This window comes from Iodobacter sp., from assembly GCF_025352645.1.
Classification (GTDB): domain Bacteria; phylum Pseudomonadota; class Gammaproteobacteria; order Burkholderiales; family Chitinibacteraceae; genus Iodobacter.
Genome location: NZ_JANXSO010000094.1, coordinates 1 through 45337 on the forward strand (window position 1 = coordinate 1; position 45337 = coordinate 45337).

A 45337-nucleotide genomic window follows, 5' to 3' on the forward strand; every position below is an offset into this window, starting at 1 on the left:
GATAAAAATCGGGTCACTTGATCGTGACTTACTTCTTGATCCAGCGCGTCGGCCAGTCCTGTCGCAGTTGCTTTGCCGCAAGTTGCAATGAGGAAGTCGGTATAAAGTTCAAGTTCTTTAAGTTTCATGTTGTAAGGTTAACGGATTCGGGCTTTGGGTGCGTAACATCAGCTTTTTAATTCAACAATGATCTGCCCGCTAACCAGTAAATCGAGTCGAAATGCGTGCTCAACAATGGTGTTCTTGTGGTGAATTTTGCAATCCACTTGTCGTTCTGTAGTTAGCCCACGTAAAAATAGCTCGTGTACCAAGCATGTTTCGTAGGCAGATTCAAGCAAACTAGGCTCAATATGACGATGTACTTAAATGGCCGCTCCCAAAATATCATCGGTTAACTCGCTCAATTGCATCAGAAACCTCTATGAAGTATGCCTTACAGCTTCTTGAGTACTTACATGTTGCGACGAGTCTTGGGGGGCGGTGCTAGGCAACAAAAAACGAAGAGCTGGCTTAAATAAACCCTCACGATTTTCTCCGTGAAACTCCGTGTTCTCTGTGCCCTCCGTGGTTCAAGATTTGGGTTTCAGAAGCTTAAACCCCATGCTTCAAGCTGGCGGCGATGAAGCCATCTAGGTCGCCGTCCATGACGCCCTTGATATTGCCGACTTCGAAGCTGGTGCGCAGATCTTTGATTCGGCTCTGGTCAAACACATAAGAGCGGATCTGATGGCCCCAGCCGATATCGGATTTAGTTGCTTCCAATGATTGCTGCGCTTCCATGCGTTTACGCAGTTCCAACTCATACAATTTGGCGCGGAGCATTTTCCATGCTTCGTCACGGTTTTTGTGCTGGGAACGGTCATTCTGGCATTGCACGACGGTATTGGTCGGGATGTGCGTCAAGCGAACCGCAGAATCCGTTTTATTAATGTGCTGACCACCCGCGCCGGAAGCACGGTAGGTATCGGTACGTACATCTGCCGGATTGATTTCAATCTCGAAACTATCGTCCACTTCTGGGTAAACAAACACGGAGGCAAACGAGGTATGGCGGCGATTATTTGAATCGTAAGGCGAGCAACGAACCAAGCGATGAACACCTGTTTCTGTGCGTAAAAAGCCGTAAGCGTAATCACCAGTCAGTTTAATTGTTGCTTGGCTGATGCCGACGATATCGCCGTCCGATTGCTCCATCACTTCAACGGTAAAGCCTTTGCGCTCACCATAGCGAACATACATGCGTAGCAACATGCCCGCCCAGTCTTGCGCCTCCGTGCCGCCAGCGCCCGATTGAATATCGATAAAGCACGGCATTGGATCCATCGGATGATTAAACATCCGGCGAAATTCCAGCTCTTCTACGTGGGCAGAAATGGCATCCACATCATCAGACACGGCTTGCAGAGTATCGAAGTCGCCTTCTTCCTTGCCCATATCGAACAAGTCTTTGGCGTCAGAGAGGCCAGCGGAGACTTCATCCAGCACCACAACCACGCCTTCAAGCGCCTTCTTTTCTCGGCCTAATTCTTGGGCTTTTTTCTGATCATTCCAGATGTCTGGGTCTTCCGTCAGGCGCACAACTTCTTCAAGTCGATCACTTTTGCCGGGATAATCTAAGTATTTGCGGAGTTCTTCGCTGCGAGAGACCAAATCTTCAATTCGGTTCTCGATCTGATTAAGCTGTTCTGCTTCCATGCCTGTGGCTTTGTCCCATAAAGGCGGCTTGCAGTCTGCCTGACTTAAGCGATCGTTGCGAAGGGAAGTCCGGCTTGAGACACATATCGCGAATTTTTGAGGCGAATAGCGGGCTATTCAACGAAAAAATGCGTGAAATGTGGCCAAATCCGGCTTTTCCGCAGTAGATCAGTCTTAAGCCTGGCAGGCTGCAGACACTAAAGCGCGAAATTATACCGTGAGAGTGGCATTCAAGGGGAGTCTCAGATGGAAAATTGCTAAAAGTACGATTTACTCGGGTAGAGCGCCCTAGCACGCAGTAAGGATTACACAGGCGATAAAGCGCAGATTTTGCATGTTTATGCCTGCCTTATGCCTGCACAGAAATTTGCGGCAGGCTCACTTGAATAGGGCTGGTATTGCCATCGGCGCTGTACACGCTGGGAGTATCGGCGGCTTGTTTGCCTTCCTGCTCTAAAGCGATGGTGGCATTTTTGAGTGCATCGTCCATGCTTTTTAAGGCGTCTTTGTAGAGCGCTTTATCTGTTTTGATTTCTTTCTTGCTGTTTTGTATTTCCAAGGCCAGCAGCAGCTTCGCTTTTTGCATGATCTTTTTGGCTTCATCCAAAAAATCACGATCTTCTGCACTCATGCCGCTTTTTTGCGCGAGTGGGTTTGATGCTTGTTTTTCCTCTTGCCTTTCTTCTTGCTCCTTTACTTGTTGCTCGACTTTTTGTACTGCTTGCTGCGCCTCCTGACCAGCGTTCTCCACTGCCGGGGCCTCAGTAGGGGCCGTCGCCGTTGTGGTGGCTGTGCCCGCAATGGTTGGAGGTTGAACCGCGCCGCCGCTGACGCCTGCATATTCGGCTACCGCAGCGGCAATTTGCTTGGCTAGCCGTGCTGCGGCCGCCACATTGCTTTTGCCTATACCTGCAAACTTCAACATGCCTTCCAATTGCCGCTTCAGCATATCTAAGCGGCCCTTTGCCGCGCTTTTACGGCTGGAAACCGGATCGAACTTGGGTATTTTGAATTCAAACGAGGCGTTTTTTGTAATGTCTTCTTCCGCCGCGCCGTTATTGCTCACACGCTGCCGTGTAAAGTTTTGAATGGTGGCTTGCATTGATTCGGAGGCAATTTTCATGAGGAAAACCTTAAATTTGAAGCAAGCAGTCAGTCTGATTAAAGATATATCGAATAAACCCCACGAATCTTTAATGTTATTTATTATGTGAAAGCTTGTTTAGCGATGCTCGAAGAAGTTATCTAGTAAATTATTTCGTCAGTTTCGTTGAACTCGCCTTTTGCTGTATTTTAAATTGGGCTGGTTTTGTGAGGGGATTATCGAGAAATCACGCATCACGGCAAACGCGCCCGTTTTTATTTGAACGTGGGCTTGGTCAATCTGCTGGAAAAAGAAAAACGCGAAGGCAAAGCTGGCCGAATCGCACAGGCTTTAATGCGGGTAGATGTGGTGATTCTGGATGAGCTGGGCTAGCTACTAGGCAGGCGGTGGCGCATTGCTCTTTCATTTGTTGTCGAAGCTCTACGAGCACACCAGCGTCATCATCATCACGAACCTGAACTTTTCAGAATGGTCGAGCGTATTTGGCAACGCTAAGATGACTATGGCGCTGTTGGGCTGAGCGGTTTTAAGCTGAACATGAAGGCGTAAAAATAGCGGGCGCTGTTTGCTAGACTTATCCACCGTTGCCCAATCAAAAAGCAACGCCCAGCCCTGGGTCAAATTTCAATCTGCGTGAACAATCGAATCCTTAAACAGGAATATCCGATAGCGTAATTTTAACCACTAGACCACCTTCCACTCGATTGGTTAAGGTTAAGCTACCATTTAGGGAGGTAACGAGTTGCTGTGCAATAGCTAATCCCAGTCCGGTACCGCCTGTCATTCTATTACGTGAATTCTCTACTCGATAAAATGGCTGCATCACAGCATAAAGTTCATCTGGAGGGATACCTGGCCCTTGGTCCTGTACTTGAATAAGTATGTACTCGGCTTCTTGTTTCACAACTACTTCTGCACTACCTGCAAACTTCAAGGCGTTATCAATCACATTACTGAGAGTCCTGCGTAGCGCGAGTGGTTTAGTTAGCAATGACCCACTTAACTTGCCGAGGAGCATCACAGGCTGACCCGTATCTTGATAATCGCATACTAAGCTGTCAACAAGTGCATGAGGCTGGACGCGGCAAGTTTTTTCACTGCTACTTTCATTGGTACTAGCATAGGACACACCTTCACGGATCAATAAATTCATTTCCTCCAGATCTTGCAGTAATTTTATTTTGATCCCGTTATCTTCTATTAGCTCTGAACGTAATTTAATGCGGGTAATAGGTGTTTGCAGGTCATGTGAAATAGCCGCGAGGATATGCATTCGCTCCTGTAAATAAGCCGCGATTCGTTCCTGCATTGCATTAAATGCACATGCTGCCTTACGTACTTCTACTGGCCCCTCCTCGGGCATTTTAATTGCGATGGAGGTATGTGGGTTCATTGATTCAGCGGCCTGAGTCAGGATAGTTAACGGCCGTACTGCGCTACGTATAGCAAACCAGACTGTGCACAATAGCAAAATTAACTGACTGACCAATACGACAGGAAACCAAGGAATAAACGGCATGCTTCTCAGGGCCAAATCGATTGTGAGTGGGCTTCCGTCATTAAGGTGCAAATGCACCTGCAAATGGCTTTGGTTGTCAGAAGGGGTACTAAAACGCAAGGCATACAGCTCCCCAAGCGCATTCCTCAAGGACTGTGCAGTATCCTGCAAGCGCTTGTCCGTTAGGTATTCATCCCCCCCGCCTTCTTGTTGTATGTAATGATAGCTCACTCGATTAAGCCGTAATATCCACGCAGGACGCTCATTTGCAGGTAGGCGGTCTAGGATTGCCACCCCTGTAGCCACGTTGTACGTCATGTTACCTTGCATCATTATTTTAGCACTCTGCGCACGCTCGAATAATAGCAAGCTCAGAGTCAATCCGTTTGTCGACAACAGTCCAAACAACAAAATTAGCAGCAAGCGCGAAGCTAACGTTTTTGGCCACCATTGACAAACATACTTCATATTTTAGACTCACGTAACTCTACAGACATAGTGAACACATATCCCTCACTTCTTACGGTCTTAATATAAAACGGCTCCCGTGCATCGTCGTTTAACCGTTGCCTCAATCGACTTACCAATAGATCGATAGAACGTTCAAACAGGTCTGCATCACGCCCTTGTGTCTGATTGAGCAACTGATCACGGGTTAACACATGCTGCGGGTGATCGAGAAACACCCTTAGTAGACGGTACTCTGCACCACTCAATGCAACCATGACCCCGTCACTATCCATCAGGCTACGCGCGGTAGTGTCCAATACCCATACACCAAACGCTAAAAGACGTGCCGGTTCAGTTGTCCGTAAGCTGGGTGGCATCATACGTGTACGGCGTAATACCGTTTTGATGCGCGCGAGTAGTTCACGAGCAACAAACGGCTTCACCAGATAATCATCTGCTCCCATTTCTAAACCAACAATCCGATCAGTATCTTCACTTCTGGCAGTTACCAAAAGTATAGGCGTGGCCTTATGTCTACTGCTTCGCAATTCGCGGCACAGCGTCAGGCCATCATCGCCAGGCATCATGATGTCGAGTACTATCACATCTACGGGAGTTTTCTCCAGAAAGGCCCACATCTGGCGTCCGTCAGCGACTTCGGTAGTTCGGAGTCCATTCTTTTTCAGGTAATCAGCAATCAACCAACGAATTTCACTATCGTCATCTACAATCAAGACATGATCTGTATGTTCCACCGCAGCATCCTTATTTCAGGCTTTAAACAGATAAGTCAGTAGATTCTGTCTCATTAAGGGGAAAAGGTTAAGCAGAAGCCGTGTGATTGTGTTTTAGGCGGCCAAAGATAAAACTGTACTGCAGGGGACAATACGTACCCTGCAGAATGCAGAAATTGCCCCTTGCGTATCCTATGCAAGATGGCCATTGAGACCAGAGTCACACTTAAATCCCACTGAACCAGTTATAGCCCTGATCTTCCCAATAACCACCGGGATACTCGTTAGTAACAAAAATCGCGCCAATATGTTTGGCATTTTTGAAACCGAGCTTGGTCGGCATACGCAAACGCAGCGGATAACCATATTCGGGCGGCAAGGGTTTTCCGCCAAAATCTAGCGCCAGAATAGTCTGTGGATGCAGAGCAGTCGCCATATCAATACTGGAATAGTAGCGGTCATCACATTTGAAACCTACATATTTAGCGGTGAGATCGGCCCCAACTTGCTGCAGAAAGGTTTTTAGTGGTACACCACTCCATTGACCGATCGCGCTCCAGCCCTCAATACAGATAAGCCGAGTTATCTGGCTCTCCTGCGGCAAATGCTGTAACTGTTCCAATGTCCACGGAGCCTTCTTTTGCACTAATCCTGAAACCTCCAATCGGTAATTAGGTATATCGACTTCAGGAACATTGAATTCAGGATAATAGGCGTTAAAGCGGAACGGCATATCTATTTGATCTGGACGATATGTCTGTGCCAATTTCTCACCGTTAAACAGCCAGCGCTGCACGCGATCATTCCAGCGCGACATTTCCCACAGAACCTTATCGACCTGATCGCCATCCTGCAAATTACAGCCAGTTAGCATCGATACCGCACCGAGTGTTAACCCGGAACGTAGCAATAAGCGACGCTGAATATTGACCAGTTGTTTACGCTGTTCTGGCTCAATAATGATTCTTGGTGGTTTTGATTGATCACTCATCTGTGTTCTCCTGGATGTGTGCTTTTTTACCGCCGGTAATCATGGCGATAAAGGTTTTAGGCACCAATAGCACCATCAAAACATGGATTACCACAAACAACATCACACCGCTCATAGCAAAGAAATGCACGTAACGGGCACTACCGAACCCACCTAAAAGCCAGACCAGACCGCTTAGCTGCACCGGTTTCCAGATAGACAATCCGGACAGTACCAATAACGCCCCTAGCAGCAGTACGCTGACATACATCAGTCTTTGAACGGCATTATATTCACCGAGTTTGTGCGGCAAGGTAAACGTAAAAGCCCGTACAGTATCACGCCAGACAGACTTAGATGAAAACGGGAAAAAGCTTCGCTTAAAGTGCCCGCTGAACAAGCCCCACAGCAGGTAAAACAGAGCGTTGACCGCCATTAGCCACATAGTAGCTAAATGCCAAGCAATATTGCCACCTAACCAGCCACCCAGCGTTGTGCTTTGCGGAAAGGTGAAGGGAAAAAGGGGATAGGCATTATAAATACCCCATCCACTCATTATCATGCAGATCATTGCCAGCAGGTTTATCCAGTGGCTCAGGCGGATCTGCCACGGATGAATATTTTGCTTACACCGTGGAATTATTTTCGATAAAGGACGATTCACAAAGCGTCTCCGGCATATTCAATCTATTAGTTCGAACTGCCACGAAAAATATATAAACAGTAAGAAAATAGAAAATACCACACTATTTTTTCTAAAAACCTTCACAAACAGGTTCACCACTGGTTTACATTGGCGGAGTAATACCGTCTTTGCCAGCAGAAATAGCACGGATAACCGACTGACCTTTATCATCTTTCATGAAGAAGAGAATTACTTTTACGCCAGGCATCAACACACTACGATCGCTGGGAGTAATCAGAACAACTGGCACATCATCTGGGATGATGACCGTTTTTTCTGCATTATTAAATTTGATCGTTAGGGTGCGACCATTATTGTTCACTAGCTTGCCAACGGTGCCGTTGGTCATGGTGTTGATTTTACCGTCCGCCGATTCAAACGGGTTGAAACCTTCACCATTACCGCGAAGACTTGGCGAGAAAACGTGTACTTCCAACGCTTTCAGCGTACCGTCGGCCTGAGGTGCTGCAGCCGTACCGATGAAGCTGTTGGCTTTAATATCAGAAATTTTAGCTTTAGTGATGCTATTAATCTTGCTCTGATTAGTCAGTTTGACATCCAGTTTTCCCCCCTGACGCGTAATTATCTGTACGGAGTTACCATTCACCGACTCTATAGTTCCACGTGTAGGTCTGCTTACGTTGTCTGCTGCGAATGCAGAGCAGCACAAAAAAAGATAACTCAACACGGCACCAGCAAAGCGAGATGACATCGCCATTTTAATTCTCCATATTTTGTAGATTGAGAAAAACGTATCACTATCAGACACGGTTATGTCGTAATAAGGGAAATAGGCTTAATACATCATAATTCGTGTTTTCAAAGGTTTCACCTTATAACTGCAAGATTAAAGGCAGGGAAAGTATTATCTTTCTACTGCTCGACGAGTTAATTAAAACACTGCAATGTATCGCTGATATGTCGAGTAACGGCCCGAATGTAACTTAATATTTTTTTCTGCGGGTTAATTACATTGATATACAATTCAACAGTTAAGTTAAGAGTCTGAATAGGTTTTTTGGGGGGATTACCAAAGGAAACAACATTAAAAGGGGCACGTGCGGGGGCGGGGCATTTACGAGGATTGCTTAAAGGTCGAGGCACTCATACAGAAGTTCTGAAGCATTGTAAGGCTGAGCGATTAGAAGAAAATTATTTCCATGCTGTACTTGATGCCCCAAAATAGTTTGGGCAATGCCTGAACAGGTATGCTATCGATATTCTTGGTATCTTATCGAAAGTCCATCGTAAACTTGATAATGCTAATATCCGGTGGTTAACTGACGAGACACGGTCGGAAAGTAAACAGCAAGTATTTCTATCATGCTCCAGCCAATAAAAATGCGGCCCCTCTCAAGGCCGCATTTTTATATCTAAGTACCAAATTTCATTTAATCAAATACACAAATCCCATTAAATAAAACCCAATACTCAATCTACAAGCCAAGCCTAAACTAAGCCTCCTTCTCTTTTACACCGCCAAACGATGACGAATTTCGCGTAAGGCTGCGGACATCATGGCTAAATCTGGCGCTAATGTTTTCATTTCTTCAAACATACGGCGGCAGTGGGCGATGGCTGTTTCTTGGCTGCTTAACCATGATTCAACCCTTACTGCAGGCGTAGCACCTGGGCTTAGCTCCAAAGCTGCGCTGGTCAGAGCAATGTGGGCACGCTGCAGATCATCACGGCAGGCTAAGCGGGCCAGTGTTTGCCAGTGGTTGGCGCGTGGCAATTGCTCGATCAAGCCGTGCAACCAATCTAGCTCTAGCGCATCACCAAGGGCAAAGTGCACCGTTGCCACCGCGTCTACTTCTGCGGATTTTTTCTTAGTGAGCAGCGCGATATTCAGCAGCTGCGTTGCACCATCAAGGCAGGCACTTTGTCTGGCAAGGGCCGCAGGTACGCCTGCCTCTAGCCAGCTTTGGGTGATCTCTGCCTGTTTGGCTGAACCGGCATACCATTCTGGCAATTGCGGCAGCAGAGCTGGGATTTTGCCTTTTAGATCGCGGATCAGCTCTGCATAATCTGGCAGGGTGTCTTGGTTTTGCACCAGCCAACGTGTTGCGTGCTCTAACTGACGACGCTCACGCAGCAACATGGAATATTGCATAGTGGCCGGAATCGCGTTATCTAACGATTCAATAGCAACAAAACGGGCTTCGCTATCGAGCAGCTCGGTCGCATCGTACCAAGCACGCACAATCGTGGCTGGGGACAGCTCGGTTTCCTCAGAAAGACGGAACACAAAGCTGATGCCCATGCGGTTGATGGTGCGGTTGGTCAGCTCATTGGCCACAATTTCACGGCGCAGTGGATGCTCACCTAGGCGATCACCAAAACGATCAACCAGCGGTTTAGGGAAGTAAGCCACCAGTAGGCCATCCCAATCAGTGCTATCCGGTAAATCGCTTGCCAGCAAATCTTGGAATAGCGCCATTTTGGCGTAAGCCAGCAATACAGCCAGCTCTGGGCGCTCTAAGCCCTTGCCCTCTTGCTGACGTGCAGCGATTTGTGTGTCGGTTGGCAAGAATTCAATGCGGCGAGATAGGCGACCGCTTTTTTCCAGTGCTTGCATAAAGCGCTGATGCACCGGCAACAGCGAAGCAGTCTGCTGATATTCAAGGCTGATGGCTTCGGTTTGCAGATAGTTATCACGCAGTACCAAATGGCCCACTTCGTCGGTCATAGAAGCCAGCAGATCATTACGCTGCTTCATGGTGAGATCGCCACCGGCCATAATCCGCCCCAGCAAAATCTTGATATTGACTTCGTGGTCAGAGCAATCCACACCGGCAGAATTATCAATTGCATCCGTATGCACACGGCCACCGTGCGCTGCGTACTCAATGCGGCCCAACTGGGTAAAGCCCAAGTTGCCGCCTTCGGCGATCACTTTGCAGCGGAATTCCTTACCGTCGATACGCACGGCATCGGTGCCACGGTCATTCGCTTCGGCCGGAGTCTGAGTCGATGCCTTGCCGTATGTACCAATCCCACCGTTGTAGAACAGATCAACCGGCGCTTTCAGCATGGCGCGAATCAGCTCGCTTGGCTCCAGCTCATCAGCCTCTACATCAAGGATGGCTTTAACTTCTGCCGATAGCGGAATAGTCTTGGCATTGCGTGGCCAGATGCCGCCGCCCGCAGAGATCAACTCGGCGTTGTAATCGGCCCATGAGGAGCGGGGCAGATCAAACAAACGTGCGCGCTCTTTAAACGACACGGCAGGATCTGGGTTTGGATCAAGGAAAATATGGCGGTGATCAAACGCGCCTAGCAACTTAGTGTGCTCGCTACGTAGCAAGCCGTTACCAAACACGTCCCCAGACATATCCCCGACGCCAATCACGGTAAATTCATCGGTACGGGTATTGATGCCCAGCTCACGGAATTGACGCTCTACCGAAACCCATGCGCCCTTGGCGGTAATACCCATTTTTTTGTGGTCGTAGCCTACCGAGCCGCCCGAAGCAAAAGCATCGTCTAGCCAGAAACCATAATCGCGGGAAATGCCGTTGGCGATATCAGAGAAAGTGGCCGTGCCTTTATCGGCGGCCACCACCAGATAAGGATCATCCTCATCTAAACGATGGACTTGCAACGGGTGCACCACTTGCCCAGCCACCAAGTTATCGGTTAAATCCAGCAAACCACGGATAAAGTTTTTGTAGCATTCAATGCCACGCGCCATCAGCGTTTCGCGATCGCTCGGTGGGTTTTTCACCACAAAGCCACCTTTAGAGCCTACCGGCACAATCACAGTGTTTTTCACCATCTGTGCTTTGACCAGGCCTAAGACTTCAGTACGGAAGTCTTCACGGCGATCAGACCAGCGCAAACCTCCGCGAGCCACCTTGCCGCCGCGCAAATGCACGCCTTCCATTTCTGGCGAGTAAACAAAGATTTCAAATAGCGGCACAGGCTGCGGCATATTTGGAATACGAGCTGATTCAATCTTGAATGAGGTGTACGACTTAAGCTTGCCTTCGCTATCTTGCTGGAAGAAGTTAGTCCGTACCGTGGCCAAAATTGCGGCCAGCAAGCTGGATAAGATTTTTTCTTCGTCCACGCTGGATTGATTAGCGCAAGCTTGGCGAATTTCTTCAGCCAGAATCTCGGCCACACCGGCAGAATTAGTGACTGGATCATGCGTCATCACAAACAGAGCGGCTAGCTGTCCGCTGAGCTTGCCGTGGCGCAGTAGGCAATCTGCAATAATTTCAATGCCGTACTTCAGATTAACCTGACGCATATAGCATGAGTAAGCGCGTAGAATCAGTACTTCACGCCATGCTAGGCCTGCACCTAAGATCAAGCGGTTAAAGCTATCGTTTTCGCAAGCGCCTTCAAAAATAGCGGTAAACGCGGCGATCAAGCGTTCACGATCGATGCTGTTTTCTAGCGAAGTGCCTACAGGTAGGCGCAAGCCAATATCGATAATCCAAGCGTGTTCGGTTTGATCGAAAGTCAGCGCGTATGGGCGCTCATCCAACACGCGCACGCCAAGATTTTCGAGTAACGGCAGGCAATCGGATAGCTCAATAGGCTTGCCACGGTAGAGTTTCAAGCGCCACAGGGTAGGATCAACCACGCTACCTGGTGAAAGGGTAATGGCGATCTTGTCATTCTTTAAGCTGGCTTCTAGCGCTTCGATATCGTAAACCGCCACGCGGCCAGTGAAATCTGCGCAGTAAGCGGGGGAGAAGGCTCGCTGATAACGCTGATACAGCGCCGCACCGGTTTCTTCGCCACGCACATGGCTTAGCTGATTGCGTAAATCATCTTGCCAGCGTTGCGCGGCGCGGGCGATTTCGTCTTCAATCTCTTTGACGTCATAAACAATACGCTCGCCAACGGGCAGGTGAATCAGGAAGTGGATCCGTGCCAGTGGGCTGTCAGCCAGCAATACATTGAATTCAGCCTCATAACCACCAAGGCGCTCCATCAAGATTTTTTCTACTTTTACGCGCACTTCAGTGGTGTAGTTATCGCGCGGCACAAACAGCATCACCGATACATAGCGGCGGTATAGATCTTCGCGGAAGAAAGTACGTACGCGGCTGCGCTCGTGCAGGCTAACTACGCCCTGAGCAATACGTGCCAAGTCATCAATGCCGATTTCCAGTAGCTCATCGCGCGGATAGGTATCGATAACATTCAGTAGCGCTTTACCACGATAGCCGCCTACATCCGCATCGCTAGCCAGTAAGACGGCATTAATTTTTTTACGTACCAGTGGGATGTTGCGTGGTGGCGTGGTGTAAGCGCTGGCAGTATATAAACCAAGGATACGTAACTCACCGATGACTTTGCCTGTGGCATCTACTTCGCGCAGGCTCACCATGTCTAAATACACAGGGCGGTGAATCAGAGAGCGGGTATCGGCCTTGGTCATTAAAATAAGCTGATCGGCAGCATAAGCGCGTTGGCGCAGATCCACCGGCAGGGAGGCCCAAGTGTGCGATAGGCCAGAGTCGCCTGCATCACGCAGCAGGCCGTGGCCAGAGCCGCCAACAAAATGCAAGTCACCATTTTCTGCAAAGCGGTAATCACGCACGCCAAGGAAAATAAAGTGACCCGCCAGCATCCATTCTAAAAAGGCGCTGGTTTCACGCACCAGCACAATATCCAGCGGAGGCGGACGATGGCGCAAGCCTTCTAGTGCGGCCGTGACGCGATCAGCCATGGCAGGCCAATCAGTTACGCACGCATCCAGCATATCAAGGGCGTTGTTTAGATCATTCTCTAACTGGGTAATGGCATCACTAGCGGTGATGCGGTCTATTTCAATATGCATCCATGATTCGGCTGCGCCAGCTTCATCCATCTCTTGCCAATCGCCGTTTTCCTGACGTGCGACTTGCAATACTGGGTGCACCACCTGATGCACGCCATAGCCACGGCGCGCCACCGACATGCCGATGGTGTCAACTAAGAAAGGGCGATCAGGCTGGACGATTTCGATCACGGTATGGCTACTTTGCCAGCCGTGATCAGGTACGCTTGGATTATAAATACGCAATTTGCGTGTATTGGCCACGCGGTTGCGCGCCATGCGCCAATGCGCAAGTACCGCGCCAAACCAATCTTCCGGCGTTTTTTCTATTAAATCGTCTTCAGAAATGTGGGCGAAGTAAGCAGAGAGAAAATCTTGGGTGATCGGCTGGTCACTCGCCGCAGCAAGTTCACCTAGTGCTTTGAGTGTGGACAAAACGGTCATAACAGAAGCTCCGGTTCAGTGTGCCCTGACTCTATACCCACCTTTCAGGCATTGCCAGCTTTGGCGCATCATGATTTTCACTAATAGCAGGATTACAATAGTAAGAATATTGCAGCCAAGTTGTTGTTGTTAATGAATAAGCCTGACAGCATGTTATTTTTAACAATAGGGTAAATTGTAAACTTCAAGAATATTTAATTTATGAAACGTTCGGAAAAGCCATTCATTTCACGTAAGTAAAAACACCTATAGCCATATATTTACTGGCTTCTGCTTAAAAAAACGCGCTTTTATTTGCTTACTTTAAATAATGCCTTATGGTGTTTTTAAAACGATTGTTTCAATGAAATTAAATAAATAGGATTGTTTTTGTGATTAAAATATGCGCAACAAAAAGCGTATTTATTTCTTCATGTTTACACCCCAGTTACAAGGAAAAGACTTGTCTAGAGCAGAGCGTTTACTCACCTTAATGCAAAAATTGCGTTTGTATCATTACCCAGTCAGCGGCGCTATTTTGGCGGGTGAGCTAGGCATTAGCCTGCGTACGCTCTACCGCGACATTGCCAGCTTACAATCGCAAGGTGCGCAAATTGAGGGCGAAGCTGGCTTAGGATTTGTCTTAAGGCCAGGATTTACTTTGCCACCGCTGATGTTTAGCGTTGAAGAGATTGAAGCCTTGGCCCTAGGGGCTAAATGGGTGGCCAGCCGCACCGATGCCCGCTTAGGCACAGCGGCTAGCCACGCTTTAAGTAAGATTGCGGCAGTATTGCCCACAGAGCTGCGCTTAGAATTAGATACGGCGGCCTTACTGATCGGCCCTAGCCAACAGCCCAATGACTCTGACGAAATACTCGGCTTAATCAGAGAAGCCATCCGCCATGAATGTAAGCTAGAGCTGCATTATTTAGATGCGCAAGGCAAACAATCCACTCGCATCATCTGGCCCTGCGCCTTGGCTTTTTTTGATTACGCAAGAGTAGTGATTGCATGGTGCGAGGCACGCCAAGCTTTTCGCCACTTTAGGGTGGATAGAATTAAATCACTGCTATCACAAGAGCAGCGTTACCCCAAGCGCCGTCAAGCCTTACTAAAAGCTTGGCGAGTGGCAGAGGGGATTACCGAGCAAAGGCATTGATCTTGTTGCTTAGCAACTGAAGTAACGCAGTAGCCTCTGGCTAGATTTAGCTTGTGCTTAGTAATATCTGTCAGTGAGATTAAAAAGCGTATAGCCCACAAAGTTTGGATGGTGTGTTAACTACTGACAAAAACTGACACAAGCCCCCGCTAAACTTCAGGCATCACTAAAGCGACGGAGTTCCACCATGTTTAATCCTGATTTTGTACTGCTGTATGTAGATAGCCCAACGGCCAGCGCCATGTTTTACCAGAGCATACTAGGCCATGAGCCGATTGAGCTTTCTGCTACCTTTGCACTCTTTAAGTTGGAATCTGGCCTTAAGCTTGGCCTGTGGTCAAAACACACCGTGGAGCCAGCAGCGGGCACAACCGGGGGCGGGGTGGAGCTGGCGTTTTTGCTGCAAGGGCGGGAAGCCGTGCAAGCTCAGTACGAAATTTGGCGTAAGCAGGGCCTAGCCATCGCCCAAGAACCTACCGCTATGGATTTTGGCTACACCTTTGTGGCGCTCGATCCAGACGCGCATCGCTTGCGTGTGTACTCCCTAGAATGAAATACTGGATTGCCGTGATTTGTAGTGTGCACGTTGCACGTGGCGTGGCGGGTAGCTATATGCAAGTTTGTCATGGCAAATGCGGCCCTTTAAAACGCATCCAGCCCGGTGATTGGGTGGCGTATTACTCACCCAGCACGCAAATGGGCGGCAAAGATAAACTGCAATCTTTTACCGCCATCGGCATAGCAAGGGCAGGGGATCCTTATCCTTTTGATATGGGTGGCGGTTTTATTCCCTATCGCCGCGATGTGGATTGGCTGTCCGCACAGCCCGCCGCTATCCTGCCATTACTTGAACAATTAGATTTTTCTCGGGGTATTCGCAACTGGGGCGCACCATTTAGATTCGGCTTATTGGCTGTTAGCCCGCATGATATGCAAACCATTGCAAAAGCGATGGCGGCCGATCGTTCAAATAGCCCCGCCTTACACCCCATCCAAGCCACACAAAGCTCACTTTTTTAAAGGCTCTATATGCAAGCAAAACATGTTGAAGGTTTTTTAGTTTCGGGTTTAAGCACAAGAACCAAAAATAGCGATGAATTCAACCCCTCTACGGCGCAAATTCCGAAGCTATGGGGGCGTTTTTTCTCTGAAGGATTAGTGGATAAAATCCCAGAGCGCATCGCCAATTCACCTATTTATGGAGTGTATTCGGGATATGAATCCGATGCTAACGGCCAATATGATCTAACCGCTGGCGTTGCCGCATCTAGCCCAAGTGGCGATTTTAGCCACGTAGCCATTCAAGCGGGGCCGTACTTGGTTTTTGAAACGCGTGGCGCCATGCCTGCAGCGGTGATCCAAGCTTGGGGCAATGTTTGGGCCTATTTTGAGCAAAACCCACAAATTAAACGCAGCTTTATCAGTGATTACGAAGCCTATCTTGGGCCCAATGAAGTGCATATTTACATCGGCGTAGCGGCAGAATAAATATCGATTCCTGTAAAGTTGGCATGGGCTGCACCATATTGCAGCCCTCTACAAACCAGCTTTATCAAACAGGAAAACATATGCGTAAAACATTGATTAAGTTAATTACTTCTTTGTGTTCAGTGGTTTTTATCGTGGCTTGCGCGCAAATACCAAGCACTGATTCCACCGCCCAAACGCAGCAAGCCCAAGACTTATTAAGCTTAATCGCTCAACGTTTGGCCGTTGCGCCTTTAGTGGCTCAAAGTAAATGGAATTCGGGTGCTGCAATTAATGACCCAGCCCGTGAGCAATCCATCTTGGTGGATGTGCAAAAACGAGCCATCGCCATTGAGCTTGATCCTCAATTCGCCGCCGCATTTTTCCAAACTCAATTTGATGCGGGCAAATTAATACAAAGCCAGCTTCATCAACAATGGCGTTTACAAAAACAAACGCCCTTTATCCCCGCCCCCGATTTAGCCAAAGATGTACGTCCCGTCTTAGATGGCCTAACCCTGCAATTACTCATAAAGATAAAAACAGTACAAGCAGATTTATGCAAGCCAGAAACCAAGCGGGCATTAAACACTGCAACAGGGCCACTCGCGCAATTAAATCCAGAAGTAAGCGCAATAGCGCTCAGCACATTGCAATGCCCCTGAGTCATGGCCGCCCCATCTTATTTAAGTGGGGCAGATAAAGATTTTCATGGGTCAAGCTGGCTCAGCAAAATCAGTTAGCAGAACTTGGCCAGAGCCCCTGTGTCGAGGTGGTCAGTTAGCTTTTCCTTAGCCTCAAATAGGCTTAGAAACGGTGATCGGGCGTGCCGCAGTTGCTGATGCTACCCCATGAAACCCATGCTGGCCCACGGCAAAATGAGCAATAAATTTCGTTGTAGTGGTAGCCCGCGTTAATCAGCTGAAAAATCAAGCGGCTAAGTGTCATATCGCGGCAGCCCCATCTATTTCTTACAGTAATTACATCAACGTCTACCGTTGGATCTTCAACCAAGGTTTCTAAATTGTCATATGAAAGGCCGCGCTGGCCGTCGTAGCAGCAATCAATGATTTTATCCAGCGTTGCAATGCCGGTTACGCCGTTGCAGTGATAGCCTTCAAACTTAGTCAGGTTGTAATCGTGGCACTGCGCTCCTGCATTGATTATTTCTACTACCCCCACTGGACGGTTTGCGCCACGGCCGCAGTTATAAAACGTAGTAGTAAGGGTGCTGCCATGCGGCGCAAAAAAAGAAATTCCGGTGCCAGCAGGCACGGTAAATGTTCTACTCAAAGTGCTTCCAAATAATAGCTGCTCACCGTGCGCCGTAATCATGGCGGCATTGTGATGCCTGTTGCCATTGTTATTGGAGAAAACATAAAGCTGATCATTTAAAGCTCTTTTTCCTGCGGGCATGGTGCGCTCCGGTGAGGCTAAGGCCATTGTTATGGATTGTTGATCACAATGTGGCTGAGCCCAATTTTTAGAGGTGTATTACAGCGGCTCCAAAATGTAGGCGGGGCGTAATTGGCGTGTGCAACAGGAAAATCAGAAACCAACTGGCGCGACATCATAAAGGTATTGCCAAACTGCACACGCATTGTCCATGCGCCTGCACCGACATGGCCAATGAGGGCGCCTGCATCTGGTTCATGCCCATGAATTTGCCATTGTATTCCATTTGCATCTGCCCATCGAAATTTGAAGCCATATTGTGATCTTGGCTCAAACTCAAAAATATTTTGTTGCCCTGCAGGAATCGCCGCAAGAATATTGGCACAGGTGCCACCACCATCGATAACGCCAGGAGTTAAGGGGTTTACATGTGCTTGTACCAGTAGCTCAAAATCATATTGAGTTTGTGCGGTGGTTTTAACCGCTCCAGTGGGAATCCATTGGTCAGTGCCAAACAGATCTGCTAAGCCTTCAGGCATCTTATATTCCTGTTTATGTAGCCTTGCCGATTTTTTTACCGCAAGGATTAGTAAGTAAATTAAATTGATTCACTTAAGGTTTATTAATTATATTAGTTATTATTTTAAATAATGGCGTAATTATTCGCGACGGTACTAGAGGCGTATTTGAATTGCGGGCAAGTCCACTGACTGGCCGGGGATGGGGGGGCAGATAAGCTGAGGCTTATTTCAAGTAAGTGGCTTTATAGATAACGGATTGCTTATTTTTAGTCTTAAAAAAACATGATAAATGCCGTAAAAATAAGCAAACTACCCAGCAAGGCGAACTTATCTCAGATCATTGCATTTGCTTTTAGCTACTTGTTCAAGATTTGGCTTTTTCATTGCCCCGTCTCTGTTAGAATCCTGCCCCATGATACGACTTAAATCCCTCACTCTAAGACGCGGCACCAAGGTGCTGCTTAATTCTGCCGATTTAACTCTGCAACCGGGTAGCAAAACTGGTGTGGTAGGGGCTAATGGCGCAGGTAAATCTAGCTTCTTTGCGCTGATGCGCGGCGAATTACACCCAGATGCTGGCGATATTGAAATGCCGCCACGCATCACGATCAGCCATGTGGCGCAGGAAACGCCTGCGCTGGAATGCTCGGCGCTCGATTATGTACTGGATGGCGATAGAGAATTACGCCGTTTAGAGCATGAGTTAGAGCATGTTTCGCACGACGACGGTATTCGCCATGGCGAATTGCTCGGCGAATTTGATGCAATTGACGGCTATACCGCCGCATCGCGCGGATCAAAATTGCTGGCAGGTTTAGGCTTTTCTACGGAAGAGCTTAGCCATCCGGTATCGAGCTTTTCAGGCGGCTGGCGTATGCGGCTAAATCTGGCGCAGGCACTGATGTGCCGCTCAGATTTGCTACTACTGGATGAGCCAACCAATCACTTGGATTTAGAAACCGTGGTTTGGCTGGAGCAATGGCTAAAGACTTACCAAGGTATGCTGCTGGTTATTTCGCACGATCGCGATTTTCTTGACAACACCATCAAACAAATCTTGCACGTAGAGGGTGGGGCGCTGACGCTTTACACCGGTACTTACGAAGATTTCGAAAACCAGCGTGCCGAGCGTTTGTCTCTGCAACAACTGGCGTTTGATAAGCAGCAACGCACCATCAATCACCTTGAATCCTTTATTACCCGTTTTAAAGCCAAAGCCAGTAAGGCACGTCAGGCACAGAGCCGCGTGAAAGCGCTAGAAAAAATGGAGCGCATTTCTGCCGCGCACGTTGATTCACCGTTTACTTTTAGCTTCCGCGAGCCAGAAAACAGCCCTAATCCCTTGGTGAAATTAGAAAACGGCCAAGCGGGTTACGATATTAATCGTCCTATCCTTAAAAACCTGACGCTCAGCTTAGAAAACGAAGCGCGTTTAGGCTTGCTGGGTGTCAATGGCGCGGGTAAATCGACCTTTATTAAGGCTTTGGCTGGCGAAAATCCATTGTTACTGGGTGAACGCGAAGAAGGCAAGGGGCTAAAAATTGGTTACTTTGCCCAGCATCAGCTTGAGCATTTACGCCTAGATGAATCACCGCTCTGGCATATGCAAAAGATTGATCCAAATACGCGCGAGCAAGAGCACCGCAATTTCTTGGGTGGTTTTGACTTTAACGGTGCCATGGCCACCGGCAAGATCGAGCCATTTTCTGGTGGTGAAAAAGCCCGTTTAGCTTTAGCCTTGCTGATTTGGCAAAAGCCTAACTTGCTGCTGCTGGATGAGCCAACCAATCACTTAGATATCGAAATGCGCCAGGCGCTGACGATGGCACTGCAAGATTTCGAAGGCGCGATTATTGTGGTCTCCCACGATAGGCACTTGCTGCGTGCTACGGTGGATGATTTCTGGCTAATTGAAGACGGCACAGTACGCCCATTTGATGGTGATTTGGATGAGTACACCAAATACAGCCAGCAAAAGCGCAGCGAAGAAAACAGCGCCCTGCGTAATTCCAGTAGCGCGATTGATCGTAAGGCTCAGAAAAAACTTGAAGCCGATGCGCGTCAGCGTAATGCAGTGTTGCGTAAACCTGTAGAAAAGAAGCTAGCTAAAGTAGAAAAAGACATGGCGGGCTTTACGGCAGAGCTAGCTAAAATCACGGCCTTGCTTGCAGAAGAAAACATCTATCTAGCTGAAAAGAAAAATGAGCTAGAAGCGGCGCGTAATAAAGAAGCCGAGCTTAAAAAGAAACTAGAGCCATTAGAAGCACTATGGCTGGAGATTTCTGATGAGCTGGAAGCGCTGCGCTAAGAAGATGCCTTAATCAAGCCTGCTTTCTGCTACCAACCCCAAAAGCGAGATACCCCATCGATGCTTTTGGGGTTTTTTATTATGACAAAGCATAAAGTGACTCATTTATATTGCGCCTTAATGAGTCGAGCCCAAGCGCTTTTATTAAAAATATTAATTCCAGAGCTGAGGTATAGTGAAAAATTAAATCCTGAATATTCACATGCGATATTCAGGATTGGCGGATATCGGGCTTGGCTATTTTGTGATTTACTGGCTTCATCTCTATAGTGAGTAAGCCCCTTTGCTTTAACCATCGCAATACCTAGGATATATATTTAATTTGCGAACAAAACTCCAATTGAAGCCAGCACTAAAAATCCCCTTTTTTTTGCGCTTTAATAGCAAAGCGCCGCAAAGGTCAGCGGCTTTGCCTGCGCATGAAATTCGCTGCACTCAGTGTGATTTGCTGCAAATAATGGATGCACTCCAGCCAGGGCAGGAGGCGAGCTGCAGCCGCTGTGGCCATCATTTAGTCCGGATTCATCGTCACCCCTTTGATGCATCACTCGCGTATGCCTTGGGGGCATTGATACTTCTCGTTTTAAGCTGCTTATTTCCTTTGCTGCGCCTAAAAATTGCGGGCAATTTCAGTGAAATGACTTTTTTAAGCAGCGCAAAAGCCTTGATTGATGCAGATTTTGGCCTCGTTGCTAATGTACTTTTAAGCTGTGTGCTATTTACCCCCGCTGTTTTTTTATGCGCCATTGTGTATCTAGCGCTAGCACTAAAATATGCCAAATATTGGCCGGGTATGCGCAGCGTGCTTAGGCTTGCTGTTTTGCTTGAGCCTTGGATGATGGCCGATGTCTTTGTGATTGGTATCTTGGTCAGCTTAATTAAGCTAGCCTCTTTGGCGCAAATAGCACTGGGCTTATCTTTTTGGGCCATGCTACTGTTCTCAATTGCCTTAACTAAAACCGTTGTGGTGTTTGATGCGCATTGGTTTGGCTTTCAACTTGATCAGCTAGAAGGCTTGCCCGCCCAAAAATTACGAGGGGAGGGCGCGGTTTCTTGCTATGTGTGCGGCTTTTTTAATCCACAACAAGCATTAAAGTGCGAGCGTTGCTACGCGCGCTTGCATCGGCGCAAGCCACATAGTTTATCCATGTCTTGGGCGTTATTAGTGACGGCCATCTTGCTATATATTCCTGCCAATATCTATCCCATGATGATCACCGAGTCCCTAGGGGATAAAACGCCATCAACCATTTTGCAAGGCGTGTTATTGCTGTGGAATATGGGTTCCTACCCTGTGGCTATTATTATCTTTATTGCCAGTGTGCTTATCCCGCTGGTGAAATTCATTTCAATTACTTTGCTGTGTCTTTCAACCCAAAAAAAGCCAAACCATAAAGCTTTGCATTACACACGCCTTTATCGTATGACCGAGCTAATAGGGCGCTGGTCTATGGTGGATGTGTTTGTGGTGGTTATTCTGGTGGCGCTGATTCATTTGGGGCAATTGATGTCGGTTTACCCTGGCGTTGCCGCGGTTTCTTTTGCTGGAATGGTGGTGTTTACCATGCTGGCTGCTTTAAGTTTTGATGTGCGCCTGATTTGGGATGCACAGGATGCTCAGGATCTTTCCAATGGAAAATGAAAACGAATTACCGCATGCCAACACAGGCTGGCTTCGGCGTGTCTCTTTAGTTTGGCTCGTGCCTTTGGCTGCCTTGCTAGTAGGCGCATGGATGATTTTTGATACTTGGCGACACCAAGGGGAGGAGGTGATCTTGTATTTGCCTAACGCAGAAGGCATTGAGGTCGGTAAAACCACGGTAAAAGTGTTGTCTGTTAATGTGGGAAGGGTCAGCGATGTAGAGCTGGATGTGGCTGCGCATCGGGTGCGCATTACGGCCAAACTAGATGTGAATGCGCGCAGCTTGCTGAATAAAGACAGCCAGTTTTGGGTGGTCAAGCCACGGGTTGATCGCAGTGGAATTAGCGGCTTATCTACACTCCTTTCCGGATCTTTTATTCAGCTCAATCCTGGTAAATCCACCACCATGAGCAGTAAGTTTAATATGCTAAGTGAGCCCCCCGTCACCTCATCTGACGTACCAGGCTTGCGCTTAGCTCTTTCAGGGCGCGGCGTAAAAGTATTAAGGGTGGGCGACCCAGTGCTGTATCAAAATTTTGAAGTGGGCCGTGTAGAAAAAGCGGATTTTGATCCCGAGCAAAGGGAGATGACATACCGCTTATATATTCAGCGCCCTTATGACCGTTTAGTAACGATGAACTCCCGATTCTGGGTAGCCAGTGGCGTGCAACTCTCGCTTAATTCAGATGGAATTAAGCTTAACACCGGCTCAATGGAATCCATGCTCTCTGGTGGGATTGCTTTTGGGGTGCCAGACAATACCCCTTTGGGTGAACAGGTCCGTGATCAAACCAGTTTTACTTTGTTTGCAGATGAAGCCAGCTCGCTAGAGCGCCAATTTGAACGCCGCCTACCTTACATTGCTCTATTTAAAGAATCTGTGCGCGGCTTAAAACCTGGCGCACCTGTAGAGCTGCGTGGTTTAAGAATTGGTACCGTGGGAGCAGTACCTTACGCCATCCCAAAACTAGAAAACAAAACCCGTAAAACTCATGGCATCCCTGTGTTGATCTATCTGGAGCTAGGGCGCTTAGCCACGGGTGCAGAAAAAGAAAACGATGACTATTGGCGCAAAGTGATCGCCACCCAGATCCGTACTGGCATGGTGTTGAAACTTAAAAATGGGAACCTACTGACAGGGGCCTTGTATGTTGATGTTGATTTTAGCGGCAAACCATTACAAAAACCTTTAGAAACATATGCGAACCTAACTGTATTACCAAGCAGTGATGGTGGCTTAGCTCAAATCGAAAACAAAGTGATTGCCTTATTAGACAAGCTAAACGGGCTAAAAATAGAGGGTGTGCTTGCTCAAGGCAATAAGACGCTAGACGAAACCGGCAGGCTAGCCAGCGATGTACGCGGCCTAGTTAAAACATTGGATGATTTCGCGCAGCAACCACAGGTACAACATTTACCTGCCGAATTACAACAAACCTTAAGCAGGCTGCAAGGCACATTAAATACTGTTGGCAGCACCCTAGATGATTACTCTGGGCAATCACCCGCTTACGGCGAGTTAAACCGCGCTTTGGGCAATCTAAACCAAATCTTGCAAGAGGCAAGGCCGGTGATTCGCACCCTCAATGAAAAACCGAATGCGCTCTTGTTCGATCGTAAGCAAGAAGACATTCAACCCAAAGGGGCAAAGTAGCCATGACAAAAAACTGGGTTTTACTACTGGGGGCAGGGCTCTTAAGCGCATGTGCTAGCGCACCCATCACTCAATATTATCGCTTGGCGGATGTCACCCCCACGATCGCCCCCACATCCACCAAGCTGCCCGCCATCTTAGTGGATATTAAAGTAGCGGATTTTCTCTCCGCAGGGGGCATCGCCTATCAGCAAGGCGATGTTGAGCTGCGCTTAGCTCAGCAAAACTTATGGGCTGAACGGCTGCCAGAGGGCGTAAAGCGGGTACTAATCGCAAGAATGCAGCAACAAGCCCCCAATAAACTATGGCTAGGCTCTGCACCGAATGGGCGAATCAGCACGCTAAGCGTAGAACTTACCCAATTTAATGGCCGCGACGATGGGCAGGCCATCTTGGCGGGCCACTGGTTTTTAAGAAATGCGCAGCAAACCCTTGTATTGCAAGCCCCATTTCATATCGAGCTAGCCCAACAAGGCAAAGGCTACCCAGCCTTAGTCGCAGCGTTGGGCCAGGGCTTAGATCGCCTAGGGCAAGAAATCAGCCAAAAACTAGCCGAGTGCACGGCAAAGGGCGACTGCTAACACGCATAAAACCCTTGTTTTAAAAATAGCCCCCACTAAAAAAACCAAAGTTAAAAAGCTTGGTGCCACTATTTCTGGTGTATTTCAGAGCTATTTTTACAGGCGACTAGGTTTGTAAGGTTTCTTGTTTTTAGTTCATCAACTTGACATAATATACATTGTAGGCGTCATGTACTTGTAAGTTATTGTCTGATTCTGCCCTAGCTCAAGCTTACAATCTGCACTTGTAAAGATGAAGCCACAAGCAATAATGGTCATCAATTCTTTCTTGCTGCCAGAAAATCTTTCCTTCATTTTTTCCCAGTACTCTTGTTTTTGTTCACTTTTTGCATGCTCTGCTTCAATAATTGCGAGCAGTACGCGTGCGTCAATGCTTAGGATGTCTGAAAGTTGCATAAGTGCAAATGTATCTGGTCTTGAGCCTCTATTGTTCCAGTGGCTAATTGTTCCAGGTGTAATGCCGATTGCTTTTGCTAAGTCTTTATCTTCAACAATATTTAGTATTTTTTTAGCTTCTGTAATGATGTCTGTAAGATTTTCCATTACTTATCCTTGACTGAAATACACCTGTATATTTTAATGAGCTTATTCGTTTTACAGGTGTATTTTGATTATGGCACGCAAGAAAGCGCTTTCAACAAACATTGCAGACATTACCGCTGGTGCAACATTAGGGGTGGCTGATTTTTCTGCTATTGATTTGCTGCTTGAATCGTCTGCTGATCGTCGCGCATGTATTGAACGTTTTCTTGCTGCTGGCTATACACCTTCTCCGGCATTTCTTGCCGAATTGAATTCTGAATCTGTTGCCATCTATCTTTCTTTAAACCCTAGCGCTATGCGCGGGGCCTTCCAACGCTTGGCCCGCAAAAAGCTTTTGGTGAAATCTGAGGCTGCGAAGCAGCCAGCGGGGGGCGGCTTGCCGCACCTGCTGGCTGAGGCGCAGCCGATTGAGACCCCCCCTAGTAACACGGGGGTCACTACTACGGAGTGTAAGGGTTCCAAATCCTCCGACTTAGACTTACAGCCCCTAAAGCTCGTTGTTACCAATACGGGCGATATTGTTGAATTTCCTCAGCGTCGAGGCTGGGGCGGGGATCATGCCTTTGTTGATTGGCTCAATATCACCGTGCATAAATCTACTGCAGATCAATACGCTGATTTTTGCGTAACGGCAGAGGATTACATTTTAGCGGTTTCAATGCGCCTAGAGGCAATCTTTGGCTTCGGTGTAACTAATAAGTGTACTAATGGCCGCAATTTCTATCATCAGGCTTATGAATTAGGTGATGGTTGGGGCTATCTCTGCATTGGCGGCCAGCGTGAAACCATTTTAATTATGCTCAATGGCTCTGGATGTACTGCGGCTAAATATGGTTGGGAAGGGCGCATGCATGATTGGCTTATAAATGAGGCTGAAAATCCGCGTATTACCCGTGTTGATTGCGCTTATGACGACTATATGGGCGAAAACTACTCTGTTGATCGTGCCGAGTCTGATTTTGATGATGGAAAGTTTCAGTGTTATCGCGGCACGGCACCGGAATGCGAGCAAATCGGCAATTGGAAGCGGCCAAATGGGAAGGGGCGCACTTTTGCTACCGGCCTGCGCCGTTCTGGCAAATATAGTCGTACATACGAACGTGGTAAAAAATTCGGCTGCAAAGAATCGCCTTGGGTGCGTATTGAGGTTGAATTTAAATCGGTAGATCGTGTAATTCCATTTGATATTTTGTTGGTCGCTGGTGAGTACCTTGCGGCTAGTTACCCTTCTTTTGCTTGGATTAACGAAAAGCAATGTCGTATTCAATCTAATAAGGTTGAAACCAAGATTAACTACAACCGCGCCTTAGAAATCATTCAGCGTCAATACGGTCATTACTTTGATACGTTAATTCATATCGAAGGCTCGGCTGACGCGCTTATTGCAAAAATTCGACGTGATGGGGAGCCTAAGCGCTTAAAGGTTGCTGATTATCGGTTTTCGGCTGAGCCGATGCGCTTGGCGTCAATCACTAAAGATGCGGTTATTGCTGCTGAGTTTAATTTTCAAGACTTTAGGGTTAGGTGTTCTGCTGGGTAATTTTTTATGAATTTTAACGAGGTGTAATTATGCGTTTTAAAACAACTGTAACAGTAACGGGTGTTAAGTTTTTTAATGATGATGTTGAGGGCAAGCATTACGACACGACTACCTTATTTGTTTTGCTTGAATTGGATGAATCACAAGGCAGGGCGAAAGGTATGGCTGCTGCCGAATATAAATATCCGTCTTCGGCAATGTATCAAACAATGAAAGATTTGCCATTTCCGCATGAGGCTGAATTGGTATTGAACCAAGTTACAAGTGGCAAAGTCACAAAAACCACGCTTGAATCCCACCGCATGTTGCCGGTTGTAAGTCGTCAAACTGGCGAAGTAACTAAGGCGTAATCAAAATGAATTTAAAACCCGTTTGGATAGTTCAGTCTTTAGATGATGGCTTTTTCTTAATGCCACTTAATGGCGATGTTGGTTATACGCAATGGCTATCTGAGGCGGGTTTGTTTGAAGATAAACAGGCCGCAATAGATACGGCGGTTGATTTGCTGGATGGTCAATTCAGCGTATATGCCCATTATGTTATGGCTGATTAATATTGAATTGGTGAATGGGTGATATATGTCAACAAGTAAAATTGCAAATATTAAAATGCATCATAATGATGTAATTCAAATGATGCTTATCATTGACAATCAAATACATTCAAATAAAGAAAATATTTCTTCATTTGAATCTTTTGAAACTAATTGCATTGTAAATATTGATATTTACAAAAATAATTTAGTTGTTTTGGAGCGAATTAAATCAAATTTATTTGATTCGTTATATGTATGATTCAGCAATGCGTTTCAATTCGCCCAGATGGCCTATTGCAAGTCGCTTCTAATGTTGCGGGTTCTTGTGATTACATCATTACATCCGGTGGCGTTTGGGATTGGACGGTCGCGGATGCGCAACCTGTTTTAGCAAGTGTTTTAATCTTGTGGGCAATTGCCTACACAATTCGCGTCTGTATTAAGACGCTAAACTCTGGGGAAGTAAATCATGATTAAATTTTTAAAGAAATTGGGCGTTGTTGCTGTTGCTGCCGTTTCGACTGCACCAGCTTTTGCTGCGGTTGATACTGCAGGCGTAACTTCTGCAATTACTGATGCGGGCGCGGCTGTTGGTGTTGTTGGCGGTGCGGTATTGGTTGTGTTTGTGGGTATGAAAGTATTCAAATGGGTACGCGGCGCGCTTTAATTAGCGGCTTGTTTTCAATAGGGCGGCAATAGTCGCCCTTTTTTTATTGCGGGGAATATATGAATGGAAGGTCTTTTTTATTTAGTCGTTGTCTTATTGGCCTTTTGGCTTGTTTTTTCTGCGAATTAGCTTTTTCTGCTAAGTTTATTAATAGTGATTCAGGCAAAGAAACTAATGATCCTGTTGGTTTTACATATGCCTATGCTTTTTCTGTTGGCTATGGCGTAGGTGGTGAGGTTTTAGATAATACGTGTCCAGTAGTTCCAGAGGGTTCCGGTTGTATTGTAAAAATATGGGCAAAATCTGCATCTACTGGTGTTTCTATTCTTCAGAGTTTTATGCGTTTGAAAGAAGACAAATGTGCTATTAAAAAAGGTAAAAGTGCTGGTGATTTATTAGTTCCATTACCTTTTTCTGGTGTTGATGGTGCAGGTATGCCCATTGTTGTTTCTCCTGATGGTTTAAATTCATTTTTTAAAGATAGGGCTAGTTCTTGTGATGGGACTTGTGAATTAATTATGTCTGGCTCTTTTTCGAATGGTGACAAATTATTTGCAATTGGTAGCGATAAAAAAAGTGCTTATGCATTGTTGAAAATGCAATATTCTGGTGATGAATGTAATCTATTTGATGGGAAAAAAGCGCCTCAGCCGCCTAGTGCCACTAGTCCACCTGACCCTAATAAAGCGCCAAAATTCCCCGGTGATTGTCCTGCAAATTCTAGTTTTGGACAGGTTAATGGGGTTAATGCGTGCGCTAAAAATCCACCAAATCCTACCGACCCAGCCCCGCCGCCTAAGCCTACTGATAAAGATAAATGCGTGGCAAATTGTGACAAATGGGATCCAAAGAAACCCTCGGATGGTACTGGTGGTGGCACGGGTACTGGTGGTACTGGCGGTGGTGGCGGTGGTGGTGGTGGCGGTACGGGCACAGGAACTGGCGAAGATGGTAAAGATAAACCAACTCCGACCCCTACACCTACGCCTCCCCCTGACGGTTCAATTACTGGTTCGTGTGATTCTTTCAAGTGCAAAAACAATGATCCAGCTACGTGTGAGATTGCGCGCCTAGCTTGGCTTAATAAATGCGAGTCTGATAAGGGTATTGATGAATTAAATAAATCTGATTTAAAGAAAATAGGTGATAAGTCAATATCTGGTGATGATATGGATGGCATTAAGTCTAAATTGAATTTTGGCGAAAATGGCAATGTTGACATGACCGGTGTAATTAAAAGAGATACGTTTTTAAGTAAAGGCGGATTATCTGATGTTCATTTTTCAGTGATGGGTAAAGGGTTTGAATTACCTTTTTCAAAGATAAATAAATACTTATCAATGGCGGGAAATATTGCTGTAGCTTTTTCTTTAATCGCTGCAGCTAGAATTCTTTCTTCCGCTGTTTAATTGGGGGTTATATGCCTGCATTACTTGCTATTCCTTGGATTGCCGCTTTAATTGGTGGGCTTGTTTCTGCGGCTGCTACTTTTGCCGGTCGTGCTTTGATTGGTCTTGGCGTGGGAATTGTCACGTATACCGGCTTTAAAATTGTGCTGGAAAAATTACAGAGTGATGTTATTTCTAATCTTCAAGGTGTACCGATTGAAATTATTCAAATAATGGGGCTTTTGGAAGTGGATACTTGCGTATCTATTATCTTTTCTGCCTATTTGGGTAAGTTGGTAATTGGTGGTTTAACTGGTGGTTCCATGAAAAAATGGGTGACTAAATGATTAATCTCGTTACCGGCCAGCCAGGTGCGGGCAAAACTTTACGTACTTTGCAGGAAGTAAAAGAGCTTTCAGAGAAAGATGGTCGTCAAGTTTATTACTCTGGTATTGCTGATTTAAAGCTGCCGTGGATTGAAATTGATGCTGATAAATGGTTTGATTGCCCAAAAGGCGCGATTATTGTTATTGATGAATGTCAGCGAATATTTAGAACGCGAGCGAATGGTTCAAATGTGCCTAAGCATGTTTCTGAATTAGAGACGCATAGGCATAAAGGGTTGGATTTGTTTCTAGTCACACAACACCCCATGCTTGTCGATGGTAATGTGCGCCGTTTGGTTGGGCGTCATTTGCATGTAATGCGGGCCTTTGGTATGCACAAGGCTAATATTCATGAATGGCAAGGGATTAAAGAGAATTGTGATAAATCTCGTTCTGATTCTGTAAAGCATGTCTGGTCTTATCCCAGGGATGTATTTAATTATTATAAATCGGCGGAATTGCACACAGTAAAGCGTCGGATTCCGGCTAAATTGCTGGTTCTTGTTGTGTTGCCTTTTGTTGTGATCGGGGCGTTTTATTACGTTTACACCCATCTTGTGAATAAGAAACCGTCGGCTGATGCTAATGCGTCTATTTCCGCGTCTGCACCGGCGGGGTATGTGCCATATAGTCCGCAACCGGTTGACCGAAAGAAAACAACCGCGCAATGGATTGAAGAACAAACGCCTAGGGTGCTTACGTTGGCGTATACCGCGCCGGTATACGACAAGCTCACTGAGCCGGTAAGCGTTCCAGCACCGCAAGCTTGCATTAAGTCTGCAAGTAAAGGCTGCTTGTGTTTTACGGATCAAGCCACGCCTCTTTATATGCCTGTGGAGCTTTGCGAAAACATTGTTAAGCATGGCGTTTATTTGGCTTTTTTAGGTAAGCCAAATATTGAAAAAAAAGAAGAGATTTAACGGTGAGTATGCTCAGATTATTTTTTTGTGCACTGGTTTTGCTTGCACTTTCTTCGTGTGCAACGGTGCATCCACTTGATCAAGGTGCATTTATTGATTTTTGGAATAGGGGCCGTTTGGTAAGTGGGTCTGCTAGTGGCGGCGACTTGTAAGTACTTTGAAAGTGATGTTTTTATCTGTATGCTTCCATTATTAATGAGGGCTTACAGTTTATGCGGTATTTGTTTGTTTTTATCTGTTTGGTTGCGCCATACGCTTCTGCTGCTGTGTATAAATGCTTTGATGGTGTCCGGCCTAAGTACACTTATCAAAATGCGCCTTGTGAGGATTCAGGGTTAAAAACGGCAAAAGAAATTACTAACAAGGATGCTTTGGTGGGTAGTGCGGATTTTTCGGGTTACCGTAGAGAGGCGCGGGAAAGGGCTGAGATTTCGAGGAATGTTGAGCGGGATTTTATTGAGCGGCGTAATGTTGAATATCAGCGTTCGGGGGTGGAGCAGCGTAAAGATACTGCAACTGAGTGTGCGTCATTAGTTGAGGAGAAGCGTTATATTGTGAGCATGCAAAGGCATAAGTCTACGGCATGGCTGCATGCGCGTTATGCTGAAAATAGAAAGCGAATGCAGGCGATTGATTGCCAAGGGTTGTAATCATGAAAGCCAGCTTAATGCTGGCTTTTTTCATTAAGAATTAACGCTGATTCAATTCACACTTAAGCCATTTTTGGTAAGGTTTTTGATGTGTCGTGCTCAGGTTTCACGCACTTGTGCGTGCAAGCTGGGCTAATGAGGTGCGTTTGATCGGATTTGAGGAATTACCCTTTTAAAGGCGGGTTTTAATAGGGTTGTGTCGACGGGGCGGGCGGATCTTTTTCTCTGAAGACAGTTGCGAGCATGAGTCCGTATTTTGCTTCTAAGCTGCATTGGTTTTTGTAGAAGTTGCGTTGTTTTATTAACGACTCAATCAAGGTGTATTGGCTATTGCATAACATGCGGTCTTTTCGGTAGTGATCAATAAAAAGGATTTCTTCGATTCTTGCGCATCCTTTTTTGTTGCCATGGGGTGGAATGAGGCATTGCTCGGCTAGCGTCCAGTCTTTCCACTCACCAAAGGGCACAATGCCGCTTGTGTAGAATCTGGCCAGAAGAAAGATTGATCTTGGTATGGGGTCCTGGCCGGTTTGCCAGCGGTTTATTTGTCGGGGGCTGGTGCCTAGTATTTCAGCTAATTCTGATTCTGGCTTTGTTGATATGGCGAAGATTAATTCAGTTGTGGTTACATTGAAGTCAGCTATTGGCATATTTCGCATTCTGTTTTCTCATAAAATAAGGCGCGTAACGGCTGTTACGCGCCTTATCCTTGTTGCATGGATACTGTAATGTGTTGTTTTTAGCCAACGTGTAATTATTTACTCATGGTGGTTTTTCGGGTGAAATTAGCCTTGTAAGTTTACGTTTTATTCGCCTGTAGCTTGACATAATATACAATATACGAAATAAATGAAAATGACCGGTGTAAGCATTATTACGAAATGTAATTATTTTTTAAAAGCAGTAAGGATTTGCCGCGTCAGTCAACCAACCACTCATTGCAAGCTTAAGTAAACCCGGGTATGTCTCTTACTCATTTTTTGTCATTCGCCTGAACATATCAACGTCAATAGAGTTAACAATACATGGCTTTTTTGAAAAAGAAGCATAATCAGGCGAGTAAAAATACAGTCTTTTCCAAACCTTCCGGTAGAGGGGCTAGCACCTATTCATTGCCCCGTCACATTACTTACGCAGGATATGCCTTCATTCTCTACTAGGAATTTGACGTATCCATGGCACATCCCTCTATATTATTTAGCATTCTAGCGCTGCTCTCTACGGCATCCTATGCGCAAACTGAGTTCCCAGCAGTGCTAGCTGGGCATGCAGTTATGTCAGCTAAATCCTTTATCCCTGCACCTCAAGATGCGCCTGAAGATTTAAAAATCAGTGGCAAATTTACGACGGGTAAACGCGTAGAAGATTTAGCCTCCGTTGAAGGCTTATCATTTGGGCGCCCAACAGGGATATCGCTTCCTTTTACGGGCCAGCCCTTGCAAGGGCATTCTGGCATTAAGAAAATGCCAGATGGCAGTTTTTGGATTATCACGGATAACGGCTTTGGCGCTAAGGCCAATTCTGCCGATGCCATGCTGTATTTAAACCACTACGCCGTGGATTTTAATAGCGGCAAGATGCAGCGCCTAGAGACTATTTTTTTACATGATCCAGAAAAAAAAGTGCCATTTCGAATTATTCACGAAGGCAGCAAGCAGCGTTATTTAACGGGCAGCGATTTTGATACTGAGAGCTTTCAATTTGCAGGTGGGGCACTATGGATTGGTGATGAATTTGGCCCATTCCTGATTAAGGCTGATTTAAAAGGCAAGGTCTTGGCGGTGTTTGATACCTTGCTAGACGGCAAAGTGATTCGATCACCTGACCACCCAGCCATTACAACGCCCGCCGCACCAAGCGCAAACGTAGATTTTCAAGTTCGCCGCTCAAAAGGCTTTGAGGGCATGGCGGCATCTAAAGATGGCAGCAAACTCTACGCCTTGCTAGAAGGGGCAGTTTGGGATGTGGAGACCAAAGCCAATGAAAACCTGCAAGGCAAAGACTATTTACGCGTACTGGAGTTCGATGTAAAAAAGGAAGCGTGGACTGGACGACACTGGAAGTACATATTAGAAAACAACGCGAATGCGATTGGTGATTTCAATATGATCGACGATCAAACCGGCTTGATTATTGAGCGGGACAATGGCGAAGGTACGGCAGATAAGGCCTGCCCTGAAGGGAAAAAGCGTAGCGATTGCTTCCATGATCTGGCTAAATTCAAACGTGTTTACAAGGTGGCATTAAGCGAGGCCAATGTCGGTGGCCCGCTACGTAAAATTGCATATATCGATTTAATGAATATTGCCGATCCCGCCAAGCTTGCTCGCAAGCCGCTCAATAATGGCGTGTTTACCTTTCCTTTTTTCACCATTGAAAACGTTGATATCGTGGATGCTAAGCATATTGTGGTGGGTAATGATAATAACCTGCCATTTTCTAGTAGCCGCGAGCCCAACCAAGCCGATGATAATGAACTTATTTTGTTGGAGGTTGCTGATTTCTTAAATGCCATTTAACTTGCTGTATTGCAGCGCAAACAAGAGCGACCATTACTTTGCGTGTAAAATTTACAAATACATTCAGCAATGTAGACGACCCCACCCTGAAGGGGTATGGTTTAGCGTCATTATTTGATGGAGATCCTTGGTGGAAAGTTTTAGTTATCGAATTGCTATCGATCAATAGCTGCAAGGTAACTGCGGATCCCCATCTGCCGCTACCTTGCCGCTTGGCGGGTAACGGTGTCTATTTAGCCTTTCCATAGGCTTGTGTAGCGCCATTCCTATTCACTTGCATATCACCTCGCAACGGCTGCGTGGGCTAATTTTGGGCGACAATCCGCCATTTAATTTGCAAGTTAATCTATATTAATTTTTATTACTGATTTATCTAATAACAATAACAAGGAGAGTTAAATGCTCTTTATTCAAAGCTTTGATTTGATTTGGCTACTCAATTCTTTGGTTAGTTTAAGCACCGCATTTATTTTAGGCTCTATCATTGGCTATGAGCGCCAATATCGGCAACGCACTGCGGGGCTTAGAACTAATGCACTGGTTTCTTTGGCTGCGGCTATTTTTGTGGGGCTGGCTTATCGTGTACACGGGCCAGATGGTGCGGCGCGGGTGATCTCTTATGTGGTTTCTGGCGTGGGCTTTTTGGGCGCGGGCACCATTATGAAAGAGGGTTTGAATGTGCGCGGCCTAAATACTGCGGCCACACTCTGGGGGTCGGCCGCAGTGGGCGCGTGCTCTGGTGCCGGCTTAATTGCAGAAGCCTTGCTTGCGGCTATCTTTGTATTAGCGGCTAATACTTTATTACGCCCCGTAGTGAATGCAATTAATCGCTCACCGATTAATGATCAGAGCGGCGAGGTTAGCTATCAGGTTTGTATGATTGTAGATGGCGATCGGCAAAAGCACGCGCTTAATGTATTGGAATCGATGTTAACGCAAATTGAATACCCATTAGGTGATTTAAATGTAGAGCCGTTTGGGGATGATGATGTGGAAATCACCGCCACGTTGCTTTCTAGCAAGGTTGATTCTGGTAAGTTAGATACATTAATTATGCAAATCCAAAAGCGCCCTTATGTAAAACAGGCATTCTGGAATCTATCTGCTGCGGAATAATGCCTATAGCCCAATAGATAGCAGGCAAAAACAAACCCCATGCTAGATGGGGTTTGTTTTATGCATTTACTAATAATTACTTAGCAAGCGCTTCTTCACGCAAATGATTTTCTACATAAGCATTGCCGTAATAGCTATCTAACAGCAATTGTTTTAACTCTGAAATCAACGGGTAGCGTGGATTAGCGCCGGTGCATTGATCATCAAAGGCTTCTTCTGCCAACTGATCTACTTTAGATAAGAACAGCGCCTCAGGCACGCCCGCTTCTTTGATCGAAGCAGGAATCTGGATCGTTGTTTTTAGCTCTTCAATCCAAGCAATCAGATTCTGTACTTTTTGCTCGTCATTTTTTCCACCAAGGCCTAAATGCTCGGCAATATCAGCATAACGACAACGCGCTTGCGGTCTATCGTATTGGCTAAATGCAGTTTGCTTGGTTGGAATATCTGCCGAGTTAAAACGAATTACATTAGAAATTAGCAGGGCATTGGCTAAGCCGTGTGCCAGATGGAACTCAGCACCCAGTTTATGCGCCATGGAGTGACAAACCCCTAAGAATGCATTGGCAAAGGCAATCCCAGCAATAGTGGAAGCGTTGTGCACTAATTCGCGCGCTTTAGGATCTTTTGCACCATTTAAGTAAGACGATGGTAGGTTTTCTTTAAGTAACTTCAAGGCTTGCAAGGCTTGCGGATCAGAATACTCATTCGCAAGCACCGACACATACGCTTCTAAAGCGTGCGTTATCGCATCAATACCACCGAAGGCAGTCAAGCTTTTTGGCATGTTCATCACTAAATCAGCATCAATAATCGCCATATTTGGGGTGAGTTCGTAATCGGCAATTGGGTACTTCATGCCGGTTTTTTCATCAGTCACCACCGCAAACGGGGTTACTTCTGAACCCGTGCCCGATGTGGTTGGGATAGCTACCAGTTCAGCTTTAATGCCCATTTTTGGGAACTTATAAATACGCTTGGTGATATCCATAAAGCGCAGTGCTAAGTCTTCGAAATGGACTTCTGGATGCTCGTACATCACCCACATAATCTTGGCGGCATCCATTGGCGAGCCGCCACCTAACGCAATAATCACGTCAGGTTTAAACATATTTAAGGAATGCACACCTTTACGAACCACTTCTAGGGTTGGATCGGCTTCTACTTCGTGGAACACTTCGACTTCCATGCCCATTTGCTTCAGTACTTTGATGGTTTCATCGCAGTAGCCATTGGCAAACAAGTAAGGGCCGGTAACGATAGTTGCGCGTTTTTTGCTAGACAAATCAGCCAGTGCAAACGGCAAGCAACCGCGACGGAAGTAAATGTTTTTAGGAAGTTTGTGCCATAACATATTTTCGGCCCGTTTAGCGACAGTTTTGGTGTTGATCAGGTGTTTTGGCCCCACGTTTTCTGAGATAGAGTTACCACCCCATGAACCACAACCCAGCGTTAAAGACGGAGCCAATTTAAAGTTATAAAGGTCGCCAATCCCGCCTTGCGAAGCAGGGGAGTTGATTAGAATACGGGCGGTTTTCATTTTGTCGCCAAAATAAGCAATCCGCTCATGCTGCTGATCTTGATCGGTATATAGCGCCGAGGTGTGGCCAATTCCGCCGAGTGCAACTAAAGCTTCAGCCTTAGTCACCGCTTCATAAAAATCTTTAGCGCGGTACATGGCCAGTGTTGGGGATAGTTTTTCGTGGGCAAAAGCTTCTTCTTCGCCAGTCGAGGATACTTCAGCAATCAAAATCTTTGTGTAACTAGGCACTTTAATGCCCGCCATCTCAGCAATTTTGACGGCTGCTTGACCGACAACGCCAGCATTTAAATTGCCATCAATCAAGATCACCTTACGAACGGCTTCGGCTTCTTTTTTGCTTAAAATATGGCCGCCGCTTTGAGCAAAACGGGCTTTCATCGCTTCATAAATGCTGTCTACTACGATAACTGATTGCTCCGATGCGCAAACCACACCGTTATCAAAAGTTTTAGACATCAAAATAGACGCTACAGCACGTTTAATATCGGCAGTTTCATCAATCACAACCGGCGTATTACCTGCACCTACACCAATGGCAGGCTTGCCGGAAGAGTAGGCTGCACGAACCATGCCTGGGCCGCCGGTTGCCAGAATCAGATTGATATCTTTGTGCTTCATCAGTTGATTAGAAAGCTCAACGGTTGGCTGATCAATCCAGCCAATAATATCGCGCGGTGCGCCAGCCGCTACGGCGGCATCCAATACAATACGCGCCGCTTCACAGGTGGAATTTTTAGCGCGTGGATGCGGGCTAAATACAATACCGTTACGGGTTTTAAGTGCAATCAGCGCTTTAAAAATCGCGGTAGAAGTAGGGTTGGTCGTTGGCACAATCCCGCAGATAATCCCAATAGGCTCTGCAATGGTGATAATTCCGTAGGCGTCATCTTGCGTTAAAATGCCGCAGGTTTTTTCGTCTTTGTACGCGTTGTAAATATATTCAGAGGCAAAGTGGTTTTTAATTACTTTATCTTCAAGTACGCCCATGCCTGTTTCTGCAACCGCCAGCTTGGCCAGTGGCAAACGCGCATCTGCCGCCGCCAGCGCCGCAGCGCGAAAAATCTTATCGACTTGTTCTTGTGAATAAGTGGCAAAAAGCTGCTGCGCTTTTTTGACTCGCACCATCAGTGCATCAAGTTCTTGAATGTTAGAAACGGTCATTTTCTGATCTCCGGAAGTATTATAAGTAAGGCACAAGGTGTTGCTTAAATAGGGCTAGCCCTGAAAACTACTGGCTGGTTACATAAAACGGAATACACACAGGATATACCTTGTTAGCTGGCGTTACTTGATATAGATCAATGTGGATTTGATTGTTATATATTACTTCGCATAATGTATATTATGTCAAGTTGAATGCGTCAGTGCGCTGCAGGAAGTGTTGGCGCTCGTACGCATAATTATTGTTCGCTTTCTTCGCGCTGCTTTTAAAGTTTGATCAAGTTGGCGTGCTGTTTGGTGTTCCGCCCTTAATTATAGAGTCGATTTGGTCTACTACGTTCGTCGGCCCATAGAGATATGCGGATGAAATAATTTGACAGCTAGTTGTCGAATTGGGAAACCAGTTGTCATTAAATTTGATAAGCAATGCCCACACTAGGAGTAGCTACCTTGTCATCTATTTGTAGAGTCGAAGCGGACGTTCTCAGTGACATCATGATCAACATATTTCGAGTTAACGCCCGTCTACTAGAAAAAGGAGGTCCCACTCCAACTTACCAGCGCACGCTGGCAGGTATTGGGCGCTGTTGCGCTTGCAGGCAAACCGTTGACTACGCCACAGATTGCCGAGTCGATGGATATTTCGCGGCAAGGCGCTCAAAAGCAATTAAATCGAATGTTTCATAATGTTTCAGCTTAAGCCTCTCGACCCAAGCCTTGGCTCTGATGCAAATCTATGCCCCAAACAATGGCAATTTCTTTAATTAATGCGACTAGGGACTAAAATGCCTTTGGCGATATTTGCTCACATACAAGGCTTTCCGCAGATTTTCCGCTATGTATATCCGGTGTTTGCTGGGTAAATTGAATTAATAAATTAGCGCCGATGCCCCGCAATGCCTTTGTTCTATTGGCTTTTTTACTTGTCAATTGCTTGCAGGGGTAAAAGCCACAAATTCATAACGTGACAGAAACACCATCCAGTCACTAAAATGGCGTCCGCCTTAAATGATCACAAAGCAATATGCGTCAGATCGAAGATACAAAAACAGCTGAACTACCTGGAATGCCGGCCGCAAAACGGCGCGGACGACCGCCTTTGGGCGAGCGGGCCATGACGGCTGCTGAGCGCCAAAGGGCCAGTAGAAAAGCCCGCTTTCAAGCGGGTTTAAAAAACATGAGTTTAACTACACCAGTGCAATTTAATGCCATGGTGGATATTGCAACGCGTGAAAAATTAAAGCGTGTTGCTGCCGAGCGAGGCCTCACCATGGGCCAGCTTTTAGATCATTTAATTGAGCAGCTTTAGTTTCTGCGAGTGCCATACATCATGGCTGGCGCTGATGAAATCACTAACACCAACAAAAGCCCCAATAAAATGCACGTGATGTCTGCGTAATTTATTTGCAATACGGCATCCGCTCGTGCGCTTCATCGGGTGCGCATTTTCAATCCCCCGTAAATTCAAATAATAAACAAACCACTCCCTATGCCACTTCTGGCTTTAAGCGATTCTCTCGCCTTGGTTTTTTATTTCACTAAAACATATTTCACTAAAACAATACACCCACAAAAATGCCAATGGCTTGGTAGGCCCACTGTTTCGCTGAAAAAATTCGATTGATTGCGGGGCCGTAGCCTTTTTGTAAAAAAGCGCATAAATCATTAAATATTTGTGACAACGTACACATCCAAATGCAACTCAGTTACAATTCAAGCGAATACTCCTCGAAAGGATTGAACGTGATTCACCGCCTACTCTCATTTGTACTGGCTGCAGCAATGTGCGGCCCCCTGCTTGCAGCTGATGTAAAGCCGATTAAATGGAGCGATCTCCAGCCCGACTCAAGCGCTTTACGCTCGGCCGTAGGTAATTTAAATCAAGAACAAAAAGCGCGGTTAATGCGTGCATTTCAGCAGCGTCAGCAAAAGGCAATTGTAGCCGCGGGAAAACTAAAACCTGCCGATTTAAGCATTGATATCAACACCTTGCTAAAAGAAGACTTTAGTGATTTAGAGCCTTTGGTGGCAAAAATTGAAGCCTTTGAGAAAAAGCGCACCACCGAAGCGCAAATAGGGTTGGATAAGCAAACAGTACAGTTAGATGGTTATTTGTTGCCGCTGAAACAGGCCAACAAAAAAGTGACCGAGTTTATTCTAGTGCCGGTCATTGGCGCTTGCATTCACGTGCCTGCCCCGCCGGCCAATCAAATGGTGGTGGTGCAATATCCTAAAGGTTTTCCTGCGGGGAATTTATTTGCACCGATCACGGTAACGGGCAAATTATTGGTGAAGTCTAGCAAATCCGATTTGGCGTTGGCCGATGGCAGTAGCAAGGTGGAAGTAGGCTATGCCATGACGGCGAATGAAGTTCGTGAATATCAAGCCAGTAAATAAGTGCTGACTATTTGTTTTTGATTTTTCTTTAAACAGCTTAAGGATTTTTACAATGAACAAACTATTAATTGCCGCCCTATTATCATTGGGATTAAGCAATGTCGCCGCAGCCCATGGCGCACATGTACACGGTGTGGCCGAAATAGATATAGCCATCGAAGGTAAACAACTGTTGATTACCTTAGAAAGCCCAGCAGACAACTTACTTGGATTTGAACACGCACCTAAAACTGCTGCGGAAAAAGCCACTTTTAAAAAAGTAAGTGAGCAATTGCAAAATACAGCCGCATTGTTTGTTCCTGATGCCGCAGCCCAGTGTAAGGCGGCCACTCCCGTAGTTAAAATGCCTGATTTTGGCAAGGGTGGCCATAGCGATATCGATGCAGAATACCGCTTTGAATGTGCCACCCCCCCCAATAATATTAGCCTTACGCTATGGAAAAACTTTGCTGGCTTTAAAACCATCAATGCCAACCTCGCTACAGCCCAAGGCCAAAAGCAGCTTAAATTAAAAGCTGGGCAAGTATTAAATCTGAAATAATAGTTTGCTGTGGTATTGGCATTAAATACGCAATATAAATTATTGGGTTAATTCTTAAGCCACAGAGTTTCACAGAGGAAACAATGCTTTGAGCTTTTCTCTGTGTACTCTGTGCTCTTAGTGCCTCTGTGGCTCAATGTTTAGCGCTACTTCATTAAGGCTCTATGTGGCTTTTTTAGCGCACATGGCATGAAACCCACCGTTTTTTGCTTTTACGCTTTAACACTGGCGGTACTTCACCCGCTCTACACCCACCACTTCTGATTCACCGCAATTCATCTATAGCCTTGGCCAATGGCTGGGGGATAAACCGGAAAAGCCATCTTGCTGATCGACATCAACGCCTTACAATTTACTTGGCCGGGCAATCCGCGCCCTACTCTTAATATCCCCTCATTTAGCCTTGCCAAGGGCGAGCGATTATTTTTGCATGGGCCAAGTGGCAGCGGCAAAAGCACTCTACTTTCTTTATTAACCGGTATTCACCTACCACAAAGCGGCAGTATTCGTATTTTGGGGCAAGATTTAGCCCAGCTTTCTGGCCCTAAACGTGATCGCTTTCGCGCCGATCATTTAGGCTATGTATTTCAGCAATTTAACTTACTGAGCTATTTATCCGTGCTCGACAATGTTTTGCTGCCATGTAAGTTTTCCCAATTACGTACTCAGCGTGCGGCCAATCCAAAAGCGCAGGCCTTGCATCTATTAGAGCGCCTTGATCTGCACCGCCATTTGCATCAACCAGTGAATGCCCTATCGGTTGGCCAGCAGCAACGTGTGGCTTTAGCCCGCGCATTAATTGGCGCGCCAGAGGTTTTAATTGCCGACGAGCCAACTTCCGCTCTAGATGCCGAGCGGCGCGAGGCGTTTATCAAGCTGCTATTTGAATGCGCGGCCGAGCATGAAACCGCCATTTTATTAGTCAGCCACGATCCACAACTGGCGGCTCAGTTTGATCGCAGTGTGAGCTTGCCGACGCTAAACCACGCCGCCATGGAGGCAGACGATGTTTAAAATCGCCTTTAAAAGCTTGCAAAACCGCCGACTGACTGTCGCATTGTCGGTTCTTACCGTTGCCTTATCTGTGCTGCTACTTATTGGCGTTGAAAGGCTGCGTACCGAGGCCAGAAATAGCTTCTCTAATACCGTAAGCGGCACAGATTTAATCGTCGGAGCGCGAACAGGCTCGGTACAACTCTTGCTTTACAGCGTTTTTCGCGTGGGTAATGCCACCAATAATATCGGCTGGGATAGCTATCAAAAGCTAGCAAAAGACGAGCGCGTGGAGTGGACAATCCCTGTGTCTTTGGGCGATAGCCACAAAGGCTTCCCAGTCTTAGGTACCAGCACCGATTACTTTAAGCACTTAAAGTTTGGCGAAGATCAGCATCTGCAACTGGCGCAGGGCAAGATATTTGCCCGCACTCATGACACGGTGCTCGGTGCCAATGTCGCTAAAAAATCTGGCTATGCATTAGGCAGTAAGATTGTACTGACCCACGGCAGTGGCGAAGGCGCGATGAGCGAGCACGCAGACCAGCCCTTTACCATTACCGGTATTTTAGCCCCGACCGGCACACCGGTAGACGATACCGTGCATGTCTCGCTTGATGGTTTAACCGCCATTCATGAAGGCTGGGAATCCGGCAGTGCATCGCTACTTTCTACCAGCGGCGTACTGGCGGCCGATGAAAACCGTGCCGTGCCGCCACCCGCCACCATTACTGCTTTTTACGTCGGCTTAAAATCGCGCACCTCGCTATTTAGCTACCAGCGGGCGGTAAACCAGTATCACGATGAAACGCTGATGGCAATCATGCCTGGCGTAGCCTTATCTGAGCTCTGGCAGTTAATGAAAATCGCCGAGCAGGCGCTATTGGTGGTGTCTGGCTTTGTGATGATTATTGGTCTATTGGGTATGCTAACTGCACTTTTAACGGGGCTAAACGAGCGCCGCCGTGAGATGGCGATCTTGCGCTCGGTTGGCGCAAGGGCATGGCAGATTTTTGTGCTGGTGATGGGCGAAACATTGCTACTGGTCAGCGTGGGGATTGCCGCTGGGGTGGGCTTGCTCTATCTGATTATCCTCGCCTGCCGCCCAGTGCTACGCGAATTTTACGGCATGAGTATCGCCATTAATCCGCCGACTTCTGCTGAGCTACTGATGCTGCTCGCCACTTTAATCGCCGGAGCCTTAATCGGCGCAATTCCCGCTTGGCGCGCCTATCGGATGTCGCTGAGTGATGGTTTAAGTCAGCAAAGTTAAAAGGGATGGCGGCTAGACGTAAGCCGCCCCACTACCATATAAAGAGCATGGCATGAGCATCTCAGCAGAACTTATCACCAGAACTATTCTTACCGGCTTTGGTGCAACCCTGCTCATGGATTTGTGGGCACTATTATTAAAACGTTTCTTTAATATTCAATCGCTTAACTGGGCGATGGCGGGTCGCTGGATTGGCCATATGCCAAGGCGTTTCAGGCATGCCAGCATTGCCAAAGCCGCGCCAATCAAGGGCGAATTGCAGTTGGGCTGGATAGCTCATTACGCGACGGGGGTCTTTTTTGCAGCCTTGCTAACGGCCATTGCGGGGCCAGAGTGGCTGACGCAGCCAGCGTTTTTGACCACCACCCTCTTTGGAATCGCAACCGTAGCCTTTCCATTCTTTATAATGCAGCCCAGCATGGGCGCGGGCATTGCCGCATCAAAAACACCCAAGCCCCAGCAAGCCCGCCTGCGCAGCCTGATGACGCATGCAGTTTTTGGGATGGGCTTGTATGGCTCAGCCCTGTGTCTGACTTTGGCGGTTTAAGTATTGAGCTGGCAAAGGGCCCACACATGTTCCCTTAACCAGCGGTGTACTGGATCGGCGTGGTGGCGGGTGTGCCAGCTTTGGCTAACCTCCACACGATCCATTGCAATTGGCAACTCAAAGCTATATAGACGATGCTGCGGCATGGCCCAGCGCACAAAAGGCTCGGGCATCGCGGTAATAAAATCCGAGCTTGCCGCCATCATCAGGGCCGCCTGAAAGCCGGGGGCGACCATCGCCACTCGACGCTGTAAACCCAGCGCTTTGAGCGCCGCATCCATCCGGCCAGCCTCTTGCACACGCCGTGATGCCACATCTACACCACTAAGCTCCTGCCCTCTTCTTGATGCAGTATCTATACCGCCAAGCTCCTGCTCCCTTCTTGATGTTGAGATATGTGGCCACGCCACAAAATCCTCCGCGCTCACCGCTGTGCCCGCCAGAGGATGGCCCGCCCTCACTACGCCAACAAAAGACGCGCTAAATAGCGGCTGGCTGTAAACCTCCAGCTCTGTTGGGCCTGCCATGCTCACCACGCCCAAATCCAGATCGACACTGCCATTGCGTAAGGCTTCGATGTTTTTATCAGCGCGAGAAACAAAATGTAAGGCGATATTAGGCGCTTCGGCCAACAGAGCTGCTACTAGTCGGCTTGCCCACGCGCCAAGAAAACCATCATTAGCGCGCACAGTAAACGTGCGTTGCAGGTTAGTAAAATCCACCTCTTGCGGCGTAAACACACCACGCACTTCCTCAATGGCCGCCCTTACCCGTGCCCCCAAAGCCAGCGCCCTTGGCGTTGGCACCAAGCCGCGCCCAGCGGGGACAAACAACGGATCACCAATGGCTTCACGCAAACGCGTTAAGCGGCGGCTCATCGCAGGTGGGCTAAGATGCAATGCCCTTGCCGCGCCTACCACACTGCCTTCACGCAGCAGCGCATCCAGATCTAACAGCAAATTGAAATCAAGGTGCTTCACTAAATAGTCCTTAATTAAGGAGGATTACCCAACAACAATCCCCATTAGCAAGCCAAAGAGAATCAGCGCCACTAAAGCCGTTAAAGCTCAAGTGGAACAACCTAAATGCCATAATTTAGCAATTAAATCCCCCCTAATGGAGTGCAAAATAAAAGGGGGCGTGTTTTGAATTACACCCAGCCCAGCCCAGCCCAGCCCAGCCAGCGTAGCGGTAGCTGCATGTCTAAGTCGTGATACCAAGCGTAGGCGCACCAACCGCCGATGGCGGTATAGATGGCGGGGATAAGGTTATAAGCCCCACCCAGCTTAGCAGTGATTTAACTTCTGACTCGCCACTGGCCACGCGTAACGCCTTAGGGAAACGTGGCTCATAGCTCAGCATCAGCGACGTAATGCCCACCCACGCCCCAAACCACAAATAAGGGCGATAAAACAAGCCGCAGCCCCAGTGCGTGTTTTCCAGTTAAGCGGTTTCCAGCGCCTCACTCGGCATAAGTGCTATACCTTACAAGATCTGTTTGTGTTCATAATAACATTATCCAACCATTGCAATGGTAGATCAGAAAGCACAAAGCTTCGTGTAATATAGGAAACCTCCTGTAAGCCCTTGGTTTATTTATGCCCTTTGATCTACTTGCCTCATTCGCCGCTGCTTTTAATCAAGATCAGCGCCTTATCTCTCTGCAACTAGGCGATGGTGCAGCTTGGGGTGAGCAGCTCTTACCCCAGCGCGTAACAGGTCGTGAGGGGATCAACCAAGCTTATCGCTATCAAATCGATTGCTTATCGCCCGATGGTGCTTTAGAGCTCAAATCGCTGCTAGGCTTGCCGATCGTCTTGTCTATTGCAAATGCCAATGGCGATGCAATTGAGCGTTGCGGGGTGGTGAGCCAGGCGCAGCTTTTAGGTTCTGATGGGGGCTTCGCTAAGTATTCCCTTACCGTAGAGCCGCCTTTTGCGCTGCTTAGATACCGCCGTACTTCACGGGTGTTCCAAGACTTATCTATTCCGGATCTGATTAAACAGGTACTGGCTGAGCATCAAGCCAAGAATCCTGTGTTTGCCTCAGTACAAACGCTGGATTTCAAATTGTCCGGCGAATACCCGCCGCGCTCTTATTGCCTGCAATACCGCGAAGATGATTTTGCGTTTTTATGCAGATTAATGAAAGAAAGTGGTTTGGCTTGGCGCTTTGAGCATTTAGCCGGAGACACGCCTCAAGTTCAGTTGGTGCTGTTTGATGATGCTTTTGCTCTGCCCGAAGCAATAGAAACGGCGGTTAGATTCCATCGTCCAGATGCAACAGAAGAAAGCGATTCACTCACCGCTTGGAATACCCAGCGGCAAGTTGGTAGCAGCTCGGTGGCTTTGGCGAGCTTCGATTACAAAGCGAGTAATACCAGCCACAGTTCAAGCGATAGCGCGATCGACCAAGGAGATGGCGGGCAACAAATCCAAGCCAGCCTAGAATATTACGACCCGCAAACGCATTACTACGCCAGCGATTTAGACCAGCTCAGCAACGATGCAAAGCTGCGTCAGGACGCTTTAGATGGGCAAAAGAAATCGTTT

The 45337-nt window shown here is 47.0% G+C and carries 42 protein-coding genes and 3 pseudogenes; 29 read left to right on the forward strand and 16 right to left on the reverse strand.

All coding sequences use genetic code 11. The features are described from left to right. The 4 genes and pseudogenes from Q0R17_RS10550 to Q0R17_RS10565 form a co-directional block, all read right to left on the reverse strand. A pseudogene (locus Q0R17_RS10550) lies at positions 1–128 on the reverse strand (IS701 family transposase); the annotation flags it as partial. Between the two features lie 39 nt (positions 129–167). Further along, positions 168–350 (reverse strand): GxxExxY protein, encoded by a 183-nt coding sequence (locus tag Q0R17_RS10555; protein WP_293934983.1) that lies wholly within the window; start codon positions 348–350, stop codon positions 168–170. A 241-nt stretch (positions 351–591) separates the two neighbouring features. Further along, positions 592–1695, reverse strand: coding sequence for a peptide chain release factor 2 (gene prfB, locus Q0R17_RS10560; RefSeq protein ID WP_293934879.1), 1104 nt, complete (start codon positions 1693–1695; stop codon positions 592–594). 349 nt (positions 1696–2044) lie between these two features. Beyond that, a complete protein-coding gene (locus Q0R17_RS10565) occupies positions 2045–2818 on the reverse strand; it encodes a hypothetical protein (RefSeq protein WP_293934882.1) in 774 nt (257 codons plus the stop codon). 207 nt (positions 2819–3025) lie between these two features. Between Q0R17_RS10565 and Q0R17_RS10570 the strand changes: the two are divergent. Beyond that, positions 3026–3314: pseudogene (locus tag Q0R17_RS10570) on the forward strand (ATP-binding protein); the annotation flags it as partial. Positions 3315–3449: 135 nt separating this feature from the next. Here the strand turns inward: Q0R17_RS10570 and Q0R17_RS10575 are convergent. The 6 genes from Q0R17_RS10575 to Q0R17_RS10600 all read right to left on the reverse strand — a co-directional run bounded on the left by Q0R17_RS10575 (position 3450) and on the right by Q0R17_RS10600 (position 13360). Continuing rightward, positions 3450–4631, reverse strand: coding sequence for an ATP-binding protein (locus Q0R17_RS10575; RefSeq protein WP_293934884.1), 1182 nt, complete (start codon positions 4629–4631; stop codon positions 3450–3452). Between the two features lie 131 nt (positions 4632–4762). Beyond that, the gene (locus Q0R17_RS10580; protein ID WP_293934887.1) at positions 4763–5503 is read right to left on the reverse strand and encodes a response regulator; all 741 of its coding nucleotides are present in this window, start codon (positions 5501–5503) and stop codon (positions 4763–4765) included. A gap of 205 nt (positions 5504–5708) precedes the next feature. Continuing rightward, positions 5709–6473: a molybdopterin-dependent oxidoreductase gene (locus Q0R17_RS10585; protein ID WP_293934890.1), complete on the reverse strand. Its 765-nt coding sequence runs from the start codon at positions 6471–6473 to the stop codon at positions 5709–5711. Continuing rightward, on the reverse strand, positions 6466–7116 hold the full coding sequence (locus tag Q0R17_RS10590; protein WP_293934893.1) for a cytochrome b/b6 domain-containing protein: 651 nt from the start codon (positions 7114–7116) through the stop codon (positions 6466–6468). Before Q0R17_RS10590 ends, Q0R17_RS10585 begins: the two co-directional genes overlap by 8 nt. A 124-nt stretch (positions 7117–7240) precedes the next feature. Further along, positions 7241–7855 (reverse strand): hypothetical protein, encoded by a 615-nt coding sequence (locus Q0R17_RS10595; RefSeq protein WP_293934896.1) that lies wholly within the window; start codon positions 7853–7855, stop codon positions 7241–7243. A 753-nt stretch (positions 7856–8608) separates the two neighbouring features. Next, positions 8609–13360 (reverse strand): NAD-glutamate dehydrogenase, encoded by a 4752-nt coding sequence (locus tag Q0R17_RS10600; RefSeq protein WP_293934899.1) that lies wholly within the window; start codon positions 13358–13360, stop codon positions 8609–8611. A gap of 442 nt (positions 13361–13802) precedes the next feature. On the opposite strand from Q0R17_RS10600, the gene Q0R17_RS10605 reads away from it, so the two are divergent. The 5 genes from Q0R17_RS10605 (at position 13803) to aroQ (ending at position 16630) form a co-directional block, all read left to right on the forward strand. Continuing rightward, entirely contained in the window at positions 13803–14498 is a 696-nt protein-coding gene (locus tag Q0R17_RS10605; protein ID WP_293934902.1) for a YafY family protein, read from the forward strand. Between the two features lie 187 nt (positions 14499–14685). Continuing rightward, positions 14686–15051 carry a VOC family protein gene (locus Q0R17_RS10610; RefSeq protein WP_293934905.1) on the forward strand — a complete coding sequence of 122 codons (366 nt, stop codon included), beginning with the start codon at positions 14686–14688 and terminating at the stop codon, positions 15049–15051. Further along, complete coding sequence (locus Q0R17_RS10615) at positions 15048–15518, forward strand: EVE domain-containing protein (protein ID WP_293934908.1); 471 nt, start codon at positions 15048–15050, stop codon at positions 15516–15518. The genes Q0R17_RS10610 and Q0R17_RS10615 overlap by 4 nt, the downstream gene beginning before the upstream one ends. A gap of 9 nt (positions 15519–15527) precedes the next feature. After that, on the forward strand, positions 15528–15986 hold the full coding sequence (locus Q0R17_RS10620; protein WP_293934911.1) for a GyrI-like domain-containing protein: 459 nt from the start codon (positions 15528–15530) through the stop codon (positions 15984–15986). Positions 15987–16066: 80 nt separating this feature from the next. Next, positions 16067–16630, forward strand: coding sequence for a gamma subclass chorismate mutase AroQ (aroQ, locus tag Q0R17_RS10625; RefSeq protein ID WP_293934914.1), 564 nt, complete (start codon positions 16067–16069; stop codon positions 16628–16630). Between the two features lie 142 nt (positions 16631–16772). On the opposite strand, the gene Q0R17_RS10630 is transcribed toward aroQ, so the two are convergent. Both Q0R17_RS10630 and Q0R17_RS10635 read right to left on the reverse strand, forming a co-directional pair. After that, positions 16773–17381 (reverse strand): putative adhesin, encoded by a 609-nt coding sequence (locus tag Q0R17_RS10630; RefSeq protein ID WP_293934916.1) that lies wholly within the window; start codon positions 17379–17381, stop codon positions 16773–16775. A 29-nt stretch (positions 17382–17410) separates the two neighbouring features. After that, positions 17411–17899 (reverse strand): hypothetical protein, encoded by a 489-nt coding sequence (locus tag Q0R17_RS10635; protein WP_293934917.1) that lies wholly within the window; start codon positions 17897–17899, stop codon positions 17411–17413. A 394-nt stretch (positions 17900–18293) separates the two neighbouring features. Here Q0R17_RS10635 and Q0R17_RS10640 point away from each other — a divergent pair, with 394 nt between their 5' ends. The 4 genes from Q0R17_RS10640 to Q0R17_RS10655 all read left to right on the forward strand — a co-directional run bounded on the left by Q0R17_RS10640 (position 18294) and on the right by Q0R17_RS10655 (position 24066). Then, positions 18294–20189, forward strand: coding sequence for an ATP-binding cassette domain-containing protein (locus tag Q0R17_RS10640; RefSeq protein ID WP_293934920.1), 1896 nt, complete (start codon positions 18294–18296; stop codon positions 20187–20189). A 409-nt stretch (positions 20190–20598) separates the two neighbouring features. Further along, positions 20599–21831: a paraquat-inducible protein A gene (locus Q0R17_RS10645; protein WP_293934985.1), complete on the forward strand. Its 1233-nt coding sequence runs from the start codon at positions 20599–20601 to the stop codon at positions 21829–21831. Then, positions 21821–23485: an intermembrane transport protein PqiB gene (pqiB, locus tag Q0R17_RS10650; RefSeq protein WP_293934922.1), complete on the forward strand. Its 1665-nt coding sequence runs from the start codon at positions 21821–21823 to the stop codon at positions 23483–23485. The genes Q0R17_RS10645 and pqiB overlap by 11 nt, the downstream gene beginning before the upstream one ends. A gap of 2 nt (positions 23486–23487) precedes the next feature. Beyond that, on the forward strand, positions 23488–24066 hold the full coding sequence (locus tag Q0R17_RS10655) for a membrane integrity-associated transporter subunit PqiC (RefSeq protein WP_293934925.1): 579 nt from the start codon (positions 23488–23490) through the stop codon (positions 24064–24066). 138 nt (positions 24067–24204) lie between these two features. Here the strand turns inward: Q0R17_RS10655 and Q0R17_RS10660 are convergent, their stop codons facing one another. After that, positions 24205–24609 (reverse strand): helix-turn-helix domain-containing protein, encoded by a 405-nt coding sequence (locus Q0R17_RS10660; RefSeq protein ID WP_293934928.1) that lies wholly within the window; start codon positions 24607–24609, stop codon positions 24205–24207. Between the two features lie 70 nt (positions 24610–24679). Between Q0R17_RS10660 and Q0R17_RS10665 the strand changes: the two genes are divergently transcribed. The 9 genes from Q0R17_RS10665 to Q0R17_RS10705 all read left to right on the forward strand — a co-directional run bounded on the left by Q0R17_RS10665 (position 24680) and on the right by Q0R17_RS10705 (position 30695). Beyond that, complete coding sequence (locus Q0R17_RS10665; RefSeq protein ID WP_293934930.1) at positions 24680–26149, forward strand: replication initiation factor domain-containing protein; 1470 nt, start codon at positions 24680–24682, stop codon at positions 26147–26149. A 29-nt stretch (positions 26150–26178) separates the two neighbouring features. Beyond that, entirely contained in the window at positions 26179–26499 is a 321-nt protein-coding gene (locus Q0R17_RS10670; protein ID WP_293934933.1) for a hypothetical protein, read from the forward strand. A gap of 5 nt (positions 26500–26504) precedes the next feature. Beyond that, positions 26505–26702 carry a hypothetical protein gene (locus tag Q0R17_RS10675; RefSeq protein ID WP_293934935.1) on the forward strand — a complete coding sequence of 66 codons (198 nt, stop codon included), beginning with the start codon at positions 26505–26507 and terminating at the stop codon, positions 26700–26702. Between the two features lie 25 nt (positions 26703–26727). Then, positions 26728–26943: a hypothetical protein gene (locus Q0R17_RS10680; RefSeq protein ID WP_293934938.1), complete on the forward strand. Its 216-nt coding sequence runs from the start codon at positions 26728–26730 to the stop codon at positions 26941–26943. A gap of 210 nt (positions 26944–27153) precedes the next feature. Then, positions 27154–27351, forward strand: a complete 198-nt coding sequence (locus Q0R17_RS10685) for a major capsid protein (RefSeq protein WP_293934941.1) — start codon at positions 27154–27156, stop codon at positions 27349–27351. Positions 27352–27410: 59 nt separating this feature from the next. Next, positions 27411–28760 (forward strand): hypothetical protein, encoded by a 1350-nt coding sequence (locus Q0R17_RS10690; RefSeq protein ID WP_293934944.1) that lies wholly within the window; start codon positions 27411–27413, stop codon positions 28758–28760. An 11-nt stretch (positions 28761–28771) separates the two neighbouring features. Beyond that, positions 28772–29086 carry a DUF2523 family protein gene (locus tag Q0R17_RS10695; RefSeq protein ID WP_293934947.1) on the forward strand — a complete coding sequence of 105 codons (315 nt, stop codon included), beginning with the start codon at positions 28772–28774 and terminating at the stop codon, positions 29084–29086. Next, positions 29083–30045, forward strand: coding sequence for a zonular occludens toxin domain-containing protein (locus tag Q0R17_RS10700; RefSeq protein ID WP_293934950.1), 963 nt, complete (start codon positions 29083–29085; stop codon positions 30043–30045). The genes Q0R17_RS10695 and Q0R17_RS10700 overlap by 4 nt, the downstream gene beginning before the upstream one ends. 212 nt (positions 30046–30257) lie before the next feature. Further along, positions 30258–30695, forward strand: a complete 438-nt coding sequence (locus Q0R17_RS10705) for a hypothetical protein (RefSeq protein ID WP_293934952.1) — start codon at positions 30258–30260, stop codon at positions 30693–30695. 185 nt (positions 30696–30880) lie between these two features. On the opposite strand, the gene Q0R17_RS10710 is transcribed toward Q0R17_RS10705, so the two are convergent. Then, positions 30881–31354, reverse strand: coding sequence for a hypothetical protein (locus Q0R17_RS10710; RefSeq protein ID WP_293934955.1), 474 nt, complete (start codon positions 31352–31354; stop codon positions 30881–30883). A 516-nt stretch (positions 31355–31870) separates the two neighbouring features. Here Q0R17_RS10710 and Q0R17_RS10715 point away from each other — a divergent pair. Together Q0R17_RS10715 and Q0R17_RS10720 are read left to right on the forward strand one after the other, a co-directional pair. Beyond that, positions 31871–33214 (forward strand): esterase-like activity of phytase family protein, encoded by a 1344-nt coding sequence (locus tag Q0R17_RS10715; RefSeq protein WP_293934958.1) that lies wholly within the window; start codon positions 31871–31873, stop codon positions 33212–33214. Between the two features lie 399 nt (positions 33215–33613). Then, positions 33614–34330 (forward strand): MgtC/SapB family protein, encoded by a 717-nt coding sequence (locus tag Q0R17_RS10720; RefSeq protein WP_293934959.1) that lies wholly within the window; start codon positions 33614–33616, stop codon positions 34328–34330. Between the two features lie 76 nt (positions 34331–34406). Here Q0R17_RS10720 and adhE read toward each other — a convergent pair whose 3' ends face one another. Then, entirely contained in the window at positions 34407–37034 is a 2628-nt protein-coding gene (adhE, locus tag Q0R17_RS10725; protein WP_293934961.1) for a bifunctional acetaldehyde-CoA/alcohol dehydrogenase, read from the reverse strand. 562 nt (positions 37035–37596) lie between these two features. On the opposite strand from adhE, the pseudogene Q0R17_RS20065 reads away from it, so the two are divergent. The 7 genes and pseudogenes from Q0R17_RS20065 to Q0R17_RS10755 form a co-directional block, all read left to right on the forward strand. Further along, a pseudogene (locus Q0R17_RS20065) lies at positions 37597–37734 on the forward strand (MarR family transcriptional regulator); the annotation flags it as partial. 324 nt (positions 37735–38058) lie between these two features. Next, a complete protein-coding gene (locus Q0R17_RS10730) occupies positions 38059–38343 on the forward strand; it encodes a hypothetical protein (protein WP_293934962.1) in 285 nt (94 codons plus the stop codon). A gap of 434 nt (positions 38344–38777) precedes the next feature. Beyond that, a complete protein-coding gene (locus Q0R17_RS10735; protein ID WP_293934964.1) occupies positions 38778–39431 on the forward strand; it encodes a DUF3299 domain-containing protein in 654 nt (217 codons plus the stop codon). Between the two features lie 52 nt (positions 39432–39483). After that, a complete protein-coding gene (locus Q0R17_RS10740) occupies positions 39484–39972 on the forward strand; it encodes a DUF2796 domain-containing protein (RefSeq protein ID WP_293934966.1) in 489 nt (162 codons plus the stop codon). A gap of 324 nt (positions 39973–40296) precedes the next feature. Then, the gene (locus Q0R17_RS10745) at positions 40297–40986 is read left to right on the forward strand and encodes an ABC transporter ATP-binding protein (protein ID WP_293934968.1); all 690 of its coding nucleotides are present in this window, start codon (positions 40297–40299) and stop codon (positions 40984–40986) included. After that, the gene (locus Q0R17_RS10750) at positions 40979–42238 is read left to right on the forward strand and encodes an ABC transporter permease (protein WP_293934971.1); all 1260 of its coding nucleotides are present in this window, start codon (positions 40979–40981) and stop codon (positions 42236–42238) included. Before Q0R17_RS10745 ends, Q0R17_RS10750 begins: the two co-directional genes overlap by 8 nt. A gap of 52 nt (positions 42239–42290) precedes the next feature. After that, positions 42291–42785 (forward strand): DUF2938 domain-containing protein, encoded by a 495-nt coding sequence (locus Q0R17_RS10755; RefSeq protein ID WP_293934974.1) that lies wholly within the window; start codon positions 42291–42293, stop codon positions 42783–42785. On the opposite strand, the gene Q0R17_RS10760 is transcribed toward Q0R17_RS10755, so the two are convergent. After that, positions 42782–43765 (reverse strand): LysR family transcriptional regulator, encoded by a 984-nt coding sequence (locus Q0R17_RS10760; RefSeq protein ID WP_293934977.1) that lies wholly within the window; start codon positions 43763–43765, stop codon positions 42782–42784. The genes Q0R17_RS10755 and Q0R17_RS10760 overlap by 4 nt on opposite strands. Before the next feature lie 618 nt (positions 43766–44383). On the opposite strand from Q0R17_RS10760, the gene Q0R17_RS10765 reads away from it, so the two are divergent. Further along, positions 44384–45337: type VI secretion system Vgr family protein (locus tag Q0R17_RS10765; RefSeq protein ID WP_293934980.1), on the forward strand; the 954-nt coding region annotated here is incomplete at its 3' end.

Excerpts from the sequence above, each read along its gene's own strand:
- Q0R17_RS10705 (WP_293934952.1), top strand. The coding sequence starts at position 30,258 with ATGCGGTATTTGTTTGTTTTTATCTGTTTGGTTGCGCCATACGCTTCT.
- Q0R17_RS10615 (WP_293934908.1), top strand. The coding sequence starts at position 15,048 with ATGAAATACTGGATTGCCGTGATTTGTAGTGTGCACGTTGCACGTGGC.
- Q0R17_RS10565 (WP_293934882.1), bottom strand. The coding sequence starts at position 2,818 with ATGAAAATTGCCTCCGAATCAATGCAAGCCACCATTCAAAACTTTACA.
- Q0R17_RS10730 (WP_293934962.1), top strand. The coding sequence starts at position 38,059 with ATGCGTCAGATCGAAGATACAAAAACAGCTGAACTACCTGGAATGCCG.
- Q0R17_RS10610 (WP_293934905.1), top strand. The coding sequence starts at position 14,686 with ATGTTTAATCCTGATTTTGTACTGCTGTATGTAGATAGCCCAACGGCC.
- Q0R17_RS10575 (WP_293934884.1), bottom strand. The coding sequence starts at position 4,631 with ATGATGCAAGGTAACATGACGTACAACGTGGCTACAGGGGTGGCAATC.
- Q0R17_RS10720 (WP_293934959.1), top strand. The coding sequence starts at position 33,614 with ATGCTCTTTATTCAAAGCTTTGATTTGATTTGGCTACTCAATTCTTTG.
- Q0R17_RS10750 (WP_293934971.1), top strand. The coding sequence starts at position 40,979 with ATGTTTAAAATCGCCTTTAAAAGCTTGCAAAACCGCCGACTGACTGTC.
- Q0R17_RS10740 (WP_293934966.1), top strand. The coding sequence starts at position 39,484 with ATGAACAAACTATTAATTGCCGCCCTATTATCATTGGGATTAAGCAAT.
- Q0R17_RS10755 (WP_293934974.1), top strand. The coding sequence starts at position 42,291 with ATGAGCATCTCAGCAGAACTTATCACCAGAACTATTCTTACCGGCTTT.
- pqiB (WP_293934922.1), top strand. The coding sequence starts at position 21,821 with ATGGAAAATGAAAACGAATTACCGCATGCCAACACAGGCTGGCTTCGG.
- Q0R17_RS10690 (WP_293934944.1), top strand. The coding sequence starts at position 27,411 with ATGAATGGAAGGTCTTTTTTATTTAGTCGTTGTCTTATTGGCCTTTTG.
- Q0R17_RS10700 (WP_293934950.1), top strand. The coding sequence starts at position 29,083 with ATGATTAATCTCGTTACCGGCCAGCCAGGTGCGGGCAAAACTTTACGT.
- adhE (WP_293934961.1), bottom strand. The coding sequence starts at position 37,034 with ATGACCGTTTCTAACATTCAAGAACTTGATGCACTGATGGTGCGAGTC.
- Q0R17_RS10660 (WP_293934928.1), bottom strand. The coding sequence starts at position 24,609 with ATGGAAAATCTTACAGACATCATTACAGAAGCTAAAAAAATACTAAAT.
- Q0R17_RS10630 (WP_293934916.1), bottom strand. The coding sequence starts at position 17,381 with ATGCCCGCAGGAAAAAGAGCTTTAAATGATCAGCTTTATGTTTTCTCC.
- Q0R17_RS10655 (WP_293934925.1), top strand. The coding sequence starts at position 23,488 with ATGACAAAAAACTGGGTTTTACTACTGGGGGCAGGGCTCTTAAGCGCA.
- Q0R17_RS10680 (WP_293934938.1), top strand. The coding sequence starts at position 26,728 with ATGTCAACAAGTAAAATTGCAAATATTAAAATGCATCATAATGATGTA.
- aroQ (WP_293934914.1), top strand. The coding sequence starts at position 16,067 with ATGCGTAAAACATTGATTAAGTTAATTACTTCTTTGTGTTCAGTGGTT.
- Q0R17_RS10715 (WP_293934958.1), top strand. The coding sequence starts at position 31,871 with ATGGCACATCCCTCTATATTATTTAGCATTCTAGCGCTGCTCTCTACG.
- Q0R17_RS10695 (WP_293934947.1), top strand. The coding sequence starts at position 28,772 with ATGCCTGCATTACTTGCTATTCCTTGGATTGCCGCTTTAATTGGTGGG.
- Q0R17_RS10665 (WP_293934930.1), top strand. The coding sequence starts at position 24,680 with ATGGCACGCAAGAAAGCGCTTTCAACAAACATTGCAGACATTACCGCT.
- Q0R17_RS10585 (WP_293934890.1), bottom strand. The coding sequence starts at position 6,473 with ATGAGTGATCAATCAAAACCACCAAGAATCATTATTGAGCCAGAACAG.
- Q0R17_RS10600 (WP_293934899.1), bottom strand. The coding sequence starts at position 13,360 with ATGACCGTTTTGTCCACACTCAAAGCACTAGGTGAACTTGCTGCGGCG.
- Q0R17_RS10595 (WP_293934896.1), bottom strand. The coding sequence starts at position 7,855 with ATGGCGATGTCATCTCGCTTTGCTGGTGCCGTGTTGAGTTATCTTTTT.
- Q0R17_RS10620 (WP_293934911.1), top strand. The coding sequence starts at position 15,528 with ATGCAAGCAAAACATGTTGAAGGTTTTTTAGTTTCGGGTTTAAGCACA.
- Q0R17_RS10640 (WP_293934920.1), top strand. The coding sequence starts at position 18,294 with ATGATACGACTTAAATCCCTCACTCTAAGACGCGGCACCAAGGTGCTG.
- Q0R17_RS10710 (WP_293934955.1), bottom strand. The coding sequence starts at position 31,354 with ATGCGAAATATGCCAATAGCTGACTTCAATGTAACCACAACTGAATTA.
- prfB (WP_293934879.1), bottom strand. The coding sequence starts at position 1,695 with ATGGAAGCAGAACAGCTTAATCAGATCGAGAACCGAATTGAAGATTTG.
- Q0R17_RS10675 (WP_293934935.1), top strand. The coding sequence starts at position 26,505 with ATGAATTTAAAACCCGTTTGGATAGTTCAGTCTTTAGATGATGGCTTT.
- Q0R17_RS10635 (WP_293934917.1), bottom strand. The coding sequence starts at position 17,899 with ATGCCTGAAGGCTTAGCAGATCTGTTTGGCACTGACCAATGGATTCCC.
- Q0R17_RS10685 (WP_293934941.1), top strand. The coding sequence starts at position 27,154 with ATGATTAAATTTTTAAAGAAATTGGGCGTTGTTGCTGTTGCTGCCGTT.
- Q0R17_RS10670 (WP_293934933.1), top strand. The coding sequence starts at position 26,179 with ATGCGTTTTAAAACAACTGTAACAGTAACGGGTGTTAAGTTTTTTAAT.